Here is a 57671-nt window from a genome sequence, read left to right as displayed (position 1 = left end):
TTGATGCATGATTTTTATTTTGAATCGGCAGCGATGATTCTTGCACTTATAACGGTTGGTAAGACACTCGAGGAATATTCCAAAGGTCGTACGACAGATGCCTTAAAGGGATTAATGAAGCTTGCACCCAAAACAGCCCTTGTTCTTCGTGATGGAGAAGAACAGGAAGTTGCTGCTGAGGATGTGGTAGTTGGAGAGGTATTTATCGTCCGTCCGGGATCCAGTGTTCCGGTAGATGGTGTGGTTATAGAAGGAAACAGTGCGGTTGATGAGTCTGCTTTATCCGGTGAGAGTCTTCCGGTTGATAAAGCAGAAGGAGATAAGGTATCTGCCGCAACGATCAATAAATCCGGTTATCTGAAATGTCGGGCAACCAGAGTCGGTACAGATACGACTTTATCCCAGATCATAGAGATGGTCAGTGATGCAGCAGCAACAAAAGCACCGATCGCAAAGATTGCAGATAAGGTATCCGGTATCTTTGTTCCGGCTGTCCTGATCTGTTCCTTGATCACTATTATTGTATGGATCATTGCAGGAGAGAGCACAGGCTTTGTACTTGCCAGAGGTATATCGGTGCTTGTGATCAGTTGTCCATGTGCACTTGGACTTGCAACACCGGTTGCCGTTATGGTAGGTAACGGTGTCGGAGCAAAGCAGGGTATCCTATTTAAGAATGCGGCAGCACTTGAGATGACAGGAAAAACAGATGTGGTTGTACTGGATAAGACAGGAACGATCACAAATGGAACGCCGGAAGTGGTAGATGTAGTTCCGGGAAATGGATACAGTGAGACAGACCTGCTTACCTTTGCAGCAAGTCTGGAACAATACAGTGAGCACCCGATAGGCAAAGCCATTATGGAATATGTCGGACAGAAAGGGATCAAGCCACAGAAGATTGAAGATTTTCAGGTGCTTCCGGGAAATGGACTCCGCTGTAGATTAAGCAGTGAGGCGGTTTCACAGAATGAAAGAGGATTTTGTGCAGGACAGAACCATTCTCAGATATCAGATCATATTTTGCTTGGTGGAAATGGAAAATTTATCAGCCAGTATGTAACCTTATCCGAGGCGGATAAGACACTGGCAGAAGAATTAGCTTCACAGGGCAAGACCCCGATCTATCTGGCAATCGATGAGAATAAACTGATCGGTATCCTTGCAGTTGCAGATACGATCAAAGAGGATGGAATCCTTGCGATCAAAGAATTAAAAGAGATGAATTATTCAGTTGTTATGTTAACCGGAGATAATGCAAAGACAGCAGAAGCAATCGGTAAACAGGCAGGTGTTGACCGCGTGATCGCTGATGTACTGCCGGATGGAAAAGAAGCGGTAGTAAGAGAACTGATGAAGGAGCACCGTGTGATCATGGTTGGTGACGGCATTAATGATGCCCCTGCATTAACCCGTGCGGATATCGGTATGGCGATCGGAGCCGGAACCGATGTTGCAATCGATGCGGCAGATGTGGTACTGATGCGGGAAGGTCTTCGAACCGTTCCTGCAGCAATCCGGTTAAGTATGGCAACGATACGAAATATCAAAGAGAACCTGTTCTGGGCATTTATTTATAACATTATCGGAATACCGCTTGCCGCAGGTGTCTGGTATCCGATGTTTGGCTGGAAATTAAACCCGATGTTTGGAGCATTTGCCATGAGCCTTTCCAGTTTTTGTGTAGTAATGAATGCATTACGGTTGAATTTCGTGAAGATATATGTTAATAATAGTAAATACAGAATACACCAAAAAATGGTATCAAAAAATGTTGAGGGAAATAATAAGATAGAAAAGGAGACTGGTACGATGAATAAGACGGTGTATATAGAAGGAATGATGTGCGGACACTGCGAGGCAAGGGTGAAGAAAGCATTTGAGGCACTTCCACAGGTAATAGAAGCGGAGGTCAGCCATGAGAAGAAGCAGGCGGTGCTTACTTTAAGTGGCGAGTTATCCGATAAAGAGATTAAGAATACAGTGAAGGAAGCCGGATATAAGGTAACTTCGATCAGGTAAAATAGAAATACGGGATAAAAGATAAAATGGCAGGGCACGGTTTATGGTGTCCTGTCATAAATTAATAAGAAGGAAATTGTCTATGAAGAAACTATTGAACAGGTTATTTAGTCGAATGGTAATTACATGTCTGCTGGTAGCGGCACAGTTGATCTTCTTTATGGTAGAAGTATTAAAGCTGCAGCAATACTATGTATTGGTGGCGGCTATTTTGCATTTGTTAAGTTTTATAGCTGTGATGCATCTGTTATTAAAGGATGTGAATCCGTCAATTAAATTGGCATGGATCGTTCCGATCCTGATGTTTCCGGTCCTCGGTGGTCTGCTTTATCTGCTCTATGGACATATCATTATGCCGAAGAAGTTAGAGAAATATATGAAGCATGCGGCAGAATGGGACTACGAGACGGATCTGTATGCAAATATGGCATATTTCAGTGATGTGATAAAGGGGCAGCCGCCATACCGGTTGTTCAAATATACAGAAGATTATGCAGGTTCGCTTGTATATCAGAATACGGATGTCCGGTATTATCCGATGGGGGACGATGTCTGGCCGGATTTTGTCGATGACCTGAAATCGGCAAAAAAGTATATTTTCCTTGAATATTTCATCATCAATCCGGGCGAAATGTGGAATACGGTGCTTGAGATCTTAAAAGAGAAAGTAAAAGAGGGCGTGGAAGTCCGCCTGATCTATGATGATATCGGCTCAGTCTTTTATGTGCCAAAGTATTACTGGCGTGAGCTGGAGAGCCATGGGATCAAATGTATGGCATTTAATCAGGTGGTACCATTTCTGGCAACGATCTTTAATAACAGGGATCATCGGAAAATCGCGGTTATGGATGGTAAGGTTGCTTATACCGGCGGCTTTAATCTATCCGATGAGTATATAAATAAGAAAGCACCTTATGGCAAATGGAAGGATAATGGTATCCGTATGGAAGGTGATGCTGCATGGCGTTTTACAATCCTGTTTTTACAGCTGTGGAACAGTATCCGAAATGAAGATAAGCATATCTTAAGCTATCGTCCAACAGAGCAGAAGAAGCATTTGAATGATGGATATCTTCAACCATATACGACAAATCCGCTCAAGAAAGAGCCGATTGGCGAGAACATATATATGCAGATGATCAATGACGCAAGAGAGTATGTATATATTTTTACACCATATCTGATCGTATGCAATGAGATGATGACAGCATTAAAGCTTGCGGCAAAGAGAGGCATCGATATCCGAATCGTAACACCGGCGATCCCGGATAAGAAGATGATCTTTCGTATGACACAGTCGAGCTACAAAGAGCTGCTTCGTGCCGGCGTGAAGATCTATCAGTACACACCGGGATTTATCCATTCCAAATGTATCCTGACGGATGATAATCTGACATCAATCGGTTCGATCAATATGGATAACCGAAGTTTTTATCATCATTTTGAATGTGGTGTATTGGTATATGATTCCAGTATCATTGCAGAAGTGAAGTACGATATGGTTTCAACGATGAGGGAATCCGAAGAGATCACACTGGATTGGTGTAAGGAGCATATGTCCAGAATTACACTGGTGGATGCCTTCCTCAGACTCCTGTCACCATTGCTATAGGAATAAAGGTAAAGAGAGAAAATGACAAAAACAAATAAGAAACAAAAAGCCGGAGATCAAAAGCCGGCTTTTTCAAAAATGAACGATTTTAAAAAAGAAGCGGCATTTCATATTTTTAAAGAAAGCATTACAACGGCATTCCTGCTGTACATGTTTGTTGTTTTTCCATTGGTTCTTCATGATGGATATATGGATATTACGATCACAAAATACAATTTCTTTAAAAATGGAGTATTGATCTATGGGATATTGATGTGTCTGACATTTATACTCGGATTTACGGATCATATGGAAGAGCATACGGATGCTGCAAAAAAAACGGGAAGAGGCAGAAATTTTCTGGCGTCGGATATCTGGATGGGAGCCTTTGTGCTGTCAGGCACACTTGCATGGATCATGGCAGATGATAAAATGGCAGCCTACACCGGATCCATGGGAAGACGCTGCGGACTGGAATTTCTGGTGCTTGTGCTTGTGCTTTATATTGGCATTGGAAGCGGATATAAATGGCAGCAGATCCTGGCACCGGTGTTTTCTGTTATCAGTGGACTTGCATTTTTGATGGGAAGCTTACAACACCTGGATATTGATGTGTTTCATCTGTTGTCACATATCAGAGAGGATCAGCAGGCGATGTTCCTGTCCACCTTTGGAAATATCAATATATTTGCTGGCTTTGTCTGCATCAGTGCTGCGTTCTTTTCCGGTATGTATCTGATCGAAGAAAAGCGGGCATACCGGATCTGCTATATGGCAGCCCTTTTGTTGGGCGGAGCCGCCTTGATCGCGGCAAATAGTGACAGTGCATATATGGGACTTGCTGCAGCATGGGTGATATTACTCTTTTTCGCATTAAAACGAAGCCTGTTTGCAGAATTTGTAACTGTTTGTACCATCTTTCTTTCCGGTTATACGATCATGGCGTGGATCACGACAGGAACCGGAAGGGGATATGAGAAGCTGTCCGGTCTGGCGAAGCTGGTGGATGCAAGAGACATATTGACTGTCTGTTGTGTGATCGGTATCTTGTGTGCGATATGGTTATCAAAGAAGAAATATAATACAGGAGGATCCGCATTATCCCGTTTGCTCATAGCAGGAATATTGCTCATAGCAGGGATCACCGTGACAGTTATCGGCTGTATCAACCATTGGGAGATCTTCGTATTTGATGATTTCTGGGGAGATTACAGAGGCTTCATCTGGTCGAGATTATGCCGGATCTATCAGGATCTGCCATTTGTTGATCAGGTATTTGGAAATGGAAATGAAAGCATCTATGCGCTGATGTCTGCCCGGTATTATGATGAGATGCTGGCAGTAACCGGAACGGTTTATGACAGTGCACATAATGAATATCTGCAGTATCTGGTCACGATGGGAGCTTTTGGCCTGATCACTTATGTAGGGCTGATCATTACTTCGATCCGTAACTGTGTGAAAACCTGGAAGGATGAACCGGTGATGCTTGCGGTTCTGATGCTTATCGTTTCTTATATCACACAGGCGTTCGTCAATGTAGAGCAGCCGATCACGACACCGTTCCTGTTTTTATTTGTGGCGATAGCAGCAGGAATACGCAGAAACAGTCTGAAAAAAGCAAACTGAAACACGGTCTTGTCAAAGTGTTGTATTTCGTTGTATAATCACGGAGTATGTGTATTATAGATGGATAATGGTCGGAAAGTGATCGGAGACATATATTTTGCCGCAGCTATCCGGGCACAGAATAAATAAGTAGATAATAATTATGATATAAGAGGTCAGCATCTGAGCGGATGCTGTTACAGGAGGAAAAAAATGAAGGTTTATGACGAGTTAGTGGCAAGAGGATTAATTGCCCAGACAACAGATGAAGAAGAGATCAAAGAGCTGGTAAATAATGGAAAAGCTGTTTTCTATATAGGATTTGACCCAACTGCAGACAGTCTTCATGTAGGGCATTTCATGGCACTTTGCCTGATGAAGCGTTTACAGATGGCAGGTAATAAGCCGATCGCCCTGATCGGTGGCGGTACAGCTATGATCGGTGATCCGTCCGGACGTACCGATATGAGACAGATGATGACAACAGAAACGATCGCTCATAATGTAGAATGCTTCAAGAAGCAGATGAGCCGTTTTATCGATTTCTCAGAAGGCAAGGCACTTCTTGTAAATAATGCAGACTGGTTACTTGACCTGAACTATGTAGATGTTCTTCGTGAGGTTGGTCCGCATTTCTCAGTCAACAATATGCTTCGTGCAGAGTGCTACAAACAGAGAATGGAGAAGGGCTTAAGCTTCTTAGAGTTCAACTACATGATCATGCAGAGCTACGATTTCTATGAGTTATTCCAGAAATATGGCTGTAATATGCAGTTCGGTGGTGATGACCAGTGGAGCAACATGCTTGGTGGTACAGAGCTGATCCGTAGAAAGCTTGGCAAGGATGCATATGCCATGACGATCACCCTGCTTCTGAACTCAGAAGGCAAGAAGATGGGTAAGACACAGAAGGGTGCTGTATGGCTTGATCCAAACAAGACATCACCATTTGAGTTCTACCAGTACTGGAGAAATGTTGCAGATGCCGATGTATTAAAATGTATCCGTATGCTGACCTTCCTTCCACTGGAAGAGATCGACAAGATGGACAGATGGGAAGGCAGTCAGTTAAATACAGCAAAAGAGATCCTTGCATTTGAACTTACAAAGCTGGTTCATGGCGAAGAAGAAGCAGTAAAGGCACAGGAGAGTGCAAGAGCATTATTCTCCAAGGGTGTTGCTGCTGATATGCCATCTGTTACATTGTCAGCCGATGATTTCAAGGATGGTGCGATCGATATCGTATCCGTACTTGTAAAGTCCGGTCTGGTATCCTCCAGAAATGAAGGAAGACGTGCGGTAGAGCAGGGCGGTGTTGCTGTTGATGGTGACAAGATACCAGATATCTCAGTTACAATTCCGGAAGAGAAGTTTGATGGAGACGGAATTGTTGTAAGACGTGGTAAGAAGAACTTCCGTAAGGTAAGTAAATAACAGATTCGAAAGAATAATAAAATAAACATAATAAAAACTCCGGTTATCTGGAATTAGGATTCTAATTTTGATGATCGGAGTTTTGTTATTATTATTATTATGATGTAAATTATGCAGAAAAAAAGCAGAAATGTCAGTTGTACATGTCATTTATGCATGATAAAACGTAGAATTGACAATCTATGTTTTTTTTAGTCTGTTTTATGGTATTCTAATTTCCGGATATTAGCGGTGTTTTGTGTAAGCCTCTATCAGACTGAGCATAACATGCTGGTCTTCAGGGGATAAGGATGAATAAAGAGCATTCAGTTTCGATTGATTATAGCTTTCAGAATGTTGATTGTATTCAAGAATATCAGAAAAAGTATAATCCAGATATTCGGTGATATTTGCAAGTGTATCCAGACTCACTTTGCAGATACCACGTTCAAGCTGACTGATAAAACCTACAGACAGATTGAGGTCTTCCGCCATCTGTTCCTGGGTGACATCTTTCATTTTTCTGCGTATTTTTATGCGTGATCCTATAATTTTATAATTCAGTGTCATGATGGTATTCCTTTTCTTTTTAAGTATTTTCTAATAAATATTAAAAAAGAAACAGATAGTGACACTTCTATTATATGTAAAAACTAACAATAATACTGCATATATCTAAGAAATATACTAAAATTTACAAGTGGCATTCAAATGAGAGGGAAGTGTTATACAAATGAAAATTGGTATATGTGATTCATCTATGCATGAAGTGGAAGCTGTGAAGGATTTTATAGAATCCCGTATGGATCTGGATAATGTAGAGTTTGAATTGTATCTGCCGGAAGAAGCGTCTATAGATGTAGAAGAAAGTACCTTTTCCTGTGATATATTTATTACGGAGATCGTATTTGACAATCTGCACTATAACGGGATCTGTCTGGCCAGAGCCATCAATCGTTCTGTTCCAAATTGCAAGATTATATTTTATGCAGACCATATTCCGGATGGCTGGGATATCTATGACGTGGAGCACTGCAATTGTGTTATGAAGCGAAACCGAGATATCAAGCTGGTGCATGCCGTTGATACGGCGATCAAGCGCCTGAATATGAGCAAAAGTAATTTTATCCGGGTCTGCTATGGGAAAACGATCAATATTTTTTCAGCTTCGGAGATCATCTGTATTCACAGAGATGATCGTCTCACCAGATACTGTACAACAAGAGGTGATTATGTGCAGTATATTACGCTGACAAATGCTTTGAAAAATCTTCCGAAGATATTTGTCCGTGTAAACAGTAATTGTATTATCAACCGTCAGCACGTCAAGCATTATTCCAGATCAACCGTAACTCTGGATAATGGAGAAGTCGTAAAGATCGGAAGACCATACAAAGAAGAAGTTTTTTCATAAAAATAGAATGATTCTCTCTGTTTTGCAGATACTAGTTCGTATGAATGTATCTGTGAAACAGGGAGATTTTTTATATGAAAGATAAAATATTTGGAATATTACAACGGGTTGGACGGTCGTTTATGCTTCCGATTGCGATCCTGCCGGTGGCAGGACTACTGCTTGGAATCGGAAGCTCATTTACCAATGAAACCATGCTTGAAACATATGGGCTGATGCGGATCCTTGGGCCGGGAACGATATTTGCTGCTGTATTTGAGGTAATGAGTGAGGCAGGAAATGTGGTATTTGCCAATTTGCCAATCCTGTTTGCCATGGGCGTGGCGATCGGTATGGCAAAAAAGGAGAAGGAAGTTGCTGCGCTATCAGCGGCTATTGCATTCTTTATCATGCATGCATCGATCAGTGCGCTGATCACGATAAATGGTGGTACGGAAGCAATGCTTGCAGGGGCGGTTATTTCTGTCTGCGGTATCACATCTTTGCAAATGGGTGTATTTGGCGGTATCCTGGTAGGACTTGGTGTGGCTGCCCTGCATAACCGCTTTTATAAGATTGAACTGCCGCAGGTGTTGTCTTTCTTTGGTGGTTCCAGATTCGTTCCGATCATATCAGCATTGGTATATACCGGAGTTGGTATTTTGATGTTCTTTATCTGGCCGGCAATCCAGAAAGGCATCTATACCGTAGGTGATCTGGTTTTAAATTCCGGCTATGCAGGAACCTGGGTATATGGATTTATGGAACGTCTACTGATACCATTTGGCCTGCATCATGTGTTCTATCTGCCATTCTGGCAGACTGCGGTCGGAGGAACGCTGGAGGTTGGCGGGCGTGTTGTAGAAGGAGCACAGAATATCTTCTTTGCACAGCTTGCAGATCCATTCGTTACAAAGTATGCGGTATCAGCTACCAGATTTATGTCCGGTAAATTCCCACTTATGATATTTGGTCTGCCGGGAGCGGCTCTTGCCATGTATAAAACAGCAGCATCGGAGAAACGGAAGGCAGCAGGCGGACTGCTTCTTTCCGCAGCCCTTACAGCCATGATCACAGGTATTACAGAGCCGCTGGAATTCACATTTTTATTTGTTGCACCGGCTCTGTATGGAATCCATTGTATTCTGGCAGGCTTTGCCTATATGCTGATGCATGTATTTGAAGTCGGTGTGGGAATGACCTTCTCCGGCGGTCTGATCGATCTTACCCTGTTCGGCATCATGCAGGGAAATGCAAAGACGAACTGGATCTGGATCGTGATTGTCGGTATCGGTTATTTTATCGTATATTATGTATTGTTCTATTATCTGATCCGGCGGTTTGATCTGAAAACACCGGGCAGAGATAACAATGACGAAGTGAAATTATATCGTCGAAGTGATGTGGATGCCAGAAAGCATGGAGAAAATGCCGGAGAGCAGGGATCAGACAATGGCCGGAATACGGATGTTTTCCGGAATCACAGCCCACAGATGGAGACTTCCAGGCTGATCTGTGAAGGACTTGGCGGCAAGGCCAATATATCGGACGTTGACTGCTGTGCAACCAGACTGCGTTGTACGGTATATGATGCAGCTCTTGTAAAAGAAGATATTCTCCGGGCAAGCGGAGCATCCGGCGTGGTGAAAAAAGGATATGGCGTACAGGTCATCTATGGCCCGAAGGTGTCTGTGATCAAATCCAATCTGGAAGATTATCTGGAGGGGTATGATGAGAAAGCGGTTATTGCAGTATCTATATTGAGTCCGGTTACAGGAGAGGTTTTTGAATTATCAAGTGTGCCGGATGAGGCATTTTCCAGTGGAATAATGGGCGATGGAATCGCTGTATTGCCAACGGATCCTGAAATAACCGCGCCTGTTGCCGGAACGATTGCCTTTGTCTTCGACACGAAGCATGCCATAGGGCTGGTAACGGAACAGGGAATCGGTGTGATGATCCATATTGGAATCGATACGGTAAAGCTAAAGGGCAAAGGCTTTGACGTACTGGTTGAGACCGGACAGATAGTGTCTGCCGGACAGCCGGTCATGCGGCTGGATCTTCCTTATCTGAAGAAGCATGCGCCATCCTTAATATCCCCTATCATTATAACAGAGCTCCCGGATGGCTATAAACTGCGTCCGGTAAAGACCGGAAAGGTGAAGAATGGCGAGGAGCTCCTGGTTGTAGAGAAGGGATAGGATAAATAGAAATGACAGAAGGATTTCCACTTGTGGAAATCCTTTTGTGAATATATTATAATAATAAATAGATTAAAGGCAACAAAGGCGGAAGGATAAATGGCAGGAAAAAAACTGGATGAACAGATGGAAAAGACAATACGGAATAATTACAGACGATTGACAGGCTGTCTGATCGACCGGAAAATGACGATCACAACCATGGAAAGTATCACCTGCGGGCAGATTGCTTCCCTAATCACAGATACTGAAGGGGCATCTGCAATATTAAAAGGAGCATTTGTAACCTATTCCAACGAAGCAAAGATCATGCAGGGTGTTCCGGAAGCGATGATAGAAACTTGTGGTGTCTATTCCAAAGAAACAGCGCGGGCAATGGCAGAAGCCTGTAAACAGGCATATCGTGCAGACATCGGAATTGGTATTACCGGGACAACGGGAAATATTGATCCAAACAATCAGGACAGTGTACCGGGAGAAGTATATTATGCAGTGGCTGTTTCTGATACGATCATCGATGGATATTTCCAGATGGGAGAACAGGATTCCAGACTGTATTATAAACTTTATGCCGCGGAGAAGGTGGCAGAAACGCTTGGGGATGTGCTTGGGGTTGAAATAGAAGCGGTTCTTGCCTGATGGTGTGACGAATATATTGTTGGAGAAATATATAAGATATGGGGGATGAAGATATGAAAAAGAAATTAATGGGGTTGATTATATGTTTAATAGGATTTGGAATGGGCTTCCTGTCCTTACTGTATTCCAATGAGACTGTGCGATCCCTTGAAGAATGTACGCGAAAAGTAGTTAATCCAAGCATAAAAGATAAAAAGGACTGGATATTTTCCTCAATTGGGAATATAGGAATTGTGCTATTGATCGTTGCTGTAATAACAGCAATTGTGCTGGCGGTTATTCGTTTTTTTGCTAACTCAAAATGTATGCAGTTGGCAATCACAATAGGACAGCTTGTAACAGATGCCATTTTATCGTTGTATATTACAGAGGTAATTATATATTACCGCAATCAGTTGCAGCAGGAACGTTTTTATACAACAATGGGAGATTCTGTACATATTGGAGTGTATATATTAGAATATGCGGTATTCTATATTTGTATATCCATCTTGTTCAACCGATCTGTTGAAAAAATAATACGAAAGCCTAAAAAGGACTGCAGACTATCCATATGGCAGGTGAAGAATGAACAGGAATTTATGGAAATAAAGGAACTGGTACATAGGGAACATTTTAACGATTGTTATGGATATATGAAATATCGTGAGGAACCGTTGGCTTCGATGCAGTTTTATGTGATCAGTGAAATGAACTGGTCGGGAAATCAGGAAGTAGCACAGTGGAAGTATTATTCAAATGGTGATTTTATAGACTTGGATGATACAGAACTCAGAACCAAACTGCTGGTAGCAAAAAATGCTGAAAATATAAACTGGCAGTTATAAGATAAAGAAACGAGGGTAAAAAGGATGAGAAAAAAAGCGGAATTTATAGTATTAAGTATAGTATTGGCAGGCAGCCTAATGGGATGCAGTTTTTCCTTAAAAAAAGATGCAGATGGCAGCAGCAAAAAGGCCGAAACAACCGTGACAGAAGAAACCGGAAAAACGGATGAAACAACCGGTATGGATGCAGGTCCTGACACGGAAACCTCAGAGGAGGCTTCTTCTGCAGCAGGATCAGATGGCAAGGCAGCCGCACTTCCGGAAGAGAAGAAGGTAGGAGCCGGAACAGGAGAAATGCCAGAAGAATATTCCAAAAATATGGTTGTTGATTCGAAGTTATCCGGAAAGGTTTCGGTATACGACTGTACAGCCTCATATCATATTCCTTACATAGATTATGACAGCATAGCCTGTGAAAATGTAAATAAACAGGTAGAAAAGCTTGCGAATGATTATATGACAAAAGAGGGAGAATATAGTACAGGATGTATTGCAATCGGATACGAATGGTCGGTATATGAGGATCTGTTGTCTTTGGTGATCCGGCTTGATTTTGATGCGAATGAAGTGGCTGATTTCTATGTATATACGGTTGATCTTAATAAAGACATACAGCTTTCTAAGGCAGATGTAATAGATTATCTCGATATTGATAATTCTACCTATGAGAGAGAGGTTCAGGATGAGCTGGATGGTTATTTTACAAATACATATAAGGATGTAACCGGAACGGACGAGTTCCTGAAAGAGACGTATGACAGAACGATTGCAATGTCCAACATAAGGGACACAGTGCCTTATGTAAATGGTGATGGTGAGCTGTGCGTGATCGGTAAAATATATTCAATCGCCGGACCGGATTATTATGAACGTCAGTTAAGTGTTGAGAGCCTGGATGAAGAATGTGAATACAGCGGGGCTGTATACGAAGCAGCGGAGTATGATGATAGTTCCTATGATACAGCATCGGATGACTACATTCTTCCGTATAGCGACAGTACATATCTGACCGAGGAAGATCTGGATGGATTAACGAAGGATGAGCTTCGTCTCGCCTGCAATGAGCTATATGCCCGCCATGGAAGAAAATTCAAGGATGCAGATTATCAGGCATATTTCAATTCTAAAAGCTGGTATCACGGAACAGTCGATCCGGAGGATTTTGATGATACTGCAGTATTTAATCAATATGAGCTTGCAAACCGGGATTTCATTATAGAGTATGAGAAGGAGAAGGGGTATAAGTAAGATAGAGATATAAGATTATAGAGAAAATGCAATGTAGAATGTCAAAATTGCAGGGGACGGTTATGGGTTTATATTTGTGATATTATTATATAAATTAACCAGAACTTTTGAAGCGTGTATTGAAAATAAATGAAGGGAGACGAATGTTTATGAATGATGTAAGAAAAGGAAAGTTCCATATGGCAAGAATATGGAAGAAAACCATTTGTATGGTGATGGTTGCAACCATGATAATTGTTTATATGCCAAATGATATATTTGGTAAAAACAATATAAGCAAAGTGAAAGCAGCAACAACTTATAATGGAGGTGCGGCGGCAAATTATGGATTAACTTATACAGATAATAGTGGTGGAACAAACGTTAATTCATATAATAGCGGATATGCATATTTTCAAGGTAATGATTGTGCGAACTACGTTTCACAGTGTTTAGTAGCCGGAGGATTACAAACGGATGGCACATGGTATGCGTATTCAACAGCATGGAAAAGAGCGGATTATTTATTGGAATGGTTCCGGGCAAAACCGGAGTATAGTGGTTTGATTGTAAGAAATCCTTCTCCGTCAGATGTAAAAATAGGTGATCCGTTATTTTATGTATGGGGAACAGAAGTAGATGGTAAGGTTCCAAATGACATTGATCATGCTGGTATCTGTACCGGAGTGTCCGGAAATACACCATTGGTTTCGGCCCACAGCAATAACCGTAAGAATTTTGCGGCATGGAGAATGAACGCGGGTGCAGTATATGTTGTAAAACTGCATGAATTGTCATCCTCACAGACAGCGCATGGTGAAATGACGACACCAACGATAACAACAAATAGAAATTGTTATGCTGTTGGTGAGACAATGAATATAACATGGGATAAAACCAGCAGTCAAAGTGACTTTCTTCATTATTGGCTGATTATTACAAATACTGACACAAGTAAGGAATGTTATGGTGGTGCAACAGGTGCAAATGGGGATGTAAATGCAAATAGTTACCAATTTACTATACCGGAAGCAGGACATTATCGGATAAATGTCTGGGCAGTGCCATATAATGATAAAGATAATCGACAGAGAATGGCATCAAAAACAGTATGCACTTATGGCTATGATAGTGAAACTCAAAATCTAGGTAATGATTTTTATGCTACTATAATGAATACCAGAATAAAAAAATATGTTACAGCTGATAGTGATGATAATGTAACAATCCGAACAGGTTCAAATCAAGCAAATCAGTTATGGCATTTTATAAGACAAAGTAATGGTTCCTATGAGATTGTAAATTATGCATCAGGAAAAGCTCTTGATGACAGTAATTGGGGACAGACAAATGGAACTAATGTAGGTGTATACTCAAGAAATAATACGACAGCACAGCGATGGTTTATCAGAGGTACAGCAGGTGCATATTTCTTAAATGCTTCGTGTGGATCTGCAGTTCTGGATGTTGAAAGCTATGGATCATTAGATGGCACCAATGTGTGGTTGTATGAAAGAAATGATTCAGGTGCTCAGAAATTTACGATACAAAAGCAATCCATTAATTTAAGTAAATGTAGTGTGACAGGACTGGAAAGAATACAGGGCGGATTTAAATTGTCATGGCAGACAGTATCTGGTGCTACAAAATATGAAATTTACCGGAAAAAGCAGACCGATACAAATTATGCAAAGCTGACTACAGTTGCTGGTGGAAGCACAAATACATATAAGGATACAAATTGCGTGTCAGGCGTGACATATCAATATCTTGTGAGAGCTGTGAATAATTACACGACAGGTGCTTCTGAATGCGGTGGATATGGATTATATCTTGACAGCACTAATGTATGGATAACAGCAGCTTTGACAAAGAAGATAAGTCTTTCCTGGAATGAAGTAAATGGAGCTAATGGATATTACGTTTATATGTATGATACAGCAAGTAAAAAATGGCAAAGAGTACTTGATGTAGCTGGAAAATCTACAACCTCATGTACATTATCGGGATTAAAACAGAATACTACATATAATTTTTTAGTTAAGGCATATGGTACATGTACTTATAATAAGATTTCAATCCATACAAGTTATAACAGCAATGTTTTGACTGTTACAACAGCAGCGTATAATGGAATGAAAAAGACTTCCAAAGGCTGGTATTACTATAGAAATGGTGTAAAACAAACAAATTATACAGGTTTATTAAAGCGTACAAATGGTACATGGTGCTATATTAAAAATGGAAAATGGCAGTCGAAATTTACCGGAATTGTAAAACATACGGATGGAAAATACTACTATGTATATAAGGGAAGAAAGAAAAATAGTACAAAACTGGTAAAAAATACAGATGGAAAATGGTGGTATGTAAAGAAAGGTGTATGGCAGCCAAAATATAAAGGTATTGTTAAGAAATCAGGAAAGAAATACTATGTAGTTAAGGGCAAAAAGAGTAACAAGACAGGTTATGTAACGGTCAAAGGCAAACGCTACAGAGTAGTAAAAGGAAAAGTACAATAGAAGTTTGCTGGCATAAGTTCGGCATACAATAGTAAAGAATAATTATAGGTAATTTACCGCATATTTCAATAGCATCTGATAGCAAAGGCTATTGAAATATGCGGTACATCGTAATTCTCCTTCTACTGCTGTCAGAAGGGACTATAACCATAACATGATTGTATGAAAGAGTAAATATCTACTGTGCAAGAGTAAGATTCACCTTGGATTGGGCGTGTGCGTCACATTGTAATATGATAGTAATAAGGCAAATTATGATCCTAATAGAAAAGAAATGCATAGTCAGAGAGGTACTTTGACCGGAATGATTAGAGGTGCATTGGTCAATGCTAATGAATTAGCATTTTAACAGGAAACAACATTGTATAACAACATTCTGAATGTAATATCAGCTTGTACTTATTAATAAAGCGATGTTCGTCGCGATGTGGTCTTTTTTTGAGGAGAGATGAGGATGGAGAATAATAGTCAAATATGGTTTAGAATTAGTAAATTACCGGATCTTACCTTAATGAAATATGCCTCTCTTGAAGGAAATGGTATAGGAGATATATTAGAAAAACATCTGTCTTTTTTACGTTTGCTTAATCGAAAAGGGATTATTTCTAATATATCATTTCATTTGTTTTACATTTATATTTCCAATAAGGATTTTGAAGGTGATAAATTAGAAATTCTTTTGCTTGTTAGAGGAAACGAAGATAAGCACACTGATGTGCCTCAATGAGACAGAAGAAGAAGTACTTGTGGTACTGTTAGCTATGGGAGCAGCTTTATTTTGTGGTGTAATAAGTGCATCAGATAAAAACAGAACAGTGAAAAAAGTGGTGATAGATCTGGTCAGTGCTGTTCTTGCTCCGGGAGTTCTGTTATATGGATTGTTTCGCATATTAGGCAAAGTGGATGATGATGTGAGAGCACGGGCTAAGCTGCATGCTGATATTCCGGAGAATACGCGTTTGGGAAGTGGTATGACATCATTTGGTAAACCATTGTTCCTTGCAGTCCTTGCTTTATTGGTTGTAATTATTATATTAATGGCTATGAGCTGCAGATTGGTATCAAAAAGATCAAAACAGAGAGCTGTGATCGTATGCTGGTGTATGATAATAGCGATTGCATTTTTAATTGTGGATATTCTTAGTCATCTGGGAGTGATCACACAGCTGATGAACGATAGCATTTCATTTGATGGAGCATTGGTGATGCTTATGTTTATTGTCATAAGATCATTTGCAGGATGTGATAAGCCGCAACGATAAGCCGCAATATTTTAAATGCATAAGTCAGAAAGACTTTCCGAAATATATTCCAAAATTTTTGAAATTTAGGGGTTGATTTTTCAAATCAAAAGGAGTATATATATTGTATCAAATAAATAGACGAAATGAACAAAGGTGTTCCAAATCATTGGGACACCTTTCTTTTTTTGTTTTATCAGAAGAAAGGAAGTACAAAATTATGATGAACAAAATTTCAGCCGTATTCGGTTCACACGTTTTCTCCGATCAGGTTATGAGAGAGCGTCTTCCAAAAGCAGTTTATAAATCCTTGAAGAACACAATCGATAAGGGCGAACCTCTTGATACATCTATTGCAGATTCTGTTGCAGCAGCAATGAAGGAATGGGCAATGGAACTTGGCGCAACACACTATACTCACTGGTTCCAGCCACTGACAGAGACAACAGCCGAGAAGCATGATTCATTCGTAAGTACAGTAGGTGATGGCGGAGTTATTCTTCAGTTCACAGGTAAAGAGCTGATCAAATCCGAGCCGGATGCTTCATCCTTCCCTTCTGGTGGACTTCGTGAGACATGCGCAGCCAGAGGATACACAGCATGGGATTGTACCTCACCGGCATTTGTAAAGACAACAGATGCAGGAACCTGTATCCTTTGCATCCCTGCAGCATTCACATCATATACAGGTGAGTCACTTGACTACAAGACACCACTTCTTCGTTCCATGGATGCGATCAGCAAGGAAGCTTTAAAGGCACTTGCATTATTTGGAAATACATCAGCAAAGAAGGTTACAGCTTCTGTTGGTCCTGAGCAGGAATACTTCCTGATCGACAAGAAGAAATTCGCAAAGAGAACAGACTTGAAGCTTTGTGGACGTACCTTATTCGGTGCGATGCCTCCAAAAGGACAGGAGCTTGACGATCAGTATTTTGCAGCGATCAAAGATAAGGTTGCATCATACATGACCGAGTTAAATGAAGAATTATGGAAATACGGTATTCTTGCTAAGACACAGCACAACGAAGTTGCTCCTGCTCAGCATGAGTTAGCACCTATTTTCTCAACAACCAATATAGCAACCGATCAGAACCATCTGGTTATGGCTACTATGAAGAAGATCGCAGCAAAGCATGATCTGGAATGTGTTCTTCATGAGAAGCCATTTGCAGGTGTCAATGGTTCCGGTAAACATAACAACTGGTCAATTTCAACAGATGAGGGCGAGAACCTGATCGATCCTGGTAAACATCCGGAGACAAATCTTCAGTTCCAGTTCTTCCTTGCAGCCGTTCTTGCAGCCGTTGATAACAATGCAGAGCTGTTAAGACTGTCCGCATCATCCGCAGGAAATGACCACAGACTTGGAGCAAATGAAGCACCTCCAGCAATTATTTCGGCATTCCTTGGTGAACAGCTTGAATCCATCGTTAAGCAGATCATTGAGAAGGGTGAAGCTACAGAATCACCAAAGGGCAAGACTTATGTATCCGGTGCATCCACACTTCCTACATTTACAATGGATGCTACAGATAGAAACAGAACATCACCATTTGCATTTACAGGTAACAAATTTGAGTTCCGTATGGTAGGTTCTACACAGTCCATCGCATTTCCAATGATGGTATTAAATACGATCGTTGCAGATCAGTTAAAGAAGATGACTGACGAACTGGAAGGTGCAGAAGATTTCGAGACAGCATGTAAGGCATTGATCAGAAAGACTCTGACAGAGCATCAGAAGATCATTTTCAACGGAAATGGTTATTCAGATGAATGGATCGCAGAAGCTGAGAAACGTGGACTTCCAAATATCAAATGTATGGTAGATGCAGTTCCATATCTGGCAGCAGATAAGAGCGTTAAGATCTTTGAAGGCCTTGGCGTTATGGATAAAGCAGAGTTATCAGCCAGAGCAGAAGTTATGCTTGAGAATTATGCAAAGAAGATCAACATTGAGGCACTCACAATGATCGAGATGTCAAATGAAGAGATTATCCCGGCAGTTATGGAATATCAGGCAGAGCTTGCAAAGGGTGCTGCTGAGATCAAAGCTCTTGGTATCGAACCAAGCGTACAGGTATCTCTGTTGAATACAATCTCTGAAAAGCTTACAGAGCTGAAGACAGCAACTGTAAAACTGGAAGAGCTTGTTGCAAAAGCTGCTGATTACGAAGATGATATCGAAGCATGGGCAAAATACTATCACAACGTAGTATTTGCAGCATTTGATTCTGTAAGAACACCTGCTGACGAACTGGAAAAAGAACTTCCAAAGACAGCATGGCCATTCCCTACATACGAGCAGTTATTATTCGAGCAGTAAGATCAAATACAGTAAATGTTTATTACAACCTAAAATAGTCAAAGGGCATCTCGTTTTCTGAATCGAAGGCGGGGTGCTTTTTTACTGTGCGGATATCACAAAAGCTATGGTCGAAACCTTCTTTTTCTGGTATTATAAAAAGATGTGATGTGTAATATTGATCAAATATAAAAGAATCAGGAGTTTGATTTGAAGAACTTATATATAGCAGAAAAACCAAGTGTTGCAAGGCAGTTTGCAGATGTGCTTGGTGTAAAAGAAAATGCCGGAGCAGGTTATCTGGAATCGGAAGATTCTGTTGTGACCTGGTGTGTTGGACATCTGATCACGATGAGTTATCCGGATGCCTATGACGAGAAATTAAAAAAATGGGATCTGGCTACGATTCCTTTTATTCCGACAGAATTCAAATACGAAGTGATACCGGATGTCAGCAAGCAGTTCAAGATCGTAGCAGGGCTGTTGAACCGGGATGATGTAGGCTGTATCTATGTCTGCACCGACTCAGGACGTGAGGGAGAATACATCTACCGTCTGGTGGATCAGATGGCAAAGGTTGGAAATAAAGAGAAGCGGAGAGTCTGGATCGATTCCCAGACAGAGGAAGAGATCTTGCGTGGAATCCGGGAAGCCAAGCCGCTTTCAGAGTACGATTCGCTCAGCGATGCCGCATATCTTCGTGCAAAAGAAGATTATCTGATGGGTATTAATTTCTCCAGAGCCTTATCGTTAAAATACAGCTATGTGATAAGAAATTATCTAAAACTGGATAAATGCGTGATTGCGGTTGGACGTGTTATGACCTGTGTTCTTGGCATTATCGTGAAGCGGGAGCGGGAGATCCGTGAATTTGTAAAGACACCATTTTACCGTGTTGTTGGTACGGTAAATGTTGCCGGGCAGACATTTGAGGCAGAATGGAAAGCGGTAAAGGATACACCGTATTTTAATTCACCGCTTCTGTATAAAGAAAATGGCTTCAAGCAGAAGAAGGATGCAGAAGATCTGGTGAAAAAGCTGTCGGCAAATGGAATGGAAGCCACTCTTGTTGCAAGCGAGAAGAAGAAAGAAAAGAAGGCTCCGCCAATGCTGTATAATCTTGCCGAGCTTCAGAATGACTGTTCTTCACTTTTTAAGATCAGTCCGTCCGACACCTTAAAGATCGTGCAGGAGTTATACGAGAAGAAGCTGGTGACATATCCGAGAACGGATGCCAGAGTGTTGTCAACGGCTGTGGCAAAGGAAATTTATAAGAATATATCCGGTCTGAAACGATATACACCGATGGCTGCCTATGCTGATGAGGTTCTTAACATGGGAAGCTATAAGACGATCGCAAAGACCAAGTATGTAAATGACAAACAGATCACAGACCACTATGCGATCATTCCGACCGGACAGGGCATGGGTGCGTTAAGAGGACTGTCTGAGATTGCGGCAAATGTGTATGAGATCATTTGCAGACGATTCTTAAGCATCTTTTATCCGGCAGCAGAATATCAGAAGCTTTCAATGACACTGGCAAAGCAGGATGAATTCTTATTTGCCAATTTCAAATATATGTTAAAAGAAGGTTACCTGAAGGTTGCCACGAACCGCTTTGCAAGGAAAAAGGATGATACCAAATACAGCCCGGAATTCATCGAGACAATCGGACATTTGAAAAAGGGAGATATCCTTTCACTTGACAAATTCGAGATCAAAGAGGGTGAGACATCACCTCCAAAACGGTACAATTCCGGTACGCTTATCCTGACGATGGAAAATGCCGGACAGTTTATCGAGGACGAGGAGCTTCGTGAGCAGATCAAGGGCGCAGGTATTGGAACCAGTGCGACCAGAGATGGAATCATCACCAAGCTTGTAAATAACAAATACATTGCGCTGAATAAGAAAACGCAGATCGTAACACCGACATTTCTCGGCGAGATCATTTATGATGTTGTTTATTATTCGATCAATGGACTGCTTCGGGCGGATCTGACAGCAAGCTGGGAAAAAGGCTTGTGTGGTGTCGCTGATGGTTCGATCACGAAAGAAGAATATACAGACAAGATGAACACCTTTGTGATCAAATACACAAACTTGGTAAAAGGAATCAGTAATCAGAACCAGATTACAACAGTATTTGACAGAACAAGGGTATATTATAAAAAATAATCATGAAATAGTTGATTAATAGATAAAAATTATCTTTTGTGGATAAATGATTGCTTTTTAGATAAAAATTGTCCTTTGCGGATAAAGGATTATTTTCTATATAAATTCGGAGAAAGATAGTGAGGTATAAGAAAATGAATAATGAAACAGTAAAACAGGTAACGATCAAAGAATTATATGATCTGACAGAAACAGCAGCAAAGCCATTGCTTGAAAGCGTTACATATCCGTGGGAAGCGCTTCCGAAGATCAAGGACTTTATCATTGAACTTGGAAACAGCTTAGATCCGGAAGAGTATGAGAAACGTGGTGAAAATATCTGGATTCATAAATCAGCAACTGTATTTGATTCTGCTTATATTGCAGGCCCATGTATTATTGGAAAAGATACAGAGGTCAGACAGTGTGCATTTATTCGTGGAAGTGCTTTAGTGGGAGATAACTGCGTTGTTGGTAACTCCACAGAGTTAAAGAATGTCATTATCTTTAATAATGTGCAGGTTCCACATTATAACTATGTAGGTGATTCGATCCTTGGCTTCCATTCTCATATGGGAGCAGGTAGCATTACCTCTAATGTCAAGTCAGACAAAACACTGGTGCATGTCAAAGGTGCGGACTTCGATATTGCAACTGGTATGAAGAAATTTGGTGCAATGCTTGGTGACTATGTAGAGGTTGGTTGTAACAGCGTTTTAAATCCGGGAACCGTGATCGGCTCACATTCAAACATCTACCCATTGTCCCGTGTCAGAGGCTATGTGCCATCAAACAGCATCTACAAAGACCAGAACGACATCGTAACCAAGCATTAGACGCTAGCCTTTACGTTGAGGCACAAGGACGAAGGCAGGCAGGTTGTTATATCTTTATTCCGCAAAACGCTTTCGCTCTATCCTCAACGCAGCGGTACCTAAGGCTCCCTGCATTCGCAGTTCGCCAAGTACCGGCGTGAGGAGAGGTTTGCTTCATAAAATATAACACCTACCATCCTTCTGTATTGTGTAAGCATACAAAGAAATATTTGGCTATGCGATTTATGATTGAAAGGCAGCGCAGACAAGGCTGGGAAGAATACTGGCTCAGCGCACAAAAATCTGACGTACAGAAATGTTACATAACACATCTTGGTATAGAAACACAAATCACCTGAGTAGAATGTCCTTATGTAGCAGACCTGTCCAGATGTTAGTACTTTAAGTTAAAATGGAAGATAGCATTACTATTATGACGTAAGCATTATCCGAGGCCGGTACTTAAGTTGCGTTTTTTGCAACTTTATGTACCGCTGCACGAGGATACGAGCGGAAGCGTCTTACGGAATAATATGTAATGTATCTTTCATTTTAATTCAAGGACTTATGAGAGCGTTCTGCTACATAAGGAGCATACTACTTAGGTGGTTGTACCGTATCAATAGCCAAGGCTGGAAACGGTGTTATGTCAATAAACAGATATATGCCGGATAACTGATATTGTGTAGCAAACCTGTCCGAGCGTCGGTACTTAGGCTGCGTTTTTTGCAGCCTTATGTACCGCTACGTCGAGGATAGAGTGGGAACGTTTTGCGTAACAATAGGCAGTTGACCGGCATATATCGTTCGATTTCATTGAACCACAGCCTTGGCAAGCGCCTCTTTGATGGCGTTGATCAGCAGCATCGAGGTATACTTGGTATCGCCGGAAACAGTGAGGTCGTCAATCGATGACACATACTGCAGGTCAGTGTTGATCGCCTCTAAAGAAGACGACAGGAGCGGATACATGGTGGTGACACTTTCGTCCAGATTGGAGAGCGCAACATCCTGGATAGAATGATCATCAACCGTAACCATAACAGACAGAGTAGATTCGCCGAGCGTGATAGTTGAATCATATGTACCGGGGTTATAAGAAGGCTCCGTTGTTTCAGAAGCGGTATTCGAAGAAGCAGTTTCTGAAACGGTGGCAGGTTTTTTGAACATGATCGTCAGTATGATGATAAACAGGGCGACAAGTCCGAGAAAAATAACCGTGTATATGATTTCTTTAGATTTTAAAACGATAAGCTTTGTGGATGCCATATAAATATTCCCCTCATTTATTATTACTATATTGTATTCACAGAGAAAATAAAATATAACCAAAGAACAGATGGTTAGTAAAACAATATTGAAGTAAATATGGCTTAGCAAAGAGAAAGCCAGAAAAAGAGTATTGCTTGACAGATGAGTGAAAGGAGACCGTTATGTCAGTTCGATTCTTACTTGGAGCATCCGGCTCAGGAAAATCCAGACAGATTTACAATGAAATCATTCAGGCATCGATAAAAGAACCGGAGCGGAATTTTTATCTGATCGTGCCGGAACAGTATACGATGGAAGCACAGAGAGAACTGGTTACCATGCATCCGGCCGGAGGCATGATGAATATTGATGCGATCGGCATGAACCGGCTGGCATATCGTGTATTTGATGAACTGGGGATCAGCACCGGGCAGGTGCTGGAAGACTTTGGAAAAAGTATGCTGATCAAGAAGATCTTATGTGAACAGCAGGACACCTTACAAGTATATGGAAGCTATTACGACAAGCTTGGATTTGTGGATGAGATGAAATCCATGATGTCGGAGATCTTCCAGTATAATATCAAGCAGGATACGATCGATGAGATCATGGAGCAGATTCCGGAGGACAGCGTTGTTGCAGGTAAAATGCAGGATATCAGACACATTTACGAAGAATTTGAAGCATTTGCAGGTGAACGCTATATTGTGGCAGAACAGTTGGTGGAACTGTTGACCAGACATGTTGGCCAGTCTAAACTTGTGTGTGGCAGTTCGCTGTATTTTGATGGGTTTACCGGATTTACGCCGGTACAGCTTGAACTTGTTGAGAAGTTGATGACCTGTGCGAATGATCTGACCTTTTCCTTTACATTAGATGACAGAGATCAGAAATATGAGCATATAAAAGACTACGAATTATTCTATCTGACAAAGACTACGATAAAGAAATTAACAGAAGCGGCAGCAGCCGCTGGTGTGGAGATTGAGTCTCCGGTCGTTCTGCCTGGAACAATCAACTATCGTCTGGGGGAGAACCGGGAACTGTTTTTTCTGGAGCGGAATTTGTTCCGTAGTCCGTATCAGAAATGGAAGCAGCCATTGGAGCGGATCCATCTGACGGCGACAGGAGATGCGCAGGACGAGATCGTATTTGTCGCATCTACGATAAGGAGGCTCGTACGGGAGAAAGGATACCGTTATAAGGATATCGCGATCGTAGCGGGAGATCTGGAACAGGCATCCCACATCTATGAACGGGTGATGGATGAATATGAGATCCCTGTATTTATCGATGCAAATGCCTGCCTGAAAGCAAATCCATGTGCGGAAACGATCCGAAGTGTACTGGCGGTTCTGGCAGATGATTTCTCCTATGACAGTGTGTTCCGGTTCTTAAAAGCGGGTATGACAGATCTGGTCTTTGAGGATATAGAGCTTCTGGAAAATTATGCATTAAAGCGTGGTGTCCGTGGCTACAGCAGATGGAACCGGGCAGTATCTGAAAACTATGAGAAGACCTCTCCGGTAAATGTAGAAGAGATCCGTCAGGCATTTATGAAGATGTTTGGGGATATCCGTAAGGTCTTTGCAGATAAAAAGGCAGTCACAAAAGATTATGTGGAAGCCCTTTATGACTTTCTGCTTCAGATCCATATGTATGAGAAGTTAGAAGCCAGAAAGAATGAATTATATGAAGAAAACCGGATCAATGAAGGAGATGCGTATGGTCAGATCTTTGAGAAAACGGTTCGGTTATTTGATAAGATCGCGGAACTCTTAGGCGATACGAAGATGAGCGTGAAAGAGTTCTATGAGATCGTGGATACCGGACTTTCAGATATTGAAGTCGGTGTTGTACCGCCTACGGTTGACCGGGTGTTGATCGGAGATATCACAAGGTCAAGATTAAATCACATAAAGGTGTTATTCTTTACATCGGTCAATGATGGAATCGTGCCAAAAGCACCGAAAAAGGGAAGAATTCTAAGTGACAGAGACCGGGATATTTTGTCAGACTGCGGCCTGGAGCTTGCTCCATCCGACAAACAGAACAGCTATATCGAGCAGTTTTATATCTATACGATATTGACGAAACCATCCGATCATCTGTATATATCGTATCATAAATTAAGCGCATCACTTGAAAGTATGCGTCCGTCTTATCTGCTTGGAAGGATCAGCAGTATTTTTCCATCCCTTCAGGCAGAGGAGTATGATGCTGCTTCCTGTATGCCGGATACCGTCAACCGTTCATTAAGACGGATACTCCGGACAGAGGAAGATGATAGCGAAGATGCAGAGAGCCGGATTCTGACAAGAATTTTGACGGAAAAAGGATTTGCCAGAGAATTGACAGCCATTTATAAAGGCAGAACATACAGGAACGTGGCAGAACAGCTTCCACCGGAGACGATCGCCCTGTTATATGGCAGATATCTGCATGCATCAGTATCGAAGCTTGAATTATATGCCAGATGCGGATTTGCATATTTCTTAAAATATGGTCTGCGTTTAAAAGAGCGGGAAATGTATCAGGTCGATGTCAGAAATGTCGGAGTTATCCTTCACAGTGTAATGGAAGGACTGTTTAAGCAGGTAAGAGACACCAGAAATAATGACTGGGAGAATTTTCCGGAAGATGAGAGAATGCTGATGGTCACGGAGCTTGTAAATCGTGCAGCAGAGGAATCGGCAGGAGATTTCTTTGAAGATAATGCAAGAAATGCCTACATGCTTCAGATGATCGAACGTATGGCACAGACATCCGCTGGTATGTTACAGAAGCATATAAGACTTGGCAGCATGAAGCCTGGAATGCTGGAAAAGACCTTTGATTCCGCAAAGGATGAAGTCGGTTCTTATCTGTTTGAGCTTCCAAATCAGATACAGATGAGTATCAATGGTAAGATCGACCGTGTAGATGTGGAAGAAGAGGATGGAACGGTTTATATCAAGGTGATCGACTACAAATCATCCACCAGAAAACTCAGTCTGGAGGAAGTCCTGAATGGAGAACAGCTTCAGCTTGTGACCTATTCTGCGATCGCATATGAGATTGAAAAAATGATCTATCCTGATAAGAATATTCAGATCGCCGGTTTATTATATTACAGCTTTGATGATCCGGTGATCGAGATTGAATCTTCGGAGATTGATACCGATACAGAGCAGCCGGAATTCTCGGATCAGGAGAAATTAGACGCTGAGAGAATGGAGAAAATGAAGCTGCAGGGATTTGTCAATGAATCACCTGCCGTGATACAGAAGATGGATCATACCTGCAATCAGTCACTTCCGGTAAAACTTGATAAAAATGGTGACATCAAGAAAAGTGAGAATGTGGTATCGACAGACCAGATCCGGACGATCATGGAATTGACAAGAGAGAATATAGAAGAACTTGGAAGTCAGATCGCAGAGGGAAAGATCGCGATCGAGCCATATAAGAATAAGAGCAATACAGGCTGTGATTATTGTGAGTTTAAGAATATCTGTCATTTTGATGTCAAGAATGGTAGAAATCAATATCGCAGACCGGATAACGAGAAGCTTAAGCGGTACAGGGAGGAGTAGCAGAGATGGGTATTTCATGGACAGATGAACAGAAATCAGTCATTAATTCCAGACATGGTAATCTTCTGGTATCTGCTGCGGCAGGCTCCGGTAAGACGGCTGTCCTTGTAGAACGGATTCTTGAGATGGTCATGGGAGTTGATGCGGATGGCAATAAGGCAGAGGAGAAAATCGATATTGATGAGGTTCTGGTTGTAACATTTACCAGAGCTGCGGCAGCCCAGATGAAAGAGAAGATTGCGGATAAGCTTGAGCAGGCAGCCGAAGATCATCCGGAGGATGAGCATATCGTTAAGCAGTTATCCCTGCTGCCACGGGCAGATATTATGACGATCGACAGTTTCTGCCTTGGAATCGTAAAAGATTATTTTCAGATGATCGGGATCGATTCCTCTTTTGATATAGCAGATAATGCAGAGATGGATCTGATCAAGAATGATATATTGGATGAAGTATTAGAACAGAAATATCAGGAAGCATCCGATGAATTTATCGGACTGGTAGACAGCTTTGCGAGAAAAGAATCGGATGAGAAGATCCGGGAGCTGGTCTATCAGATCTACCGGGTTGCTTCCGGTTATCCGAAGCCGGAACGCTGGATAAATGAAGCAGAAGCGGCACTTGAAGTATCAATGAAGGAAGAACTGTATACCTTAAAATGGTATCGGGATTATATGCAGATCGTAGCAGACACGCTTGATTCAGCGATCGGTCAGGCAGAACAGTGCTTAGAGATCGCAGGCGAAGCAGATGGCCCTGCAGGTTATGATCCTATTATACGTTCAGATCTGGAATTACTGCGGAATCTGAGACAGGCCGAGGATATGGATGAGGCATATAAAAGGGTTTCCAAATTTTCCAATCTGAAGCGTATCGCAGCCTGTGATCCGGAGAAACAGCAGTATGTAAAGACGACTATGCAGACCTATCGTGGAAGTGTAAAGGACATGATGGCATTGTTTCGTCCGACAGATGTCATACTTGCAGAATGTGCGATGATGAAGGAACCATTGTTAGCGTTATTATCCCTGACACGTTCCTATATGGACCGGTTAAAGGAAGAGAAGCTCGACAGGAATCTGTATGAATTCCGGGACATTTCAGAATTTGCCTATGACATCCTGTGTGCAGGAACGGATGAGAATGGCTGTGTGATTCCATCGGAAGCAGGAAAGACGGTTGCCAGACGGTATCGTGAGATCCTGATCGATGAATATCAGGACAGCAACTTTTTACAGGAAGATATCTTAAATTGTGTGACAGGTCATGGAGAAGATCGGAAGAATATGTTTATGGTGGGGGATATCAAGCAGAGTATCTACCGTTTTCGTATGGCAAGACCGGATCTGTTCCTGAATAAATATAATACATATTCTGACCGGGAAGATGCAGAAGATCAGAAGATCCTGCTTTCGAATAATTTCCGAAGTGCAGGAAAGGTGATTGATACGATCAACCAGATCTTTGAACCGTTGATGTCAGAGAATCTGGGCGGGATCGATTATGATGAATCGGCAAAGCTGCATATCGGAAGACAGGACAAGAATAATATGGGGTATGGATCCGAGATCCTGATCGTAAGGAATGATTGCGCAGATCCGGAGAAATCTCAGCCGGAAGAGATACGGTCGTTAACAAATGTGGATATAGAGGCACGGATGATCGCAGATGAGATCTATGAGTTAGTGAAGGGTGATAAACCACTTTATATTCCGGATGGAGATAACGGAGAGACCAGAAGGGTTTCTTACCGGGATATTGCGGTATTGATGCGAAGTGTGAAGAAGAATGCGAAAGCCTTTGAGGAAGCATTTGCGGAGCGTGGGATTCCATTATTTGTAGAGAGCGAGAGTGGATATTTTGATGCGATCGAGATCAGTACCCTGCTTGATATGCTGGCGGTGATCGATAATTCCCATCAGGATTATGCACTTGCAGCAGTCCTTCGTTCACCGCTTGCAGGTGTAAAGGAACAGGAGCTTGCAGAGATTGTAGGTATCTATGACCGGGACTTCAAGGATCATGAGAAGAATCTGGTGCGGACGGCGAGTTTTTATCAGAAGGTCTGTTATTATGCAGAAAAGCCGGACTCAGGAGCTTCAGAGGAGCTTCGACAGTTTCTTCGTATGCTGGATAGCTGGAAGGCAGATAAAAACTATATGAGTATCAGTGAACTGCTTCATTCGATATTGGAGCAGACCGGATATTATTGGTTTGTTGGCGCGATGCAGTCGGGAAAACGAAGACAGGCAAATATCGATATGCTGATTCAGAAAGCGGATACCTATGAGGACAGCAGTTTTCGTGGACTGTTTAATTTCCTGCGTTACATGGACCGGCTGAAGACGAATGATCTGGATTTTGCAGAAGCGTCGGTGCTTGGAGATGATGACGATTCTGTTGTGATGATGACGATGCATAAGAGCAAGGGACTGGAATTTCCGGTTGTATTTGTCAGTGGACTGGCAAATCGTTTTTCGAATCTGGATGCCTTATCTCCGGTGACGGTAAATGCAGACAGCTATCTGGCAGGTTATGCGATTGACCGGAAGAACCGTGCGAAGAAGAAAACATTTGCAAGAGCGGCCATGCTCAATGTCATGAATGCAGAGAAGCTGGCGGAGGAGATCCGTATCTTATATGTTGCCCTGTCAAGAGCAAAAGAGAAGTTATATATGACAGCGGCGGTAAAAGACCCCGGAGCGGAAAAGGCAGTCTTTGATTATCCGCTGCAGACTGATTTTTTTATTGAAGCGTCCGGACAGATGCGGATGGAGCTTCCATATATCACCAGAATGGAAGCCGGCTGTTTTATGGACTGGATCTTATCGGCGTTATCTATGCATATCGTATCAGAAGATACTGTATGCAGAAAGGATACTTATGCAACCTGGGTACTTGCAAAGACCGGCTATCAGAATCAGATACTTGCCGGGACAAATATAGATATGTCAGAAAAAAAAGCTGTACAGACAGAGGATGAACTGCAGTTATATGAAAAGTATAAGGAACTTTTAGATTATACCTACCCATATAAAACAGAGCAGGCAGTAAAAAATAAGATGTCCGTTACAGAGATCAAACGACTTGCACACCGCGGAGAGGAGAATCCGGGATCTGACCTGTATCAGCCGCCTGTGACAGAAGCAGAGATTACAATACCGGTGCTTCATTCCCGCATGAAGGAGGAGCCTGTAAAAGGAAATGAGATGGGTACTGTGATCCATAAGATCATGGAGCTTATTGATTTTACAAGAAACAGCATGGATGAGATTAGAGAGCAGATCCGGTCATTTTTTGATCATGGATATCTGGAAGAACGGTACAGAGAGCATGTTCGTGCAGATAAGATTTATAACATGGTCAACAGCCCACTCGGAATCCGTATGGCAGAAGCACAGAAGAACCATACCTTATACCGGGAGCAGCAGTTTTATATCGGCATGAAGCCGGAAGATATATCACCGGAGTATAAAGACAGCAAGGATATGGTCGTAGTTCAGGGAGTGATCGATGCCTATTTTCTGGAAGGAGATCAGGTGGTTTTAATGGACTACAAGACAGACCGGGTGGATCAGATATCGGATCTGGTCAGCCGTTATCATGTACAGCTTGATATGTATGCAAAGACGATACATCAGCTTACCGGAAGAATGGTAACAGAGAAGATCATCTATGCCTTTCATTTTGATGACAGTATCAACTTATAAACAGTAAAATGTCCGCGGACAATCATATAAAGAAGATGGCAGCCTGTTACTATGCAGAGTATTTTCAGGCTGCCTTTGGTATATTTATATTGTAAAGAGATTAGGGGCTTGGTATAATTAAAACCAAATGGAAAGAAGTATTTTGATAAATGACAGACCAGATAGAAACGATGGTGTGACAGATAAGAACCGGGAGAAGATAAAGAATGATAATAGCCAATAACTTAAAGAAAATTTACGGTAAAGATTTTGTGTCCGTAAACAATTTAAGCTTTCATATTAAGAAAGGTGAGATCGTCGGATTCGTAGGGCAGAATGGTGCGGGGAAGACAACAACGATCAAGATGCTGACCGGTATTTTAAAACCGACAGAGGGCAGCGTTCAGATCAATGGTCATGATATCCGGAAAGAGCCGCTTGAGGCAAAACGGTCGATTGGATATATTGCAGATAATCCTGATATCTTTTTACGGTTAACAGGACTGGAATATGTAAATTTCATTGCAGATATTTATGGTGTATCAGAGACTGACCGTAAGAAGCGGTTAGAGGAAATGGCTGGGCGTTTTGGTATGGAAGACAGCTTAAATAAACAAATGGTCAGCTATTCGCATGGTATGCGCCAGAAAATGATGGTAATAGGCGCATTAGTACATAAACCACCGGTCTGGATCTTAGATGAACCGATGACCGGATTGGATCCGAATGCGGCATATGAATTAAAGAAGATGATGCGGGAGCATGCGGATGAAGGTAACTGCGTATTTTTCTCAACGCATGTTCTGGAAGTTGCAGAGAAATTGTGTGATAATATCATCATGATCAAGAAAGGTCATGATATCTATCAGGGAACGCTGGATGAACTGGTTGTCGCACATAAGAATAAGTCACTGGAAGATATATTTATAGAAATGACACATGAGGAATAGAGTGCTTATGAAGAATTTTTTGTATTTGACCAGAGTAATGGCAAAGGATACAGAGATGACGATGCCGGACACCGGAGAAAAAGCGAAGGCATATAAGACACTTGGTTCACTTGCCATGTTCTGTATCATGGTTCCCTGTTGTCTGGTCGTTGGATTTATTGTATATATTATGACAGAAGCACTGATAGAAGCAGGAGGAATGACGGAAGGCGTAGAACTGATCATACAGTTGATGTCCGTATTTGGCATGATCTTTTCGGTGATGGTACTGTTTAATGTACTGTTTTTTTCATCGGATCTGGATCATCTGCTTCCGCTTCCGGTAAAGCCGGGTGAGATTGTAGCAGCCAAATTTGTAAATGCATATATTGCAGAGAGTGTTATGGAGTGTATGGTTTTATTCAGCGGCTTTGTAGGTTACTTCATAGCTGCCGGATTTAAGCCGGTATCTGCACTGACGGCATTAGTCGGAGTAGCGATGCTTCCGATCCTTCCACTTGTATATTGCGGAATTTTTGCCTTACTTTGTATGGCGTTTTTAAGCCGGATAAAACTGTTTCGGAATGTGGATGCCATGACAGGACTGGTAACCGTTATTTTCCTCGGACTCTTTTTATTATCGTTTATTCAGATGGACAGCATCAATATTAACAATTATATTGATGGTCTGATGAATCATAACAATATGTTTACAGCAATCATGGGAAAGATATTCTTTACGGTTCCTGTATTCTTAAAAGCACTTGAAACGAACAACATTGCATATTTCCTGCTGTTCATCCTGTTAAATGCGGTTATGGCAGGTCTGTTGTTTTTCCTTGGAAGCAAACTGTATCTGCGTGGCGTATATCTGGTTTCATCTGTCGGAAAAGCAGAGAAGAAAGAAGATGTGGTTTCTGATGCAGCTTATGCGAAAAAAAGTATTCGCAAAGCATATTTTCTGAAGGAATGTAAGATACTATACCGGACACCGGCATATCGCAAATATTGTGTAATGGTAAATATTATATGGCCGGTTCTTGCGGTGGCATTGTTTGTTCTGCCTGCGACGAAGAACTTTATGACTTCATTTGAGAAGCTGCTTTCCAAAGGTTTTGTAGCATCCGATCTGATCGTATTATTGCTGGTACTGATCATTTCCTTCTTTGCAACAGCAATGAACAGTATTGCATCGACCTCGTTTACAAGAGAGGGAGATCATTTCAGTTTTATCAAATATGCACCGGTCAGCTATCGGACGCAGATCGGGATCAAGGCAGGTGTCAGTCTGGTATACAGCGGCATCACAGTTGCAGTAACGATCATTGTGTTGTGCATCTGTATGCATATCAATGTGCCTTCGGTCATTTACTTTATTGTGATCGGGTTCTTATCGGTTGTATGCTGCACCTATATCGGACTCTGGCTGGATGCAACACATCCGAAGCTGAACTGGGAAGATGAATACGGAGCGCTCAGGGGCAATCTGAATGCATTCTTTAATATGGCGATTGCTATTCTGGTATCCATGATCCTTTGTGGAGTCGGTTTTTGTTTATTTAAGTTTACAAAGATGGATTCTTTTATGATCTTTGCAATCTATCTGGTAATTCTCGGACTTGTGACATACAGGATCCGCAGAAGTGCCATTATATATATAAAAAAGAGTATAAGCAATGACTTATATGTTTAGGAGGCATAAAAATGAAAGATAAAAATGCATGGAACAGTTATGACAAGGAAGAACTTGCAAAGCTGGAAAAATTATGTAAATCCTACCGTGAATTCCTGGATACAGGAAAGACGGAGCGGGAATGTGTAAAAGAGATCGTAAAACAGGTAAAGAAAGCCGGATATGAAGATATTCAGGATGTGATCAAAGAAGGAAAGAAGCTGACAAAAGGTTCAAAGGTATATGCGGTATGGATGAATAAGACCGTAGCGCTGTTCAATATCGGTAAGAAGGATATCGAAAAGGGTATGAACATTCTTGGCGCACATATCGATTCCCCACGTATGGATATCAAACAGATTCCATTATACGAGAAAGAGGGATTTGCTTATCTGGATACGCATTATTATGGAGGAATCAAGAAGTATCAGTGGGTAACCTTACCACTTGCTATTCATGGTGTAGTTGCTAAGACAGACGGAGAAGTTGTAGAAGTAAACATTGGGGAAGACAAGAATGATCCGGTATTTTGTGTTACCGATCTGCTGATCCATCTTGCCGGTGCTCAGATGGAAAAAAAGGCAAATAAAGTTATCGAGGGAGAAGAACTGGATATTTTATTTGCGAGCAAGCCATTAAAGGGAAAAGAGAAAGAAGCCGTAAAGGAACAGGTGCTTGCACTTCTGAAGAAGAAATATAGAATAAAGGAAGAAGATTTCATTTCAGCAGAGCTTGAGATCGTTCCGGCAGGAAAGGCAAGAAACTGCGGAATTGATGAGAGTATGATCATGGCATACGGACAGGATGACAGGGTATGTGCATATACATCTATGGTTGCGATGCTGGAGGCAGAAGATGTAGAAAAGACGACCTGTTGTCTGTTGACAGATAAAGAGGAGATCGGAAGCGTGGGTGCAACCGGAATGCAGTCTCATTTCTTTGAGAATACAGTTGCTGAGATCATGAATGCGATGGGTTGTTATAATGAACTGGCCCTCAGAAGATGTCTGGCATCCTCCAGAATGTTATCCTCTGACGTATCTGCAGGTTATGATCCAACCTTTGCAAGTGCATTTGACAAGAAGAATGCGGCTATCTTTGGTGAAGGTATGGTATTTAACAAGTTTACAGGAGCAAGAGGCAAATCCGGTTCCAATGATGCAAATGCAGAGTATCTTGCAGCTATTCGTAAGGTAATGGATGATGCCGGAGTATACTATCAGACTGCAGAGCTTGGTAAAGTAGATGTTGGCGGTGGCGGTACGATCGCTTATATTTTATCATTATATGGAATGGAAGTTGTGGACTGTGGTGTGGCCGTATTAAACATGCATGCTCCATGGGAGATCACTTCCAAAGCAGATATTTATGAAACTAAAAAAGGATATGTAGCATTTTTATTAGGTGCATAAGAAAACTATGAAGCAGTTACATTCAAAAATCAGAATGATCATATTAATAGCAGTAGCCGTGATGATACTTTTTTCACCACGGCTTGCTGTGTTTGCACAGGAGAATTTTACATCAGATTACAGTCAGACCAAGTACACAGAAGATGACGGTTTTGAAAGTGGGGAAGCAAACTGCATCAGCCAGTCTGCCAGTGGATACATATGGGTCGGCACGGACAGCGGACTGTACCGTTATGATGGAAGTCAGTTTCGGAAATTTTCACTGGGAGAAGACAGCGACAGCAGTTCCTATATGATCAACAGTATTCTTGCGGCATCGAATGGGGATCTGTATGTAGGAACGGAAAACTATGGCTTATTTATTTACAAAGACGGATGCTTTAATCGTATATCGAATTCAACAGAGGATGAGATTACGACCGTCCGTGGACTGTATGAAGATGAAGAAGGAAAAATATGGCTTGCTACTTCATCCGGTATTTATTATTACGAATCCGGTGAAATGACGCTGGTTGCGGATGATGATGTTGTTGCACCGGATGTAACAGCGATCAGTGGATATCGTTCTTATGTATATGCGATCGTGAATAACGATACGATCGTAAATATCAAGGATGATCAGATCGTAAGCAAGATCAGTAAGATGGAATACACAGAAGAAGATCTGAACAGCCTTTTTGTAGATGAGAATGGGGAACGGTATATTGGTACGGTAGGTCATACAATTATACATCTTACGACGAACAAAGATTTTGAATTATTATCAACAGCGGCACTGAGTGGTATCAATAAGATCCAGCGGATTGATAATAAATTGTGGGTTCTTGCGGATGATGGTGTTGGTTATATCAACAAAAATAAAAAAATGAAGTATGTTACCGGTCTGGAATTTAATGAGTCGATGAGTGACATAATCCAGGATTTTGAAGGGAACTACTGGATGACCTCATATCGAAAAGGACTGATGCTGTTATCCAGAAGCAAATTCCAGAATGGAAGCATGAAATATGGTCTGGATGAGACAATCGTCAACTGCATTACGGAGTATTGCGGAAAGTTATATATCGGTACAGATGATGGCCTGCGGATCATAAATGCAGACGGAACTCTTGACCGTGACTCTGATCTTGTCACAATGTTAAATGGAAAAAGTATCCGTGATTTCTGTGTGGATTCAAAGAATAATCTGTGGATCTGTTCCTACCGAATTTATGGTGTTATCAAGGTGAACAGTAAGGGTAAATACAAATTCTATAATAAGAGTGGCGCGTTGTTGACCAGTAATGCTGTCAACTGTATCATTGAATTAAAGGATGGTAGTATGGCGATCGGAACCGAGAGCGGTATTTCCATATTGAAGGATGAACAGGTAACAGTCAGCTACGGCCGATTTTCCGGTATGGAAAATGCAGATATCATATCCCTGTATCAGGCGGAGGATGGAACCTTATATGCAGGGTCCAATGGTTCCGGTCTTTATACGATAGACATGGAATCTAATCTGAAAAAGATATCTATGTCAGAGGGACTGAATTCGAATGTTGTTTCTTCCATTGTTGGTGGAAGCAATGGTATCTGGATCGGAACAGATAATGGACTTTATTATCAGGAGGGCGTGATCCGTCAGATCAGTGCAGTTGATCCATCGAATTCTGTGGCAAATCTGATACTGGATCAGGCAGGAGACCTCTGGATCTTCGGTTCCCGTGGCATCCAGAAATATTACGAAGGAGATCTGTTGAGCTCGGCAGATCCGAAATGCGAGATATATACGAAAAATGATGGACTGATCTCTGATATTACGGATAATTCAACGAATTATATCAGTGAAGATGGAGTCGTCTATGTTTGTTGTGATACCGGCTTCAGTATGCTGGATCAGAATCAGGTATTTACAAATGAAGTTCCACCGAAGGTACGGATAGCTTCTGTTACGATAGATGATAAAGAGTATGCGTTCTCGGATCTGGATGGTAAGATGACCGTTCCGGGTGATACGAACCGAATCGTGATCAAGTTCTCTGTTCTGAGTTATGTAAATCGTGGGGATATTCAGGTAAAATATTATCTTGATGGATTTGACGATAAAGATCGTGTTGTTTCGGGTACGGATAATCTGGAAGCAGAGTATACAAATCTGGAGGGCGGAAATTATACATTTGTGCTTTCGGCAGAGAATTCTGATGGTGTTGCCTGTGAAGAACCGCTGTCTTTTGTTATTGTAAAACAGTTGAAATTCTGGGAGACTCCATTTTCCAGAGTTCTGATTGTGGTATTGATCATAGCAATCTGCGTGGCAGTGATATTTGTAGCCCGGTATGTGATGCATCTGCTTGGCAAAAAGACGGAGCAGGTAGAAGAACTCAGCAAGAAAAATGAACAGGCAGAGCGTTCTAACCGTGCAAAGAACGATTATGTGAACTATCTGAATCATGAGATCCGTGTACCGTTAAATTCGATCCTTGCGATCAGCGAGATGCTTTTGCGGAATGATGAGGCAAAAACGGAAGAAGAGGTAAAACAGTTATCCACGGTATATGGTTCCAGCTACGAGATCCTTGGTATAATTGATGGAATTTCCAGATTATCGAATTTACAGGATGGAACACTGGAATTGCAGGAGAAGGAATATGCGGTTTCAGATATGATCGAGGAGCTTGCGGTTCAGTTTAAGGAAATGATCAACCGGGATCTGGTTGCCTTAAAGGTAAGCATTGAGGATGATATACCAAATGGTCTGATCGGCGATCGTGATAAGGTGAAGGAGATCCTGATGAATCTGTATCAGAGGGCGGCAAAGACAACCAAAGAAGGTTCGATCAGCATTGAAGTGGATTGGAGAAAGATCGCTCCGGAAGAGTGCGACAGACCGGACAGCATTTATCTGGATATCGTGATATCAGATACCGGAACCGGAGTAAAGGAAGAACGTCTGGACAGTTTCTTTGATCTGGACGATTCTTATGACAGAACTGATATCGGTAATTTTGATATCAGTATCGGACTGGCAATCGCAAGACAGTTGATCGAGAGTATGGGTGGAACCCCGGAGGTTGACAGTACCTATGGAGCAGGAACCACGATACGCTTTTCCATTATACAGCAGGTATTTGATTACAGCTATGTTAATTATAATGTAAGCAAACGACGGGAGCAGGCATTCCGTAATTCGAATTCAAGAATTTGGCTTCCGGATGTCAGGATCCTTCTTGTGGACGATTCTGATGTCAGTATACAGATCCAGAAGGTTATATTTGATTCCTATGAGCTGATCTGTGATACTGCTTCATCCGGATTCGAAGCGATTGACAAGGTTATGGTAACTCCATATGATATGATCTTCATTGATACAGTCATGCCGGTTATGGATGGTGCAGATACCGTCCGTGAGATCCGGAGCCTGGATGGAGAAGAATACAAACGGGTTCCGATCATTGCGCTTTCAGAAAACAATATAGACAGCAGCAGAGATGAGATCATAAAGCAGGGCTTCAGTGACGTACTTGTAAAACCATTGGAAATGGATGGAATCGAAGGGATTTTCCGTCTGTTCCTTCCGGAGGACAAGATCAAGGAAAAGACAAGCAATATCAGACAGTATATCAGCGAATCCAGATTTAAGGATGATGTTTATATTCTGGAGAACAGTATTGTAGTTGAAAATGCATTGAAGATGATCGGAGGCAATTTTGATACCTTTAACCGTTTTATTGCGGCATTCAAGGAAGACTATGAGCCGGATGTAGATCGTCTGGAAGAATATATTGATGATGATGTCAGACGGTATCGGAATATCATTCATGATATCAAGAGCAGCAGTGGAAATATCGGCGCATACAGCATCGAACGGAAAGCAGCAAATCTGGAGTCGGCGATCAATATAGGAAATATGCAGTATGCAAAGGAAAATACGCATGAATTTGTATCCATGCTGAAGCGTATGTTTAAGGATATCGGACTATATCTGGCGAAGATCAATCCGGTTGAACAGCAGGAAAAGACAGTCAGGGATGCAGTGGATCGTGGACAGCTCAAAGATATGCGTACATTTTTACGGGATGCCGATGTTGGAGCTGTAAAAGAAATACTGGCAGAAATCGACCGATACGAGTATAATGATGCTGATATTGAGTTCTTAAATGCACTGAAGATGACGGTGGATGCCATGGATTATGAAGGGGCAAGTGAGATTATCGATCAGTATCTGAACAGTAAGTAAAATACCATTGTGCCATGCATGGAGCCATGTATGACACAGGGATATGACACATAAAAAGAAAGAAAGAAGGATAAAAACATGAGAGTAGCGATCATTATGGGATCAACAAGTGACCTGCCAAAGGTTGAGCCTGCAATCGGCATTTTAAAGGAGTATGGAGTAGCAGTTGATGTAAGATGTCTGTCTGCACACAGAGCACATGCAGGACTTTCAGAGTTTATTGAAGAAGCAAATAATAATGGAACACAGGTTATCATTACTGCCGCAGGTATGGCAGCAGCACTTCCGGGTGTTGTAGCAAGCCAGACAGTGATCCCGGTTATCGGAGTACCAATTTCCGGTTCTGTATTAGATGGAATGGATGCACTTCTTTCTATCGTTCAGATGCCATCCGGTATCCCTGTAGCAACTGTAGCAATAAACGGAAGCAAGAATGCAGCATATCTGGCACTTCAGATCATAGGAAACAGCAATGCAGAAGTAAGAAAGAAACTTTTGGCAGAGCGTGAGTCCATGGAAGCTGCAGCCATGAAGGCGAATGCAGAGGTAATTGCAAAATATAACTAATTTTTATGTATTATAAAAATGATGATTTCCGATATGGATCTATGATCTGTATGGGAAAAACATAAGAAAAGCAGGAGAAAAAATGATGATAAATTCAGGTTCTCCTGCTTTACTTTTTACCTTGTAAATGGTATTGTAAATGGCGGATGGTATTCGAAAGAAACTATACCTGATTGTACACCACAGATAGAACAGGCGATAGCAGGTGATCATATGAGGATTGGATTTATCGGTGCAGGCAAAGTAGGCTTTACACTTGGAAAGTATCTTGAACAGAAGCTGAATAAAGAAGAGATACAAAAGAACCTTCCGGAGACAGTAACCGTATCCGGATATTACAGCAGACAGGTGGAGAGTGCAAAAGAAGCTGCAGCATTTACCAATACCGAAGCATTTGATGATTTGAAGAAGATCGTTTGCGCAAGTGACGTCCTGATGCTTACCGTTCCGGATGGAAGGATAGAAGCAGTATGGGACAGCATAAAAGCCTTTGATATCAAGGGCAAACTGATCTGTCATTGTAGTGGTGCGATGACATCTAATATTTTTTCAGGTGTAACAGAGGCAGGAGCCTTTGGTTATTCGATTCATCCTATGTATGCAATCAGTTCAACGACAAAATCCTACAGGGAAATGCAGAAATGTTTTTTTACCGTGGAAGGTGCTGAAGAGTGGGGAAATAAACTTTGCCGCTTTATTCGTCTTTTAGGAAATGACTGTGTACTTCTCTCAACAGAAAATAAAACAAAATATCATGCGGCTGCAGTATTTGCCAGCAATCTGGTGAATGGTCTGTATGGATCGGCAGTTTCATTACTGGAAGACTGCGGATTTGAAGAGAAACAGGCAGAGCAGGCACTTGTTCCGTTATTTATGGGAAATGCATCGCATATAGCAGAAGATGGCCCAGTGGCAGGTCTGACCGGACCAATCGAGAGAAATGACACAACGACAGTAAAGAAACATCTGAATGTTCTTGATGCAAATGAGAAACATATTTATATCAGCGTATCAGGAGCTGTACTTGCTTTAGCAGAGCAGAAATATCCCAACCGTGATTATTCTGAGATGAAGAAAATTCTTTCAGGACAGGAATGAGAAATGGGAATACTGCAATGCCGGGAACGATGGCAGGGAAAGCAGTAAGTTATGGCAATGCTGGATTTTGAAATGAACAAAAAATGAAATGATTTCAGAATAGGAGAATAAGACGTATGAAGAACACAACAACATCAATTATGCAGATGAAGAATTCCGGGCATAAGATTTCTATGCTGACAGCGTATGATTATACGACAGCAAGATTATTGGATGAAGCAGGAGTCAACACGATTCTTGTCGGTGATTCCCTCGGAAATGTAATCCTTGGATATGAGGATACGATCTCTGTAACCGTAGAAGACATGATCCATCATAGCGCAGCCGTTGCAAGAGGAGCCAAGAATGCACTGGTTGTAACCGATCTTCCATTTATGTCCTATCAGACCAGTGTATATGACGCAGTCGTAAATGCAGGTCGTCTGATGAAGGAAGGCAGAGCCGGAGCTGTAAAGTTAGAAGGTGGTAAAGAAGTCTGTCCACAGATTAAAGCAATCGTATCAGCAGGAATCCCTGTTGTTGCACATCTGGGACTGACTCCGCAGTCGATCAATACTTTTGGTGGCTTTAAGGTTCAGGGTAAGACAGAAGCAGCAGCTAAGAAGCTGATCGAGGATGCCAAGGCAGTAGAAGAAGCAGGTGCGTTTTTACTGGTGCTGGAGTGTGTCCCTGCAAAGCTTGCAAAGCTTGTAACAGAGAGCATCAACATTCCTACGATCGGAATCGGAGCAGGAGCAGGATGCGACGGACAGGTTCTTGTAATTTACGATATGCTTGGCATGTTCAGTGATTTCAAGCCGAAGTTTGTAAAGCATTTTGCTAATGCAGGAGACGTGATTCGTGAAGCAGTAAAGACTTATATAGCAGAGATTGACGATGGAACATTTCCGGCAGAAGAACACTGCTACAAAATTGATGATGAAGTAATCGATAAATTATACTAAGAGATAGAAGCTGCCTGAACCGGTAAAAACCGGGAGACAGGATCAGGAAAGGACTGGAAATCAGAAATGAAGATTTTAAAAACAGTAGATGAAGTAAGAAGTCAGGTTAAGGCATGGAAGAAAGAAGGCTTAAGTGTTGGACTTGTACCAACAATGGGATATCTCCATGAGGGACATCAGAGTCTGATCAGGAAATCCGTAGAACAGAATGACAGAACCGTTGTATCTGTATTTGTCAATCCGATGCAGTTTGGACCAACAGAGGATCTGGAGAGTTATCCAAGAGATCTTGATGCAGATGCAAAGTTATGCGAGACAACAGGTGCAGATGTGATTTTTCATCCGGAACCGGAAGAAATGTATAAGCCGGGATTTTGTTCTTATGTCAATATGACAGGGCTTCCGGATGCATTATGCGGACTGACTCGTCCGGTACATTTCAAAGGTGTATGTACAGTTGTAAATAAATTGTTCAATATCGTTCAGCCGGATCGTGCTTATTTTGGTCAGAAGGATGCACAGCAGCTTGCGATCATCATGCGTATGGTTACAGATCTGAACATGGATATTGAGATTGTTGGATGTCCGATCATCCGTGAGGCAGATGGTCTTGCCAAGAGTTCCAGAAATATTTATCTGAAGCCGGAAGAACGTCAGGCAGCAGTTGTACTGAGCAAGTCAGTTAAGCTTGGACAGAAAATGATCGAAGATGGTGAGCGAGATGCGAAGAAGATTGTAGCAGCAATGAAAGACCTGATCGGATCAGAGCCACTTGCAGATATTGATTATGTTGAGATGGTGGATATGGATACCATGAAGTCAATCGATATAGTAGAGGGACATGTCCTTTGTGCTATGGCAGTCAGATTTGGCAAGGCAAGATTGATCGATAACTTTATCCTTGATATGAACAAATAACAGCCGGATCAGCATTCGTTCCGGACAGAATGATTTTCAATGATACGATGCAGAATGGAGAAAATGATGTTAAAGAATAAGACCGTTGTTTTAGGTGTAACAGGAAGTATAGCAGCATATAAGATGGCAAATGTTGCCAGTATGCTTGTAAAACTGCATGCAGATGTAAATGTCATCATGACAGAAAATGCGACCAATTTTATCAATCCGATCACATTTGAGACCTTAACAGGAAATAAGTGTCTGGTGGATACCTTTGACCGTAATTTTCAGTTTAACGTAGAACACGTTGCACTTGCAAAACGGGCAGATATCTTTATGGTTGCTCCTGCATCGGCAAATATTATTGGGAAGATTGCAGGCGGCATTGCAGATGATATGTTGAGTACTACGATCATGGCAGCAAAATGTCCGAAACTGATCGCACCTGCAATGAACACGAATATGTTAGAGAATCCGATCGTTCAGGATAACATCAGGAAATTACAGTCCTACGGCTATGAGATCATAGAGTCGGCAAGCGGATACCTTGCCTGTGGAGATACAGGCAAGGGGAAGCTTCCGAATGAACAGTTGTTAGTTGATTATATATTAAAGTATATTGCAGCAGAGAAGGATATGCAGGGAATAAAAGTACTTGTTACCGCAGGTCCTACGATGGAAGCAATCGACCCGGTTCGCTTTATTTCCAACCATTCAACCGGTAAAATGGGATATGCGATCGCCAGACAGGCGATGCTTCGTGGGGCGGATGTGACACTTGTAACAGGAAAGGTAGCGATCACGCCGCCAGAATTCGTAACAGTAGTGCCGGTTACCTCTGCACAGGATATGTATGAAGCAGTAACGGCTGCCAGTGCAGATCAGGATATCATTATCAAGGCTGCCGCCGTTGCAGATTACAAACCGGCAGAAGTATCAGATAACAAGATCAAGAAATCGGATGCTGATATGAGCATTCCACTTACAAGAACAAAAGATATTCTTGCATTCCTTGGAATGCAGAGAGAAGAGGCAAGAAAGACAGATGGGGACAGCAGACTTGCCAGACAGATTATATGCGGATTTTCGATGGAGACACAGAATCTGCTGGAGAATTCCAGAAAGAAACTGGAAAAGAAGAAGATCGATATAGTCGCAGCAAATAACTTAAAGACAGCGGGAGCTGGATTTGGAACAGATACCAATGTGCTGACATTGATCACACAGGATGAAGATATTGAATTGCCACAGATGAGTAAAGAGGAGTGTGCAGACAGACTTCTTACCCAGTTAATAAAAATGAGGAAATAATATTAACCTGGAGGCTGGCGTTGAGCATAGAAAATAAGAAAAAGCTGCGGGTGTTATGCCTGGTGCTATTCATTTTATACAGTATATCCATTGTTTATTTCCTGATATTCAGCGATATGTTTGGAAGGGGACATGGATATGAAGAGATGCGGTACAATCTGACACCGTTTCTCGAGATTAAGCGTTTCGTAAAGTACAGAAGTTATATGACGAACACAAGCGTGATGTTGAATCTGGTTGGAAATGTTCTTGCTTTTGTACCATTTGGAATGTTGATCCGTTGGGTCAGAGGTAAAAAGACCGGATTTTTTACAGCGACTCTGGCGGCATTTGCGTTTTCGTTAAGTATTGAACTGGTACAGTTGATAACAAAACTTGGGGTGTTTGATGTTGATGATATTATCATGAATACCTTTGGCGGCATGCTTGGATATATCATATATTATATTCTGGCACGATTTGACAGAAAAAGGAGAAAAAAGATTGAAAAACAGTGATTTCAGGGTTTCTCCACCCGGAAGTTCAGGAGATACGATCATTTCATATATATTGGGAATTTTGGGCGGAATCTTTATAATACTTTCCGTGATCAAATCCATTATATCAAGAGGTACGGTAGAACGTATCTATGGGGTATTGATGATCAGTGCATTTTTGATGGCATTTACCGGAATTGTATTCGGCGTGATCGGGTATCATGCAGAAGAAGGTGGGGTTACATCTAAGAAAATGGCGGTTTATCTGAATATCATAGTTTTTATTATATCAGGCATCTTTTTTATGAAGGGAATATAAGAGTGTGGATGAGAGACTGAAGAAACAACTGGATTTTATACTGGAGGTTGACAAGAGCAAATTTGTAGTCAGACAGACGTATCTGACAGATGGAATCAGAAAAGAAGATGATGCAGAACATTCCTGGCATATTGCACTTATGGCAATCTTACTGGCGGAATATTCAAATGAACCGGTTGACGTATTAAGAGTGGTTTCCATGCTGCTGGTTCATGATCTGATCGAGATAGATGCAGGTGATACATATGCATATGATAAAAATGCAAATGCAACAAAAAGAGAACGGGAATTAAAGGCTGCTGACCGGATATTTAATATCCTGCCGGAAGATCAGGCGAAGAAGCTTCGTGGACTCTGGGATGAATTTGAGGAGTATCAGACGCCGGAAGCCAAATTTGCACATGTAATGGATAATCTGGCGCCGGTTATGTTAAGTGATGCCGTTGGAGGAAAAAGCTGGAAAGAGCATGGCGTTTTCGAGAACCAGGTGTATGGTAGAAACAAGCGGACACCAGAGGGATCAGAGACGTTATATCAGGTGATTGATGAGGTGTTCCGGAAGAACATTCAACTTGGAAACATAAAGGGAGACAATAAATGACATATTATAAGGATATAACAGCAGAATATGAAGATATCGAAGATCGTTACGAACTGATGGTTGAGCGGATCCGTTCGATCACAAAAGAAGAAACAGTGGACATGCGGTATCGGGATTATTTTGTAAGAACTGGAGAATTTTTACTGCAGTTAGATAAAGTGATCGAAAAGGTAAAAAGTGGGATGTCCATTTCGGAGAGCTGTACAGCGGGAGAATTACAGCAGATAAATGCAGCACTTTATCAGGATGTTATGCCTGAAAATTACGAAACGAGTTATTGCAACTATGAATACACCAGACAGATGTTTGGTGAGAAAATAGCAGAGGACGAGATTGAAGACATAGACAAGCGGGAATATTTATTTGCTGACTATCTGACATTTCTTTGTTATGAATTCCATGGACTGATCGCGGCAGCATTTGAAGGAAGAGTTGTAGACCTTACTGTATGGTTTGAATTGTTTGTGGAGGTATATGGGATCTTTGAGGATTTTCCATCTGTTAAAGCAGTAAAAGATGCCATTTATTATTTTGAACATGATTATGCGGAGTTCTTCATGGATTATCGTGTGCGTGAGAAGATGGATCCGATTCTTTCCTTTGCGACAGATATTGTCATGGAATGTGAAGACGGAGATAACAGCTATTTATATGAATATGGCGAATACATCGGAAAGAATGAATTGGAAACGGAAGCGTTTCTTCGCAGGATGTCATCAGAAAAAGTGGCGTCGATTGCCCGGACTTATACAGAAGGGTTTCGACAGGGCTTTGTAGCGGCCGGAATTGATATGTCAAAAAAGAAGCATGTAAATATCCGGTATTCGATTGGTATGGAGCGCATCGTAAAAGCTGCAATCCTCCAGTTCCGTGATATGGGGCTGGAACCGTTATGCTTCCGTTATGATACCAACCGGATCAATCGGATCAGAATGAACCGGATTGGTTATGTAGGTACTCCGGTAAATAAGCAGATGGATTACGATCATCAGATGGATCAGGCGTTATTCCTTGATCGTAAGCTGATGGAACGAAAGTTAGAGATAATGCGTGGCGCTTATGAGAAATACAGATATGAGGCGTCTGTATATGCAGGACCGGCGTGTATCGAGATCTTTGGTGAGACACCGTTTGAACCGGTAAGCAAGCCGGGACAGCTTACGCTTAGCAAGAAGCAGCAGGAGCTTGGTGTGGAATATACCAATGAACTGTCACAGATCGTGAATGAATATATACCGGGGGATGAGTACAGCTTTACGATCATCGCATATCCAATGCCGGAGATCGGAGATGATTATGAAGAAATATTTGAACAGATCATCCGGATCAACAATCTGGAAAGTGATGTATACCGTCCGGTTCACCAGATGATCATCGATGAGCTGGATCAGGCAGAATGGGTACATGTGATTGGACAGAATGGTAATCAGACTGATATGAAGGTATCGATGCATGTGTTAGAGCGCCCGGAGACAGAGACAAATTTTGAGAACTGTCTGGCGGATGTGAATATTCCTCTTGGCGAGGTTTTTACATCGCCGAAGCTTACCGGAACGCATGGAGTTTTAAATGTGAGTGAGGTCTATCTGAATGATCTGAAATATGTTGATCTCAAGCTGACCTTTGAAGATGGAAAGATCAAAACTTACACCTGTAAGAACTTTGACAGAGAAGAAGATAATGTAAAATTTGTAAAGGATAATCTTTTGGGCGGACGGGATACACTGCCGATCGGAGAGTTTGCGATCGGAACGAATACGACCGCATATGTACTTGCAAATAAATATAACATGGTATATAAATTGCCGATACTGATCGTAGAGAAGATGGGACCGCATTTTGCAGTCGGTGATACCTGCTATAGCTGGAGCGAAGAAAATATCCTTCATAATCCGGACGGCAAGGAAATCGTTGCAAAGGATAATGAGTGCTCGATCCTTCGAAAGACGGATATCAGCAAGGCGTATTTCAACTGCCATACCGATATTACGATACCATATGATGAGATCGGAGGCATTTATTCGGTTCATGCAGATGGAACCAAAGTTGCCATTATCGAAAATGGCAGATTTGTTCTTCCGGGAACAGAGATGTTAAATGAGCCGTTTAAAGAGGCAAAATAAAAAATAAACCATATAAATGAGAGTGGATTCATCATCCTGAACATGGGAGAGAAACTATCATTTATATGGTTTATTTTATTTCACAGCGTTTATCTGTGCTTTTATAAAGAAGTTAGTATTCGTATCGTATTTTATTATTTTAAAACAGACATTCGCTTATATCGTTTATTTGAATACAGTGCGCTGTCTGCCTGGCTTAACAGATCCTCAATCTTGATATTCGGATCGCAGGAAAATTCCGATACACCGACACTCATTTCGATATAATATGGTTTGCCACAGGTTTCATTTAATTCATTGGACAATTCCTGAATCCTTGCCTGTACAGTCTTAGGAAAATCAAGATCATCAATGAAAGCAAAACATACAAACTCATCACCGCCGATTCGACCGACAATGTCACTCGCCCGGAAACTTGTCATCAGGATATTTGCAATATTCTTTAAAGCAAAATCTCCATCGTTGTGTCCGAATTTATCGTTTACGATCTTTAAGCTATCCATGTCTGCAAACAGTAGCATTGCCTTACGTCCATGATTGGCAGGTTTATTGATCAGGTATTCTACTTTTTCCATTAATCCACGTCTGTTATTGACGCCGGTCAGTTCATCGGAGGTAGACAGGTGATTTAACAGCTCATTTTTTTCATGGATCTCATTTAAGGACATTACTAATTGTTCTTTTGTCTGGATCTGTTCTTTTAAAAGTGATAAATATTTAAAAGAAGCCCCAAGATGAAGAGAAGTTGTATAAATGTGTCCAAAGTGATCTACATCTGTATTACATACAAACAGACCATGATGTTGTTCATTTGTAAAAATAGGAACAATAACAGCGGTAAATCTATCTTCAAACCCGGTATATTCATTGTCAAAGATATCGGTAGATGCAATACGACGTGTTTCACCTGATAAAACAGCTGTATGTTTTGGATTGTAAAAAGCTTGAAGATACAAAGTATCCGGCGTTTTCCAGCTTCCGTCCGGTTGAATGGCGACGGGTTCATCATACGCATATAAATAAGATGCTGCAAATCCAAGGTCTTTTAATTTAGCAAGCATAGATGAAAAGGTTTTTGCTGTATCGGTTCCATATGTAAGAGTATCTCTTGTAATATAGATTGAAGACCATGATCCCGTTTTGCTGTCATGTTCCTGTTGGTACAAAGAAGTTGACAAAAACTGTGCGATAGCACTTGTAATATGAGAATTTAGCCGATAGTATTCAGACCGTTTATCCGGATCGTTGATTAATGCTATGATGACACCGGAAAAACAACGGAATGAAAATGCAATATTGGTTACTGAAAAGAAACTTGTGACAGGAGATGACAATAATGACATCAGTTTGTCTACAATCAGATTCTTTGGATATGGTTTTGCCTTTGGTAAAACAGCAATTTCTATTATATCCTTCCAGATGCTGTTGATCTGATCAAGAACAATCGTACCAAAAAAGCTGTTTTTAATGTTGCCTAAAATAGAATCATCACAGTATTCCAGAATATCTGTTACAGTAGAGGAATTGTCAATCGGCATATGTTCGGTATTTTCATGCAGACTGCACCCACATGATAATCGTTTTACAAAGTGGGAATCCAAGACAGAAGAACAGAATTCGCCTGCCTTAATATCCTGAATGATCTTGCCAACGGCACGATAGCCCAATGCAGGGGTGTTCGCGTTTACGGTTGTAAGGGGTGGAACCATAGTTACGGAACCGTGAGAGTTGTCAAAACCGATTACACTGATATCAGCTCCGATTCGGATGTTACGGCTTTTCAATTCCTGATAGCCGCCGATAGCCATCTGATCGTTAGAGAAAATAATTGCATCAGCATCCGGATTATCATCAAGCAGTTTGCCGACAATCTCACGACTGTATTCAGAATAATCACCGTATACGATCATATCTTCGGTGACCGGTATGTTGTGAGCTTTCATTGTAGTTCGGTATACATTCAAACGTTCCAGAGCATCTTCATTTGTCTTTCTTCCGGCAACAAAACAGATATGCTTTCGGTTGTGATGAATAATCAGATGTTCAATGGCATCTCGAAGACCGGCAGTACTGTCGGTCTGTAAACAAGGATAACCTGAAACCTTAGATTCCAGAGTAAGAATCGGAATATCTTTAAAAGTATCCAAAAATGCTTCAATACTTTTTTGTGATATAAAAGATGCGATCGTGCCAACGGACACGATCAGGGCATCCAGATTTTCTTTTTTAGCATAATAAAAAACAGAGTTGTACTGATAATCATAAATTTCGTTTTCAGGATCGTTAAATGAAGCATTTAAAAACATGCCCGGAAAGACGATAAGATTCACGTCTAGCTCTTTCGCTGCGTATTCAGCTCCTTTACATATTTCATTTGCATATTCATTGTCGAGATGACATATGAATAATCCGATGTTTAATCTATTATTTGTCATACAACTACCTCTTGTTAACGAAAAAAACAGTTACTCTGCATATAACATTATATTACCATAAATGGGAATCATTATCAAATTATATTTGATATTTATATAGTATTTTTCAAAAAAAAGAAACACGCTTTGCTGACGAACAAAATTGTGCCGAACAGAGACCTGTTTTGGGCTGGTATATTTGTGAGAATGGCTTCTTTACAAACAGAAATTAATCCCGTATAATTTATAAGAATCAATTGGCATGAAAATGCACTTTATAATGGATAAAACAGGAGGATTTTACAATGGATTACAAGAATGCCGGCGTTGATATTGAGGCAGGATATAAGTCAGTAGAACTTATGAAGAAGCACATCAAGACAACCATGAGACCAGAGGTATTAGGTGGTATCGGAGGTTTTGCTGGTGCGTTCAGTCTTGCAAAGATCAAAGAGATGAAAGAGCCTGTATTACTGTCTGGAACAGATGGATGCGGTACAAAAGTACAGCTTGCATATATCATGGATAAGCACGATACGATCGGAATCGATGCTGTGGCTATGTGTGTGAATGATATTGCATGTTCTGGTGGAGAACCTCTTTTCTTCCTGGATTATATAGCATGTGGTAAGAATTATCCGGAAAAGATCGCTACGATTGTAAGTGGTGTTGCAGAAGGCTGTAACCAGTCCGGCGCAGCTTTAGTTGGCGGCGAGACAGCAGAGCATCCGGGACTTATGCCGGAGAATGAGTATGACCTTGCAGGATTTGCTGTTGGTGTCGTAGAGAAGGATGAACTTATCACAGGAGAGAATATCAAAGCCGGAGATACATTGATCGGTATCGCTTCCAGCGGTGTACACAGCAATGGTTTCTCATTGGTTCGTAAAGTATTTGATATGACAAAGGAATCTCTGGATACATATTATGATGAACTCGGAACAACACTTGGCGAAGCACTTCTTGCTCCGACAAGAATTTATGTAAAAGCATTAAAGGCAGTAAAGGATGCCGGTGTAATGATTAAGGGTTGCAGCCATATTACAGGCGGTGGTTTCTATGAGAACATTCCAAGAATGCTTCCTGACGGAGCTCGTGCACAGGTGAAGAAGGACTCATATGAAGTGCCTGCTATATTCAAGCTCCTTGCAAAGAAGGGTGATATAGATGAGCATATGATGTACAACACATATAACATGGGCGTTGGTATGTGCCTTGCAATAGATCCTGCAGATGCAGATAAGACAATAGCAGCTATAGAGAGTGCCGGAGATAAGGCATTTGTTCTCGGTACAGTAGTAGCCGGTGAAAAGGGAGTAGATTTATGCTAAGAATAGCAGTTCTGGTTTCCGGTGGCGGTACGAACTTGCAGGCGATCATTGATGCGATCGCAGCAGGAAAGATCACAGACACCGAGATCGCAGCAGTTATCAGTAATAATAAAAATGCCTATGCACTGGAACGTGCAAAACAGGCAGGTATAAAAGATATCGTAGTATCACCAAAGGATTTTGAAACAAGAGAAGTATTTAATGAGAACCTGTTGAAGACTTTACAGGAAGTGAATCCGGATCTGATCGTACTTGCGGGATACCTTGTAGTTATTCCGGAGAGCGTGATCGATGCATTTGAGAATCGGATTATCAATATCCATCCTTCTCTGATCCCTGCTTTTTGCGGCACAGGCTATTATGGACTCAAGGTTCATGAGGCAGCGTTAAAAAGAGGTGTAAAAGTAGTAGGTGCTACGGTGCATTTTGTAGATAAAGGAACCGATACCGGTCCGATCATTATGCAGAAAGCGGTTGCGGTACAAAACGGAGATACTCCGAAGGTGCTTCAGCAGAGAGTCATGGAGCAGGCAGAGTGGAATATTCTACCTGCTGCTATTGATAAGATTGCACATGGAAAGGTTCGGATCGAAGACGGTATAACAGTTGTGGAAGACTGACAGGAGGAAAACAAATGAAGATTTTAGTTGTAGGTGGCGGCGGAAGAGAGCATGCTATTATTACAAGTATTGCAAAGAGCAGTAAAGTAACAAAAATCTATTGTGCACCGGGAAATGCAGGTATTGCAGAATTGGCAGAATGTGTGGATATCGGTGTTATGGAATTTGATAAACTGGTTGATTTCGCAAAGAAGGAAGCAGTTGATCTTGCAGTTGTAGCTCCGGATGACCCGTTGGTTGCCGGTGCAGTTGATGCATTTGAAGCAGCGGGCATCCGCGCATTCGGCCCTCGAGCAAATGCAGCGATCATCGAAGGCTCAAAGGCATTTTCCAAGGATCTTATGAAAAAATACAATATACCTACAGCCGCATATGAGAATTTTACAGATGCAGAATCAGCACTTGCATATCTTGAAACGGCAAGCTTCCCGATCGTATTAAAAGCAGATGGACTGGCACTTGGTAAAGGTGTTCTGATCTGTAAGGATCTGGAAGAAGCAAAAGCCGGTGTAAAAGAGATCATGCTGGATAAGCATTTTGGAAATGCGGGAAATACTATGGTTATCGAGGAATTCATGACAGGACGTGAGGTGTCTGTTCTTGCATTCTGTGATGGTACAACGATCAAACCTATGACTTCCGCACAGGATCATAAGCGTGCACAGGACGGTGATCAAGGATTGAATACCGGTGGAATGGGAACATTTTCACCAAGCCCATTTTATACAGATGAGATCGCAGATTATTGCATGGAGAATATATACAAGCCTACAATGGCAGCCATGAAGGCAGAGAAAAGAGAATTCAAGGGTGTATTATTCTGCGGACTTATGATCACGCCACAGGGCGTAAAGGTACTGGAATATAATGCAAGATTTGGAGATCCGGAGGCGCAGGTTGTTCTTCCTAGAATGAAGAATGATATCATTGATGTATTTGAGGCGTGTATTGACGGAACTCTGGATCAGGTAGAACTTGAATTTGAAGACAACGCTGCTGTATGTGTAGTACTTGCATCTGACGGTTATCCGGTTTCCTATAAGAAAGGATATCCGATCTCAGGTCTAGAGACATTCAAAGACAAGGACGGATACTATGTATTCCATGCCGGAACTAAGTTTGAAGACGGCAAAGTTGTAACAAATGGCGGTCGTGTACTTGGAGTAACAGCTACAGGAAAGGATCTTCATGAAGCCCGTGCAAATGCATACAAGGCAACCGAGTGGATCACATTTGAGAATAAATATATGCGTCATGATATCGGTAAAGCGATTGATGAGTGTTAATTATTATTGAAAGATATACGAAAGAAAAAAGTCTCTGGGGAACATACTAATATATGGGAGCCGGGGACTTTTGTATCATAACAGAAGATAGTAGGCAGAAAATGTCATATACTATGAAAAAAGAGGTGACATAATTTGAAACTTCCGAACAGTGAAAAATTACAGGAAATATTAAAAGAAGCCAAACGGATATCCAAGAAGCTGGGGCAGAACTATATAGGAAGTGAACATCTGTTGATGGCACTTACCTTTGTCAGTGATACGGCACCGTTTGTTGTTTTACAGGAAAATGGAGTAACGATACAGTCGATCATTAATATCTTAAGCCAGATACCATTAGCCGGAGGAACCTTTGGCGCAGAGAAAAGCAAATATACAAAATCCGCAGAGTCGATCCTGGAGCTTGCGGGAAATGAAGCAAAACGTCTGGAAAGTACAGAGGTAGGAAGTGAGCATCTTCTGATTGCCATTTTGAAGCATCTGGATTGTACGGCGGTAAAAATCATACTGTCATTAAAGGCAAATATACAGAAAATATATGTAGATATCATGTCTGCATGTGGAGTGGATGGCAGTACGGCAAAGAAAGAATTTGTAAGTCTGAAAAAGGGAAAGAATAAATCCAAGGCATCGGCAACACCGACGTTGGATCAGTTCTCCAGAGATATGACGATGGATGCCCGTATGGGAAATCTAGATCCGGTTATAGGCAGAGAGAAAGAGATAGAGCGTGTGCTTCAGATTTTAAGCAGACGTATGAAGAACAACCCATGTATGGTTGGAGAACCGGGTGTAGGTAAGACTGCGGTAGCAGAGGGGATTGCTTACCTGATCGCTGCAGGAGATGTGCCGGATACAGTACGGGATAAGCGACTGTTGTCGCTAGATTTATCCAGTATGGTAGCGGGTTCCAAGTACCGTGGAGAATTTGAGGAACGGATCAAGAAGGTGATCGCAGAGGTAAAAAATGCCGGAAACGTCATTCTGTTTGTGGATGAGCTTCATACGATCATCGGAGCCGGTGGAGCAGAGGGAGCAATCGATGCATCTAATATCTTAAAACCATCCTTATCGCGCGGAGAGATCCAGATGATCGGAGCGACGACGCGTGCAGAATACAGAAAATATATAGAAAAGGATGCAGCGTTGGAGCGAAGATTTCAGCCGGTCTATGTGGAAGAGCCGACCAATGAAGAAACAGTAGAGATCTTAAAGGGACTTCGCTCTGCATACGAGGAACATCATCATGTAGAGATCAGTGATCAGGCACTGGAAGCAGCGGTATCATTATCGGTTCGATATATCAGTGATCGTTTCCTGCCGGATAAAGCCATTGATCTGATGGATGAAGCCTGTTCCAGAAAACGTCTGGGATTCGGAAAGAAAGCAAAGAAGACTCTGCCGTTGGAACTTGAGATACAGGTGCTTTCCGATGATATTGAGAACCTTTTAGAGGCTGGAGATATTGATGAAGCGGCAGAACTGTTAAAGAAACAGAGGAAACTGGAAGCAAAGCTTGATAAAACGAAGCAGAATAAAAATGTGAAAAATGTTGTAGTAGATGCAGAGGATATTGCGGATGTTGTATCTGTATGGACGAAGATTCCGGTAAATAAACTGACCGAACAGGAATCCAAACGTCTGGAACGTCTGGAAGAGGAGCTGCATAAGAGAGTTGTCGGTCAGAATGAAGCGGTTGATGCGGTGGCAAGGGCTATCAAGAGAAGCCGTGTAGGCTTAAAAGATCCAAAACGTCCGGTTGGTTCGTTTTTATTCCTTGGGCCTACCGGTGTAGGTAAGACTGAATTGTCGAAAGCTCTTGCAGAAGCAGTATTTGGCAGCGAGGAAGCGCTGATCCGTGTCGATATGTCAGAGTACATGGAGAAACACAGTGTGTCGAAGCTGATCGGCTCACCCCCGGGCTATGTTGGTTTTGAGGAAGGAGGACAGTTGAGCGAGAAAGTCCGTTCCAATCCATATTCTGTTATTCTGTTTGATGAGATAGAAAAGGCACACAGTGACGTGTTTAATATATTATTACAGGTATTGGATGATGGACATATCACAGATTCTCAGGGCAGAAAAGTAGACTTTAAGAACACGATCATAATCATGACATCAAATACCGGTGCACAGAGGATCATTGATCCGAAGAAGCTTGGATTTGTTACCGCGTCAAATGCAGATACAGAGCACGAAGATATGAAGAAGAATGTTATGGATGAGGTAAAACAGAACTTCAAGCCGGAGTTCTTGAACCGTATTGACGACATTATCGTATTCCGTGCACTGACAGAGGATGATGTAAGAAATATTTCGAATCTTCTATTAAAAGAATTAAAGCAACGTGTTGCATCACAGATGGAGATTCAGTTGAAGTTTGGAGATGCAGTTAAGAAACTGATCTTTGAGAAAGGCTACGATAAGAAATACGGAGCAAGACCGTTGAAACGTGCGATTCAGACGAATATAGAAGATGAGCTTGCAGAAGCAGTCTTAAAAGGTGAGATCAAACGGGGAGATACCGTTCAGGTGACTGTGCGCAACGATAAGGTGAAGTTTGTAGTAAAAAATGAACCTGAAAAGTAGTTGCTTCCAATTCTATAAAATAATTGTGAACTGATTATATTTGGTGTGGCAAAAGCCGGAGCATTATTGTATAATCAGATTATAAAAGTGCCGGGTAAGGCATGAGTATAATGTACAGGAGGATAAAAATGTCAGTAATCAACGATTTAATTAACATAGAGTCCGATTCACTGGATTTCGGAAATTATGAATTAGCAACAAAGACAAAGAAAGATGGTATTGAATATAAAGGTGATATCTATAAGATCAAGACTTTCAATGAGATCACCAAACTTGAGAAGAATGGTATGTTTGTATATGAATCAGTACCGGGTACAGCGGTACATGGCTTCCGTTCATCAGAAGAAGATGTATCGTTTATAGTAGAAGGAACAGAGACCTCATCTATTACACTGGAGCTGGAACCGGAAACAGATTACAAGATTCATATTGATGATATATATGTAGGAAAGAATAAAACAAATCTCGGTGGTAAGTTAAGCATCAGTGTAGATCTTGAACCGGGCAGAGAAGTAAAAGTAGACGTCAGAAAAGCATTTGACTAGGAGTTTATATGGCAAAAGAAAAACAGATCTTTTTTTGCCGGGAATGTGGATTTGAGTCAGCAAAATGGATGGGACAGTGTCCGGGTTGCAGATCCTGGAATACGTTCTGTGAAGAAAAAGTAACGGTAGGCGCCAGAAAACAGTCCGGAGGACGGACTGCTGTGGTGCCTACAAGTATTTTAGAAGTAAAAACGGCTGATGAGACAAGATTTTCCACAGGACTGGAAGAATTGAACAGAGTACTTGGAGGAGGAATCGTAAACGGTTCTCTTGTTTTGGTAGGGGGAGATCCCGGTATCGGTAAGTCAACGATCCTGCTTCAGATGTGCAGAAATCTATCAGCAGATGGTCATAAGATCCTTTATGTTTCAGGTGAGGAATCTTTGTCGCAGATCAAGATGCGCGCGGAACGAATTGGTACATTTCAGAAGGATATGCTGCTTTTGTGTGTAAATAATCTGGAAGATGTAGAAGAATATGTCAAGAAGGACAAACCGAAGGTTATTGTTATCGACTCGATCCAGACAATAGTAGTAGAAGATATTGCTTCGGCGCCGGGAAGCGTATCTCAGGTAAAAGAGGTAACAGCACGTTTGATGCAGATGGCAAAACAGATGGATATAGCGATCTTTATCGTTGGACATGTTACGAAGGAAGGAACGGTAGCAGGTCCGAGAAATCTGGAACATATGGTAGATACGGTGTTGTACTTTGAAGGCGATCGTAATGCAGGTTTCCGTATTCTTCGTGCGGTAAAGAACCGATTTGGCTCAACAAATGAGATTGGTGTATTTGAAATGCTTGAAACCGGCTTGTCAGAGGTGAATAATCCATCAAAGGTTATGCTGGCAGGCAGACCGCTTCAGACATCCGGTTCGGTTGTAGTATGTTCTTTAGAAGGAACCAGACCGATCCTGCTGGAGATCCAGGCACTGGTCTGCCAGACCAGCTTTAATCTGCCGAGACGTACAACAGTTGGTTTGGACTATAATCGTGTGAACCTTCTTCTTGCGGTACTTGAAAAGAGAGCGGGAATGGTGTTATCAGGAAGTGATGCATATGTCAATATAGCCGGTGGTATGCGGCTTGATGATCCGGCAGCAGATCTTGGAATTGTATTTGCACTTGTTTCCAGTTTTCGTAATCGTCCATTGGATGAGAGTATGGTCGTATTCGGTGAAGTAGGACTTTCAGGAGAAGTCCGTGGCGTATCCGCAGCAGAGCAGCGTGTAAGAGAAGCGGTAAAAATGGGATTCCAGACATGTATTATGCCAAAGACAAATGCAGAGCATCTTAAGAGTATAGAGGGCATAAAAGTAGTAGGAGTATCGAATATCAGTCAGGCGTTAGAGTACATATAAGATTGTATTTATTTTAATACAATTTTTGTCAAAAAAAGTGTTGACATCTGACGTCTGATTTAGTATTATATCAACTGTTCGCGGTACGAAACACCGAACGAACAAAGATCACAACTTACATATTTCATGATGATTCTCATCTGGAAAGCATGCAGAACATCAAAAAAGAAATTAAAAAAGTTGTTGACAAAGAACACTGAATGTGATAACATATAGAAGTTGTCGCTGATGAGTTCGACAACAAAGAACCTTGGAAAATTAACAACATGACAACCCTGAAATTCCAAATAAAGAATTTCAAAAAGAACGTAACAGACGCAAGTCTGATACAAACCAAGAACAGTAAAGGGTATAGATAATGACCAGAGTCATATCTGAACCCGGGACAAATTTTTAATGAGAGTTTGATCCTGGCTCAGGATGAACGCTGGCGGCGTGCTTAACACATGCAAGTCGAACGAGAGAAGAT

39 protein-coding genes and 1 rRNA gene (1 of these 40 running past the window's edge) are annotated in these 57671 nt (G+C 41.6%); 37 read left to right on the top strand and 3 right to left on the bottom strand.

All coding sequences use genetic code 11. The features are described from left to right. The 4 genes from OCV60_RS04905 to tyrS form a co-directional block, all read left to right on the top strand. Positions 1-2022: the 3' portion of a heavy metal translocating P-type ATPase gene (locus OCV60_RS04905; RefSeq protein ID WP_262529594.1), read on the top strand. The gene continues 603 nt to the left of window position 1, outside the view; 2022 of the gene's 2625 nt are visible here — the last part of the coding sequence; its start codon lies beyond the left edge, outside the window; its stop codon occupies positions 2020-2022. A gap of 82 nt (positions 2023-2104) precedes the next feature. Then, positions 2105-3634: a cardiolipin synthase gene (gene cls, locus OCV60_RS04900; RefSeq protein ID WP_262529592.1), complete on the top strand. Its 1530-nt coding sequence runs from the start codon at positions 2105-2107 to the stop codon at positions 3632-3634. A gap of 21 nt (positions 3635-3655) precedes the next feature. Further along, positions 3656-5242 (top strand): O-antigen ligase family protein, encoded by a 1587-nt coding sequence (locus OCV60_RS04895; RefSeq protein WP_262529591.1) that lies wholly within the window; start codon positions 3656-3658, stop codon positions 5240-5242. A 192-nt stretch (positions 5243-5434) separates the two neighbouring features. After that, positions 5435-6655 carry a tyrosine--tRNA ligase gene (gene tyrS / locus OCV60_RS04890; RefSeq protein ID WP_117785047.1) on the top strand — a complete coding sequence of 407 codons (1221 nt, stop codon included), beginning with the start codon at positions 5435-5437 and terminating at the stop codon, positions 6653-6655. Between the two features lie 225 nt (positions 6656-6880). On the opposite strand, the gene OCV60_RS04885 is transcribed toward tyrS, so the two are convergent. Beyond that, positions 6881-7204, bottom strand: a complete 324-nt coding sequence (locus tag OCV60_RS04885; RefSeq protein WP_262529588.1) for a helix-turn-helix domain-containing protein — start codon at positions 7202-7204, stop codon at positions 6881-6883. Positions 7205-7367: 163 nt separating this feature from the next. On the opposite strand from OCV60_RS04885, the gene OCV60_RS04880 reads away from it, so the two are divergent. From OCV60_RS04880 to OCV60_RS04830, 11 genes are all read left to right on the top strand, one after another. Continuing rightward, positions 7368-8048, top strand: a complete 681-nt coding sequence (locus OCV60_RS04880) for a LytR/AlgR family response regulator transcription factor (RefSeq protein WP_117808394.1) — start codon at positions 7368-7370, stop codon at positions 8046-8048. Positions 8049-8122: 74 nt separating this feature from the next. Next, entirely contained in the window at positions 8123-10231 is a 2109-nt protein-coding gene (locus OCV60_RS04875) for a PTS sugar transporter subunit IIABC (RefSeq protein WP_262529586.1), read from the top strand. Between the two features lie 99 nt (positions 10232-10330). Next, a complete protein-coding gene (locus OCV60_RS04870) occupies positions 10331-10870 on the top strand; it encodes a CinA family protein (RefSeq protein WP_262529583.1) in 540 nt (179 codons plus the stop codon). A 53-nt stretch (positions 10871-10923) separates the two neighbouring features. After that, positions 10924-11697: a hypothetical protein gene (locus OCV60_RS04865; RefSeq protein WP_262529581.1), complete on the top strand. Its 774-nt coding sequence runs from the start codon at positions 10924-10926 to the stop codon at positions 11695-11697. A gap of 24 nt (positions 11698-11721) precedes the next feature. Next, entirely contained in the window at positions 11722-12945 is a 1224-nt protein-coding gene (locus OCV60_RS04860) for a YARHG domain-containing protein (protein ID WP_262529578.1), read from the top strand. A gap of 149 nt (positions 12946-13094) precedes the next feature. Beyond that, the gene (locus OCV60_RS04855; RefSeq protein WP_262529577.1) at positions 13095-15446 is read left to right on the top strand and encodes an RICIN domain-containing protein; all 2352 of its coding nucleotides are present in this window, start codon (positions 13095-13097) and stop codon (positions 15444-15446) included. Between the two features lie 454 nt (positions 15447-15900). Next, positions 15901-16173 (top strand): hypothetical protein, encoded by a 273-nt coding sequence (locus tag OCV60_RS04850; RefSeq protein WP_262529576.1) that lies wholly within the window; start codon positions 15901-15903, stop codon positions 16171-16173. After that, positions 16130-16708, top strand: coding sequence for a hypothetical protein (locus OCV60_RS04845; RefSeq protein ID WP_262529574.1), 579 nt, complete (start codon positions 16130-16132; stop codon positions 16706-16708). The genes OCV60_RS04850 and OCV60_RS04845 overlap by 44 nt, the downstream gene beginning before the upstream one ends. Positions 16709-16907: 199 nt before the next feature. Then, a complete protein-coding gene (locus OCV60_RS04840) occupies positions 16908-19016 on the top strand; it encodes a glutamine synthetase III family protein (RefSeq protein ID WP_117785025.1) in 2109 nt (702 codons plus the stop codon). A gap of 189 nt (positions 19017-19205) precedes the next feature. Continuing rightward, positions 19206-21176, top strand: coding sequence for a DNA topoisomerase (locus OCV60_RS04835; protein ID WP_262529573.1), 1971 nt, complete (start codon positions 19206-19208; stop codon positions 21174-21176). Positions 21177-21310: 134 nt separating this feature from the next. Beyond that, the gene (locus OCV60_RS04830; protein WP_117823571.1) at positions 21311-21991 is read left to right on the top strand and encodes an acyltransferase; all 681 of its coding nucleotides are present in this window, start codon (positions 21311-21313) and stop codon (positions 21989-21991) included. A gap of 792 nt (positions 21992-22783) precedes the next feature. On the opposite strand, the gene OCV60_RS04825 is transcribed toward OCV60_RS04830, so the two are convergent. Beyond that, a complete protein-coding gene (locus OCV60_RS04825; protein ID WP_021944031.1) occupies positions 22784-23239 on the bottom strand; it encodes a hypothetical protein in 456 nt (151 codons plus the stop codon). Between the two features lie 164 nt (positions 23240-23403). Here OCV60_RS04825 and OCV60_RS04820 point away from each other — a divergent pair, with 164 nt between their 5' ends. The 15 genes from OCV60_RS04820 (at position 23404) to OCV60_RS04750 (ending at position 47056) form a co-directional block, all read left to right on the top strand. Further along, positions 23404-26796, top strand: a complete 3393-nt coding sequence (locus OCV60_RS04820) for a PD-(D/E)XK nuclease family protein (RefSeq protein ID WP_262529572.1) — start codon at positions 23404-23406, stop codon at positions 26794-26796. Positions 26797-26801: 5 nt separating this feature from the next. Beyond that, positions 26802-30506 carry a helicase-exonuclease AddAB subunit AddA gene (gene addA, locus OCV60_RS04815; RefSeq protein ID WP_262529571.1) on the top strand — a complete coding sequence of 1235 codons (3705 nt, stop codon included), beginning with the start codon at positions 26802-26804 and terminating at the stop codon, positions 30504-30506. 206 nt (positions 30507-30712) lie between these two features. After that, positions 30713-31435, top strand: a complete 723-nt coding sequence (locus OCV60_RS04810; RefSeq protein WP_262529569.1) for an ABC transporter ATP-binding protein — start codon at positions 30713-30715, stop codon at positions 31433-31435. A 7-nt stretch (positions 31436-31442) separates the two neighbouring features. Then, positions 31443-33107, top strand: a complete 1665-nt coding sequence (locus OCV60_RS04805) for an ABC transporter permease (RefSeq protein WP_262529568.1) — start codon at positions 31443-31445, stop codon at positions 33105-33107. A gap of 11 nt (positions 33108-33118) precedes the next feature. Continuing rightward, on the top strand, positions 33119-34498 hold the full coding sequence (locus OCV60_RS04800) for an aminopeptidase (RefSeq protein WP_262529567.1): 1380 nt from the start codon (positions 33119-33121) through the stop codon (positions 34496-34498). A 61-nt stretch (positions 34499-34559) separates the two neighbouring features. Then, the gene (locus tag OCV60_RS04795; RefSeq protein ID WP_262529565.1) at positions 34560-38717 is read left to right on the top strand and encodes a hybrid sensor histidine kinase/response regulator; all 4158 of its coding nucleotides are present in this window, start codon (positions 34560-34562) and stop codon (positions 38715-38717) included. A gap of 78 nt (positions 38718-38795) precedes the next feature. After that, positions 38796-39284: a 5-(carboxyamino)imidazole ribonucleotide mutase gene (purE, locus tag OCV60_RS04790; RefSeq protein ID WP_021944038.1), complete on the top strand. Its 489-nt coding sequence runs from the start codon at positions 38796-38798 to the stop codon at positions 39282-39284. A 132-nt stretch (positions 39285-39416) separates the two neighbouring features. Next, entirely contained in the window at positions 39417-40382 is a 966-nt protein-coding gene (locus OCV60_RS04785; RefSeq protein ID WP_416810453.1) for a Rossmann-like and DUF2520 domain-containing protein, read from the top strand. 116 nt (positions 40383-40498) lie between these two features. Continuing rightward, a complete protein-coding gene (panB, locus tag OCV60_RS04780; RefSeq protein ID WP_021944040.1) occupies positions 40499-41326 on the top strand; it encodes a 3-methyl-2-oxobutanoate hydroxymethyltransferase in 828 nt (275 codons plus the stop codon). Positions 41327-41392: 66 nt separating this feature from the next. Further along, complete coding sequence (gene panC / locus OCV60_RS04775; protein ID WP_008403076.1) at positions 41393-42244, top strand: pantoate--beta-alanine ligase; 852 nt, start codon at positions 41393-41395, stop codon at positions 42242-42244. A 66-nt stretch (positions 42245-42310) separates the two neighbouring features. Then, entirely contained in the window at positions 42311-43537 is a 1227-nt protein-coding gene (gene coaBC, locus OCV60_RS04770) for a bifunctional phosphopantothenoylcysteine decarboxylase/phosphopantothenate--cysteine ligase CoaBC (protein WP_021944041.1), read from the top strand. Between the two features lie 20 nt (positions 43538-43557). Beyond that, positions 43558-44034 (top strand): VanZ family protein, encoded by a 477-nt coding sequence (locus OCV60_RS04765; RefSeq protein ID WP_021944042.1) that lies wholly within the window; start codon positions 43558-43560, stop codon positions 44032-44034. Next, positions 44021-44332 (top strand): hypothetical protein, encoded by a 312-nt coding sequence (locus OCV60_RS04760; RefSeq protein WP_021944043.1) that lies wholly within the window; start codon positions 44021-44023, stop codon positions 44330-44332. Before OCV60_RS04765 ends, OCV60_RS04760 begins: the two co-directional genes overlap by 14 nt. A 4-nt stretch (positions 44333-44336) precedes the next feature. Beyond that, a complete protein-coding gene (locus OCV60_RS04755; protein WP_021944044.1) occupies positions 44337-44933 on the top strand; it encodes an HD domain-containing protein in 597 nt (198 codons plus the stop codon). Further along, positions 44930-47056 carry an aminopeptidase gene (locus OCV60_RS04750; RefSeq protein WP_117823578.1) on the top strand — a complete coding sequence of 709 codons (2127 nt, stop codon included), beginning with the start codon at positions 44930-44932 and terminating at the stop codon, positions 47054-47056. Before OCV60_RS04755 ends, OCV60_RS04750 begins: the two co-directional genes overlap by 4 nt. A 134-nt stretch (positions 47057-47190) precedes the next feature. Here the strand turns inward: OCV60_RS04750 and OCV60_RS04745 are convergent, their stop codons facing one another. Next, positions 47191-49491 carry a GGDEF domain-containing protein gene (locus tag OCV60_RS04745; protein WP_262529561.1) on the bottom strand — a complete coding sequence of 767 codons (2301 nt, stop codon included), beginning with the start codon at positions 49489-49491 and terminating at the stop codon, positions 47191-47193. Between the two features lie 284 nt (positions 49492-49775). On the opposite strand from OCV60_RS04745, the gene purM reads away from it, so the two are divergent. From purM to OCV60_RS04710, 7 genes are all read left to right on the top strand, one after another. Further along, on the top strand, positions 49776-50801 hold the full coding sequence (gene purM, locus OCV60_RS04740) for a phosphoribosylformylglycinamidine cyclo-ligase (protein ID WP_262529559.1): 1026 nt from the start codon (positions 49776-49778) through the stop codon (positions 50799-50801). Next, on the top strand, positions 50795-51421 hold the full coding sequence (gene purN, locus OCV60_RS04735) for a phosphoribosylglycinamide formyltransferase (RefSeq protein ID WP_118675599.1): 627 nt from the start codon (positions 50795-50797) through the stop codon (positions 51419-51421). The genes purM and purN overlap by 7 nt, the downstream gene beginning before the upstream one ends. 14 nt (positions 51422-51435) lie before the next feature. Continuing rightward, entirely contained in the window at positions 51436-52707 is a 1272-nt protein-coding gene (purD, locus tag OCV60_RS04730) for a phosphoribosylamine--glycine ligase (protein WP_117823582.1), read from the top strand. Between the two features lie 135 nt (positions 52708-52842). Next, the gene (locus tag OCV60_RS04725; protein ID WP_262529556.1) at positions 52843-55296 is read left to right on the top strand and encodes an ATP-dependent Clp protease ATP-binding subunit; all 2454 of its coding nucleotides are present in this window, start codon (positions 52843-52845) and stop codon (positions 55294-55296) included. Between the two features lie 128 nt (positions 55297-55424). Continuing rightward, positions 55425-55841 (top strand): hypothetical protein, encoded by a 417-nt coding sequence (locus OCV60_RS04720; protein ID WP_021944051.1) that lies wholly within the window; start codon positions 55425-55427, stop codon positions 55839-55841. Positions 55842-55849: 8 nt separating this feature from the next. Continuing rightward, positions 55850-57202: a DNA repair protein RadA gene (radA, locus tag OCV60_RS04715; protein ID WP_021944052.1), complete on the top strand. Its 1353-nt coding sequence runs from the start codon at positions 55850-55852 to the stop codon at positions 57200-57202. 392 nt (positions 57203-57594) lie between these two features. Continuing rightward, positions 57595-57671 (top strand): 16S ribosomal RNA (locus tag OCV60_RS04710); the annotation flags it as partial.

Source organism: Coprococcus ammoniilyticus, assembly GCF_025567345.1.
Lineage (GTDB): Bacteria > Bacillota > Clostridia > Lachnospirales > Lachnospiraceae > Coprococcus > Coprococcus ammoniilyticus.
This window is presented reverse-complemented; position numbering and strand designations above follow the sequence as displayed.

Excerpts from the sequence above, each read along its gene's own strand:
- cls (WP_262529592.1), top strand. The coding sequence starts at position 2,105 with ATGAAGAAACTATTGAACAGGTTATTTAGTCGAATGGTAATTACATGT.
- OCV60_RS04895 (WP_262529591.1), top strand. The coding sequence starts at position 3,656 with ATGACAAAAACAAATAAGAAACAAAAAGCCGGAGATCAAAAGCCGGCT.
- tyrS (WP_117785047.1), top strand. The coding sequence starts at position 5,435 with ATGAAGGTTTATGACGAGTTAGTGGCAAGAGGATTAATTGCCCAGACA.
- OCV60_RS04885 (WP_262529588.1), bottom strand. The coding sequence starts at position 7,204 with ATGACACTGAATTATAAAATTATAGGATCACGCATAAAAATACGCAGA.
- OCV60_RS04880 (WP_117808394.1), top strand. The coding sequence starts at position 7,368 with ATGAAAATTGGTATATGTGATTCATCTATGCATGAAGTGGAAGCTGTG.
- OCV60_RS04875 (WP_262529586.1), top strand. The coding sequence starts at position 8,123 with ATGAAAGATAAAATATTTGGAATATTACAACGGGTTGGACGGTCGTTT.
- OCV60_RS04870 (WP_262529583.1), top strand. The coding sequence starts at position 10,331 with ATGGCAGGAAAAAAACTGGATGAACAGATGGAAAAGACAATACGGAAT.
- OCV60_RS04865 (WP_262529581.1), top strand. The coding sequence starts at position 10,924 with ATGAAAAAGAAATTAATGGGGTTGATTATATGTTTAATAGGATTTGGA.
- OCV60_RS04860 (WP_262529578.1), top strand. The coding sequence starts at position 11,722 with ATGAGAAAAAAAGCGGAATTTATAGTATTAAGTATAGTATTGGCAGGC.
- OCV60_RS04855 (WP_262529577.1), top strand. The coding sequence starts at position 13,095 with ATGAATGATGTAAGAAAAGGAAAGTTCCATATGGCAAGAATATGGAAG.
- OCV60_RS04850 (WP_262529576.1), top strand. The coding sequence starts at position 15,901 with ATGGAGAATAATAGTCAAATATGGTTTAGAATTAGTAAATTACCGGAT.
- OCV60_RS04840 (WP_117785025.1), top strand. The coding sequence starts at position 16,908 with ATGATGAACAAAATTTCAGCCGTATTCGGTTCACACGTTTTCTCCGAT.
- OCV60_RS04830 (WP_117823571.1), top strand. The coding sequence starts at position 21,311 with ATGAATAATGAAACAGTAAAACAGGTAACGATCAAAGAATTATATGAT.
- OCV60_RS04825 (WP_021944031.1), bottom strand. The coding sequence starts at position 23,239 with ATGGCATCCACAAAGCTTATCGTTTTAAAATCTAAAGAAATCATATAC.
- OCV60_RS04820 (WP_262529572.1), top strand. The coding sequence starts at position 23,404 with ATGTCAGTTCGATTCTTACTTGGAGCATCCGGCTCAGGAAAATCCAGA.
- addA (WP_262529571.1), top strand. The coding sequence starts at position 26,802 with ATGGGTATTTCATGGACAGATGAACAGAAATCAGTCATTAATTCCAGA.
- OCV60_RS04810 (WP_262529569.1), top strand. The coding sequence starts at position 30,713 with ATGATAATAGCCAATAACTTAAAGAAAATTTACGGTAAAGATTTTGTG.
- OCV60_RS04805 (WP_262529568.1), top strand. The coding sequence starts at position 31,443 with ATGAAGAATTTTTTGTATTTGACCAGAGTAATGGCAAAGGATACAGAG.
- OCV60_RS04800 (WP_262529567.1), top strand. The coding sequence starts at position 33,119 with ATGAAAGATAAAAATGCATGGAACAGTTATGACAAGGAAGAACTTGCA.
- OCV60_RS04795 (WP_262529565.1), top strand. The coding sequence starts at position 34,560 with ATGATACTTTTTTCACCACGGCTTGCTGTGTTTGCACAGGAGAATTTT.
- purE (WP_021944038.1), top strand. The coding sequence starts at position 38,796 with ATGAGAGTAGCGATCATTATGGGATCAACAAGTGACCTGCCAAAGGTT.
- panB (WP_021944040.1), top strand. The coding sequence starts at position 40,499 with ATGAAGAACACAACAACATCAATTATGCAGATGAAGAATTCCGGGCAT.
- panC (WP_008403076.1), top strand. The coding sequence starts at position 41,393 with ATGAAGATTTTAAAAACAGTAGATGAAGTAAGAAGTCAGGTTAAGGCA.
- coaBC (WP_021944041.1), top strand. The coding sequence starts at position 42,311 with ATGTTAAAGAATAAGACCGTTGTTTTAGGTGTAACAGGAAGTATAGCA.
- OCV60_RS04750 (WP_117823578.1), top strand. The coding sequence starts at position 44,930 with ATGACATATTATAAGGATATAACAGCAGAATATGAAGATATCGAAGAT.
- OCV60_RS04745 (WP_262529561.1), bottom strand. The coding sequence starts at position 49,491 with ATGACAAATAATAGATTAAACATCGGATTATTCATATGTCATCTCGAC.
- purM (WP_262529559.1), top strand. The coding sequence starts at position 49,776 with ATGGATTACAAGAATGCCGGCGTTGATATTGAGGCAGGATATAAGTCA.
- purN (WP_118675599.1), top strand. The coding sequence starts at position 50,795 with ATGCTAAGAATAGCAGTTCTGGTTTCCGGTGGCGGTACGAACTTGCAG.
- purD (WP_117823582.1), top strand. The coding sequence starts at position 51,436 with ATGAAGATTTTAGTTGTAGGTGGCGGCGGAAGAGAGCATGCTATTATT.
- OCV60_RS04720 (WP_021944051.1), top strand. The coding sequence starts at position 55,425 with ATGTCAGTAATCAACGATTTAATTAACATAGAGTCCGATTCACTGGAT.
- radA (WP_021944052.1), top strand. The coding sequence starts at position 55,850 with ATGGCAAAAGAAAAACAGATCTTTTTTTGCCGGGAATGTGGATTTGAG.